This is a genomic window from Thermovibrio sp., from assembly GCA_015488335.1.
Taxonomy (GTDB): Bacteria; Aquificota; Aquificia; order Desulfurobacteriales; family Desulfurobacteriaceae; genus Balnearium.
The window spans coordinates 1-57010 of record WFNZ01000035.1; the positions used below are offsets into that span (position 1 = coordinate 1).

The following is a 57010-nucleotide window of genomic DNA, read 5'->3' on the forward strand; positions in this document are numbered from 1 at the left end:
CGTAATCCTTATCCTCTCCGGGCCTATTGAGGTAGTTATCAACTCTGTTGTAAGAAAGGCTAAAGTACAACCTTGAAGAGAAAACTTTCAGTGGAAAAAGTTGTGCCAGATTAAGTTTTCTGTCAAGTTTTAACGTATAGGAATGGACTTTCTCTTCCGAAACGGCGTGGTAAACTCCGTGCCTCTGGTAGGAGTAAGAGAGTTCTGCATTCCCAAAGTGGAAATCGTGCTCAAGGGAAAACCTGATCTCCTTTGAATCTCCCCCTAAAGCAGAGCCAATAACAAAACCGTGGTAGGTAAATCCAGCAGGGTAGTTGTGGTGTGTATACCAGTAAGCAACTGAGTCAGTTGTTTCAGTATACTGAACGTTGAAATCGGTGTAACCGGTTGTAAGAGAAAGACCGGCAATGTGGCCTGAGGCAAGGGGAAGAGGGAATCCACCGGGACCTCTGGGTTTAACGGCGTCGTCTCCGCCGTAAATAAAGTAAAACTTCCCACCTTTAAAGGGCTGGAACTTATACCTGTTAAGCCAGTTCATATAGTAAACAATTTCGTAGCTCATAAGCTGGTTGTTGTCATACCTTGAACCGGGTTCGTTCTCCTGCTTAGCGGTAAAAACGTTCCAGTAATCGTGGAGAGAGTGGTAGTTAGGCCTACCTGAACCGCCAAACTGGATCGCCCTTGAGGCTGAAAGCTCCAGATTATCAATCCCGAACGGACGCCAGGTAAACCTCATTCCAATTACGTGGGCGTAAGAGCGGGGTCTTTCTTTCTCAAGCTGGGAGACAAAAGTTGAAATTTTCCAGTCACCCAGCGGTTTTAAAAACCAGGGAAACTTTTCAAATCGGGGATTTTCCACTTTGAACATGAGCCACGGTCTGATGTTGTCTGTAAAGAGGAGACCGCCGTTTGGGGGAGCTCCCCAGACAACGCTTGACTTTCCAAAAGAGACTCTAACGTTTTTCTTCTCAAAGAGGAGATAACCTCTATTAAGCCTTACAGTTGTATTTCTAACTTCTGGTTCTAAATAGAAAACAAACCCGTCCCACTTTGCAGATGAAGAAAATCGGAACCTTCCGTTTAATCCTTCATCAATCCTAAACCCTTCGGCATAAGGGAGTTTGTAGTGTTGAGCACCAGATAGACCATAAAACTCAAAGGAAAAGTCATTTAAAGGTTTGATGTAGTTGATATCTTCTGATCGTAAAAGTGAATCAACAACAGGTTTAAACTCCGGATAGAGTTCATCAAATATCCTTTTCGCAAGTGAAGGATCTATTTGCCTGTTATTGTAAATTTCAACAATAGCCCTTGCGAAATCTTCTTCTGTCAAAGGTCTGTAAGTAAGATCCTGCTCCCTTACAAGTCCTACCTCTTTTGCCCTTTCTAAAAGCCTATACTCCCTCTGATAGCGTTCAAGAGGAACATAGGGGGAAGCAGCAAAAGAGGATGTAGTAAAGAGAAAAAAGAGAGCCACAACTTTTTTCATTTATTTTTCCTCTTTACAGTATCTTTCAAGGAGCGAAGGAACGCCTAACTTATGGATAAGGATTGATGAAGGACATATACCGGTAACTGCGTAAAACATCAACATAAAGCCAACAAAAAGGGTGAAGTAGAAGAAGTATTTGTTCCCCGTTATAAGTCCTAAGAGAACGCTTCCAAAGACGAAAAAGCCGGCAAGGAAAGAGGTTATCCTCTCAACGTACCAGCTATCGGTTTTCGCTCTGTAAATCGCCATTTTTCCCCTCCTCTTGAAAGATAATTTTACAGCTATTCGGAACGGAACTGTAAAGTTCCCTTGCTCCGTAAAAACTCCCTCCGAAACAGACTCCAGAGAAATCTCCCGCAAGGTTAAAGACAAAACCGTTGTTGTTACATCCCTTAGCTCTATCAAAAGGCTTTACGTAGAAAGTATTTCCTGCCCAAGTAACAAGAACTCCATACTGACCAATCTCTCCCTTCTCAACCTCTACAGGGAAAACCCCCTTAACACTATAATCTAACAGAAGTAAACTCCCAGGGCACTGGTAGACTTTTTGGGGAGCTCCCAAACTCTCACCAGAGAGTGAAACTTTAACAAAAGGCCACTCCATAGGATAGAAAGTTAACAGGTAAACTTCTAATCCATTCCCTTTGGAAACAATCTTAAAAACAAGTGAAGGATAAACTAAAGGTCCATTTTTCACCTTCACAAAATAAGAGGTCACTACTGAAGAGAGACTCTCTACCTGAGAGAGAACTTCAGTCGGAATTTCTCCCTGTTTTTTCTCTTCAGAGTCTAAATTTGTACTATTTTCAGAACTTTCTTCAGCTACAGTAGTGTTTATTTTCCCCTTAAAAGAAGCCGATGGAACAAAAGTTAACCGGTAATAGATGATATAACCTAAAGAAAAGAGTGCAATCACTAAGAATAGAGCTATAAGAATATCAATTGCTCTCTTCATTTATCTCATCAATCTCCATTCTGGCCTTTGCCGCAAGAGGAGAATTGGGCTTTATTTCTATACACTTTCTTAATAGCTCAACTGCTTTATTTAAATTTCCCTCTTCTCTGTAAATTTTACCAAGTTCACAGTAAGGTTGTTGGAGATCCGGATAGAGCTCTATCAATCTGTAGTAGATTTCTTTTGCTTTTTCCGTATAACCCTCTTTTTTCAAAAGTTTCGCAAGCTCTAAATAAGCAGGAACGTAGTCACTGTTATTTCTTATAGCTAAAATCAGCTCTTTCTTCGCCTTTTCAAGGTTTCCCTGTTTTTCGTCTAAAAGAGCTAATCTGTAATAAGCTGCCTCTGGAGTTAAATAAAGGGGATTTGAAAGGGCTTTATAGTAACACTCTCTTGCTTTCTTTATATTCCCCTTCTCCTCATAGAGTATTCCCATATTAAGCCAGGCTTCTGAAAAATTTGGCTTAAGGGAGAGAGCTCTCCTCAGGTATTTCTCGGCCCTGTTAAGGTCTCCTCTTCTTATAAATGCAAGGCCTATTGCGTTGTATATTTTCGGGTCGTCTGGAGAGAGTTTTTTAGCCTTAAAGAGGTAGTTGAGGGAGAGGGGAATTTCACCAAGCTCAAGGTATGCTATACCTAACTGATAGTAGCCTTCTACCTTCTCCTTCTTACTTACTTTTTGTTTAACGGGAGGTGGAGGAGGTTCAGGTCTCCGACTCTCTCTTTTACCACTTCCCCAAAATGATGCACAGGAAGACAACGAGAGAACTACCAAAGAGATAGAGATATATCTTAAACCTCTCATGACCTTCCTTTTATGAGGAAGAGAGCTTCCATCCTTGTGGGCTCTCTTCTCATTACACCTTTAACAGAACTGGTAACAGTGTAGGAGCCGGGTTTTTTTACTCCTCTCATTATCATACAGAGGTGCTGAGCTTCTATAACAACCATAACACCTTTGGCTCCCAGCTTCTCCATTATGGCATCGGCTATCTGTTCTGTCATCCTCTCCTGAAGTTGAAGCCTTTTAGCGTAGACGTCAACAATACGGGCAAGTTTTGAAAGACCTGTAACTTTATTGTCTCCCGGTATGTAGGCCACATGAGCTTTTCCAAAGAAGGGGAGCATGTGGTGTTCACACATTGAGTAGATAGGGATGTCTTTAACCAGTATCATCTCATCGTATTTCTCTGTAAAGAGAACGAGGTGGTTCTCTGGGGAATCGTTGTATCCCCCTAAAACCTCCTCATACATCTTTGCAATTCTTTTTGGTGTGTCTCTTAATCCTTCTCTGTCTGGGTCTTCTCCGATGGCAATGAGAATTTCTCTAACAGCTTTTTCTATCCTTTCCCTGTCGAATGCCAACTCTTAAGCCTCCAGCTGGGGATTGAATCCAAAACCTTCTACAGAATCGGACTTTTTCTCTTTCTCCTCTTTTTTTGAATTTCCGCCGGTAGTTCCAGAACCTCCTCCCTCCGGCGGCTCTTTAAGGAGCTCCCCGTTTATAGCCTTATCTATCTCCTCTCCCGTAAGTGTCTCCTTCTCAAGTAGAGCCCTTGCGAGATTTTCAAGCTTGTCCATGTTCTCCGAGAGGAGCTCCTTTGTCCTTTTATACGTATCGGTAATTATCCTCTTTACCTCTTTGTCAATCAACTTCCTCATCTCTTCGCTGACAAGTTCTACAGGTTCTCCAAACTGTTCCTTTACCTTAACGGCAATCGGCCCAATCTTTTCGCTCATTCCCCACTCTGCAACCATCTTACGGGCAATCTCTGTTGCCCTCTCTATATCGTTTCCAGCCCCCGTTGAGATAGTTCCAAGGGCAAGCTCTTCGGCAACCCTACCACCAAAGAGAACAGCAAGCCTGTCAAGGAGATACTCTTTCGTGTAAGTGTATCTATCCTCTTCAGGAAGCTGCTGGGTAATTCCCAACGCCCTTCCCCGGGGGATTATTGTAACCTTGTGGACCTTATCGGCATTTGGGAGGAGTTTGGCAACAAGGGCGTGGCCTGCCTCGTGGTATGCAGTTGTGAGCCTCTCCTGTTCAGAGAGGACCATACTCTTCCTCTCAATACCCATCGTTACCTTATCTTTAGCCTCTTCAAAGTCCTCCATCGTTATCTTTCCGTGGTTCTTCCTTGCGGCTATAAGGGCAGCCTCGTTAACGATGTTTGCAAGGTCGGCACCTGAAAATCCGGGGGTTGAGCGGGCTATAACTTCAAGGTCAACGTCTTCAGCCAGCGGCTTGTTCCTCGTGTGGATTTTCAGTATCTCAAGCCTTCCCTTAACGTCTGGAAGGGGAACGTGTATCTGTCTGTCAAACCTTCCAGGCCTTAAGAGGGCAGGGTCTAAGATGTCCGGCCTGTTTGTTGCGGCTATGACGATGATTCCGTCGGAGCTCTCAAAACCGTCCATCTCAACAAGGAGCTGGTTTAGCGTCTGCTCCCTCTCGTCGTGGCCGCCGCTGATTCCCGCTCCTCTTCTCCTTCCAACGGCGTCTATCTCATCTATAAAAACGATACAGGGAGCGTGTTTCTTGGCCTGTTCAAAGAGGTCTCTAACCCTTGAAGCACCAACACCCACAAACATCTCAACAAACTCTGAACCGCTGACAGAGAGGAACGGAACGTTTGCCTCACCTGCTATGGCCTTCGCAAGAAGAGTTTTACCGGTCCCCGGCGGCCCTGCAAGGAGAACGCCTTTAGGAATTCTTCCACCAAGCTGCTGGTATTTCTTTGGGTTTTTCAGAAAGTCAACGATTTCTGAAACTTCCTCCTTAACCTCGTCTATTCCGGCAACGTCTTTAAAAGTCACTTTCGGCTTGTTATCTATGAACACTTTAGCCCTACTCTTTGCAAAGGAAAGGGCTTTGTTGCTTCCAGCACTCATCTGCCTCATCATGCTGAGCCAGAGGAGAATGAGGAAAATCATAGGAAGCCATGAAACAAGGACTGTTATATACCAGGGGCTTCCCTCTTCCGGTTTAACCTGAATCTCAACTCCCTTCTCTGCCATCTTCTTTATGATGTCGTTGTAGCCGGGGGGAAGGTATGTCTCAAACGGAACTCCCTCTTTTGTGATTCCGACAACTTTCTGTCCCTGAATTACAACTTTTTTAACCTCTCCCTTCTCTACCTGCGAAATAAACGTTGAGAAGGGTTCCTGAGAGGACTTAAGCTGGCCGGAGTTAAAGAAGTTAAATGCCAGAATAATCATTAGAGCTATGGCCAGCCAGAGGACAACATTCTTACCAATCTCCTTCATCTTATCCATTCTCTGCTCCTTCAAAATATCCTATAAATGGTAAACCTCTAAATGTCTCATTTAAATCTAAGCCGTATCCAACAACAAAGCAGTTAGGAATTTTAAAGCCGATGAAATCGGGGCGAATCTCTACTCTTTTAGGGACTTCCTTATCTAAGAGGACACAGGTTTTCACCTTTGAAGCTCCCATCTTTAAAACTTCTCTGTATGCAGCCTCCAAACTCTCTCCTGTATCAAAGATATCGTCAACTATGAGGACTTCTCTTCCCGTTAAGTCCACTTCCGGCCGGTAGGTTATCTCAACCTCTCCTTTCTCTTTCCCTCTGTAGCTTTTAAGCCTCATAAAGGCAACTTCCGTTTCAGCCTCCATCTCTCTGATGAGGTCTGCAGTAAAGACAAAGGCCCCTTTAAGAAGGGAGACAACAACTATACTGCCTGAAAAGTGTTTAGGTATCTCCTCTCCAAGCTCCTTAACTCTCTTCCTTATCTCTCTCTCTTCTATCAGGACTTTCAGCTTTTCTTTCAAGCTCAACTCCGACAAAATCTCCATCTGTTCCCGTTCTGCGGGTGTAGAGCTCCGGAATGAAAACGACCTCTCCGTTGAACTCAACAACCGGAATGAGGTCTCTCAGGTGGGCAGGAAACCGCTTCTCTATGAGGAACTTCTTGAGGGGCTTTGAAAAGCCCTTAAACCTGAGCCTGTCTCCCGGCTTCCTGCTCCGAACAATTATACCGGCACTCCGAAACGAAGAGAGGGGAACAACGGGAGTGCCTGAGTTAGCGGAAAATTTAAGGGTATAGAGCGGTGTTTCAACCGTTAAAGGGAGCTCCTTCACCTCGTAGTAAAAACCCCTTTTCTTTTCCTTTCTCTCCGGCTCAATGCAGAGAACTTCCTGAGTTTTATAAACAGCAACTCCCCTGTGGAAGGAGAACCTCTTAAACCCGCTCTTTTTAACGGCCTCCTTCAGTTCCTCAACGCTTCTGTAGGAAAGGTCTTTACCGGAAACCCTTCTGTAAGCCTTCCTCAGAACTTCAGAGAGGAGAAAGGGGTGGAGCTCCCTCAAAACCTCTATAGGAATGCAGAAAGAACCATCTTTAAGATACTCTGAAACAATTGGTTCCACCTGACTTTCCACAAAATCTTCAAGCTCTCTCAAAAGGGCCGTTTCCCTGAGAACTGCCTCCTCTAAAGAAGGGTTTATCCTCTTTAGAACGGGAACAACCTCAAGCCTTATAAGGTTCCTGTCGTAGTCGGTCTTAAGGTTTGAGCTGTCAACAACGAAGGGCAGATTGTTCTCCTCAACGTAGGCCTCAACCTCTTTTCTTGTAACGAGGAAGAGGGGACGGACGAAAACTTCTCTCTTTGGAAGAAATCCCCTCAATCCTTTAATTCCGGAACCTTTTGTAAGGTTTAGAAGAACTGTCTCTGTAAGGTCTGAAGCTGTATGGCCGAGGGCCACAAAGTCTCCATTCCACTCTTTCAGAGCTTCTCTAAAAAGCCTGTATCTCTCCCTTCTTGCAACGGCTTCTACGTTCTTACCTCCTGAAATCTCGGAAATATTAACCCTTTTAACGATGAGTGGAACGTTCCAGTTCCTGCAGAGCTCCCTTACAAAGGCCTCATCTCTATCAGACTCCTCTCCCCGAAGCATATGGTTAACGTGAACGGCCCCAACGGTAAGGTTCATCTCTTTTTTGAGGGAGAGGAGAATGTGAAGAAGGGTAATTGAGTCGGGGCCTCCTGAAAGGGCTACGAGGATTTTAGAGTTTTCGGGAAATAGGGAAAACCTGGCGATTGCCTCCCTGACTTTTAATTGAACGTTCTCCATAGGCCGGGTAAAAAAGAAAATTGGTGGCGACGGGTGGAGTCGAACCACCGACCTGGCGGGTATGAGCCGCCCGCTCTAACCACCTGAGCCACGTCGCCACTTGCAGGAAAGAAATATAGCCCAGCAGGTGTTAAGTGTCAAACCCTCTCTTCGTAGGTTGGTTTCTCTACCTGGTAGAAGATTCCTATGGGTATTCTGGCATCCTCAGTATCTGCCGAGTAATCCCACTCCCTTGCCCTCTCTACGGCGGCGTTAAAGTCTGTCGGATTGTGGCCGGCCTCTTCTAACTTATAGCAGTGTTTCCTGTAGTAGGCAAAGGTGTTGTAGAAGGTTACGCAGGGCTGAAGAACATCTATGAAAGAGAAGCCTTTATGCTTTATTGCCGCCTTTATGAGCTCCTTAAGGTGTGGAATGTCTCCGGCAAAGCCCCTTGCAACAAAGGTTGCCCCGGCAGAGAGCATCAGGAGAACCGGGTTCATAGGGTCTTCCGGCGGCCCCTCAGGAGTTGACTTTCCCTTAAAGTGTGAAGGACTCGTTGGGGTAAACTGGCCGGTTGTTAGGCTGTATGATCGGTTGTCGTGAACAATTGCCGTTAGATTCGCGTTCCTCTTTGCAGCAAAGATGAGGTGTGAAATACCCTCTGCATAGATGTCTCCGTCTCCAACAAAACCGACGCAGACCAGTTTATCGTTTATGAGCCTCATACCTTCTAAGTTGTTTAAAGCCCTCCCGTGGATGGAGTAGAAGCTGTTGAGGTTGATGTAGTCAACGATTTTCCCGTGGCAACCGATTCCAGAGGCTATAACGAAGTTCTCAATTGGAATTTCAGAGGAAAGCTCCTCAACGGCCATCTCAAAAGCCCTGAGTATTCCAAAGTTTCCACACCCGGGGCACCAGGTGTTCTCTGCGTAGGTTTTAAGGTTTACTCCGCTCATCTCTCCCTCCCTGAAAGGAACTCTAAAAGGTCTTCCTTAAAGATTGGACGGGTGTCATACTTCCTGAACCTACCTGTAGGCTTTATCCCGTAAAGGTTTAAGAGCTTTTCAAACTGCCCGGCGGGGGAGAGCTCCACAACAATAACCTCTTCTGCCCCCTCAATTTCTTTCTTTAACCTGTTTGCGGGGAAAGGTTCCATGTAGTTGGGCTTAACAGCCTTGTAGCCGAGCTCCTCTCCAATTTCACAGCAGACTCCCCAGTTCTCTCCCCAGGTGAGGAGAATCCGCTTAGAGTTTGTATCCCCTCCAACAGAAACCGTATCTTCCCTCTCCTCAAAGAACTTCCTTATGGTCTCCCTCTTCCTCTCTCTCTTGTTCTTCATTGCAACTATCTGCTCTGGCTCCTCTGTTGTTATTCCCATCTCGTCGTGCTCGTAGCTTGTGGCTTTAACAACTGCCCCTTTAGTTCCCGGAAAGGCTAAAGGAGAAATGCCGTCTTCAGTTATCCGGTATCTCTTATACTCACCGTTTCCGTCCCAGAGTTTGGGCTCCTCAACAACTCGCTCCCTCTCTAAGGGCTGTGTAAAGAAGCTCTCTGCAACGTTCTTGCTTGAAAGGACTATTACGGGAACCTGGAACTTCCAGGCAAGGTTCAAGGCCTCGCGGGTTAAGAGGTAACATTCCAGAGCGTTTGACGGGGCAACAACGATTCTGGGAAAGTCTCCGTGGCCGGCAAAGAGTGAAAAGAGCAGGTCTGCCTGCTCTGTGTAGGTGGGAACGCCTGTTGAGGGAGCTCCCCTCTGAGCAAGGTAGATAACGGACGGTGTCTCGCTCATTCCTGCAAGGCTAAGGGTCTCCGTCATAAGGGCAAATCCTCCGCCGGAAGTCCCGGTCATGGCTCTGCCTCCGGCGTATGCCGCTCCAAGAACCATGTTTATAACGCCAATTTCGTTCTCAGGCTGAACGACCTTTATCCCGAACTCCTCTTTGTGGGCCGCCAAATAGTGGAGAACCGGAGACGCAGGGGTCATGGGGTAAGCAATGTAGATATCCAAACCGCCGTCAACTGCCCCAAGGGCTACACCTTCACTGCCTGAAAAGTACTCTCCCTTAATTCCCTCAACCTCAACAATTTCTTCTACTTCCTGTGAAACATCGTAAAAGAACTCAAAAATCTCTCTGTTCTCCTCAAAGTTCTTAAGGTTCTGAAGAACAGACAGACCCTCCTCTTTTGGAATTCTGAATGCCTTTAAGAGGGCACCTAAAACAGCGGAGCTCCTCATAACCCCCTTAGCCCTCTCTCTGAAGGGAAGTCTGATTACTGTTCCCTCCACCTCCTCCTTAACCTTTTCATCTAAGAACCAGACTGTTCCTTCCTTTGCATCTTTTCTGTGGCGCCTAACGCTCCTGTCGTCTAAAGCAACAATGTAGTCAGCCTTCCTGACGGGAGCGTAAACTTCCTCGTTTGAGAATCTGACAGACGAAAAGTTGTGGCCTCCCCTTATCAGCGACGGATAGTCGTGATAAGTAAAGACCGAGTAGCCGATGCTGACGAGAACACGGGAGAGAAGGTTTCCCGCCTCCTTTACTCCCTCTCCCGCTTCTCCTCCGACGATGACTGAACGCTCCATACTCCCCTCCTTATTGAGTTAACTGCCCTGTAAGGGTCTGGATAGACAGGAATTTTCTCTCTTTTCAGAATCTCAACTCCCTTTGAAACTGAGTGTCCTCCCATAAAGCAGCCAACAACCGCCCTTCTGCTCCTCTCGGCAAGCTTCACAACCTCGTGGGCAATTTCGGGAACGTCCGTCATAGACTGTGGAGTAACGATTACGAGGCAGACGTCCCAGTTCAGTTTCTCAAGTATCTCAAAGGCTGCCCTGTAGCGGTCCGAAGTGGCATCCCCTATCAGGTCAACGGGGTTTATCCTACTCCAGTTTGGCGGAAGGACTCTTGAGAGCTCCTCAAGAACAGGCTTAACGGAAACAAGCTCAAGTCCGAAGGTGGTTCCGTAGTCTGCAGCCAGAGTCCCCGGCCCTCCGGCGTTTGTAACTATCAAAAGCTTATTTCCCCCAAGTCTTCCGTAAGCAGTTAGGAACTGGCAGGCGTCAAAGGCCTCCTCTAAGGAATCAACGACGATTCCCCCTCTACACTCAACGGCATCCTTAAAGACCTTATAGTTCCCGGCAAGTGAGCCTGTGTGGGATGCTGCAGCCCTCTTTCCACCCTCAGACCTTCCGGCCTTTATAAAAACGGCAGGTTTTTCGCCCACAAAATCAAGGAGCTCCCACCCGAGCTCCAACCCCTCAACATAGGAAAGGATAACTTTTGTATCAGAACTCCTAACGGCAAGTTCAAAACACTCAGTTAGCTCAATGTCTGACTGGTTCCCAAGGCTTATAACTTCAGAAAATCCGATACTCTCTTTAGATGCTGCGTCAACAACGGCTGTTATGAGAGCTCCGCTCTGTGAGAGGAAAGAGATTTCACCTTCCGGCGGAAGGGTTGTTGAAAAAGAGGCGTTCAAACCTAACGGCGGAACCATAAAGCCTAAAGTGTTGGGGCCCAAAACCCTGATTCCAAACTCCTTTGCAACTTCAACGACCTCCCTCTCAAGCTCCTCCCTTCCGGCCTCTCTAAAACCTGCAGAGATAACAACGGCAAGCTTTACTCCCTTCTCTCCGCACTCCTTCAAAACAGCGGGAACAACTTCTGCCGGAACGGCTATAAGGGCGCAGTCAACAGGTTCTGGAATCTCTTTAACAGAAGGGTAGCACTTAAAACCCAAAACTCTCTCATACTTCGGGTTAACGGGGAAGACCTTCCCTTTAAACCTCTCAAGGTTCCTGACAAGGGCGTAGCCAACCTTTTTCGGGTTTGTTGAAGCACCGATAACGGCAACGCTTTCAGGCCTGAACAGGTTATCTGGAAGAGGTTTAAAATTTCTTCTTCTTTCAGGTTCCTTAAGGAGAGCTCTCCCGTCTGCCGGAATGACGTACTCTTCTGTAATGAAGGTTGGGTTCAGATCAAGCTCGTAAATTTCAGGGTGTTCAGAAAGAAGCTTTTTAAGTTTTTCAATAAAATCAAGGAAGAGTTCAGTATTCCCTTTGAAGTTTCTAAACCCTTCAATCAGTTTATAGAGCTCTGTCTTTTTAATCTGCTCCAGAGTCTCTTCTCTATTGGCCTTTAGCGGAATAAAAACAACGTCTTTAAAGAGCTCCACGAAAATTCCGCCGGTTCCGGCTCCAACAACGTGAAGGAAAGACGGGTCTCTCTTTACACCTACAAAGGCCTCTATGCCGGAGAGCTTCTCTTCAACGATGAACTCTTCTACCTCTGGGAACTTCCGTTCCAGCTCAGAGACTGCCCTTTTTAGTTCTTCCCGGCTGCTTACAAACAGAACACCACCTGCACTGCTTTTGTGAATCACTTTTCCTGAAACCACTTTAACGACGGCGGGAAAGGTGTTCCAGGAAGGGAGCTCCCCTCTTTTAAAGAGAGAGTAATCAGGAACAGATATACCGTAAGAGACGAGGAGCCTATAAACGTCAGGTTCTGTCAGGAACAAAGTCTCTCCAAATATTCCGTTCTATTTATATTATATCTCCTATTGGGAAAATCTATCAGCAAAATCTAGGAGTCTTTAAAATCCCAGTAAGTGGTAAAATAATAATGAATAGGTATTCATTATTCAGTTAAGGAGAAAAAGTGAAGAGGAGAGACTTCGTAAAGTTAGTTTTCGGGGCTCTATCACCCTTCGTAGTTCAGTTGAAGCCAAAAGAAGCATACAGTAGGTTTAGTCAACCGTTTATCTCTCTATGTAACCTTGCAATATCCCACGAATACGGAGCCATCGTTCAGTATATAAACCACAGTGGACTTATCCCAGATAGCAACATAAAAAGCATATTAGAGAGAAACATGCAGGATGAGATAGTCCATGCAAGAAAGTTAACAGAGATACTTGTAAAGGAAGGGGCTTCTCCCACTGTGTCTATCTGGCCACCCCAAACAGGAAAGGGTTTGAAAAAACTTATAGAAGAAGATATTGAAGGAGAAAATGCGGCAATAAAGCTTTACTCACAGATACTTGACCTTCCAGAGTCTAAGAAGTACAGAGATGTTATCTACTCTTTTATGAAGAGAGAAGAGGTCCACCGTTCAAGACTTGTGGAGATAATGAGTGCTGTTAGAAAGAGTAAAACCTAAAACTATATTTGGAAAGCTGTTTCTCTATACTATAGCTATCTTTCTATTTTCTTTTTTTCTCACATACTATGGAACTTCTTACCTGTTAAAAGATAGCCTTGAAGACAACTTTAGAAAAAAAGCAGAAGCAGAGACAGAACTACTAACCTCTTACATTCAGTCTTTGATAAAAAACTATAACTATACGGAAATCTATTCACTGGTAAATCAAACTATAAATAGGGATCCAGATGTAGTCGGAGTAGAGGTAAAAGAGCTTTCAAGCGACCTTATAAGTATAAAACTAATAGGAAACTTGAAACAGTGTAGAGATAATTTTTTAGAACCGTGTTACTATACTGTAGAGAAAAACATCAAAACAAGTATCCCTATAAAAGTTATAGTATTTTTCTCAACGGAGAATCTGGTTGATTTGGTCCAATCTGTAAGAAAAACTCTAATTTCCCTTTTAGTATTCCTATTCCTTTTCTCAGAACTTGCAATATTTATCGTAATGAGAGACGCGGAAAACACGGTTTCTAAAGTGGTTGAAGCCATAGACAGGTGGAGAGAAGGTGGAATAGAGAAACTGAAAAATGAAAACTGGAGTTTTGAAATTAAGAAGATAGTATCAGAAGTAGTTGAAATGTACACAGAACTCCAGAGAGAAAGGGAAATAGACTATAAACTCCTTCTATTTACCGGAGAAATTCTTAATATGATTCCCCTCATTAATGACGAAGAAGAATTTCTCAAGAAGACTACCTTACTAATCAAAACAGTTTTTAAGCTAAAAGAGGTAAAACTATGTAAAGAGAAACAGGATTGTAAAGGAGAACGCATATTAACTACCTCTAACTTTAGTATCGTAATCCCAGGAAAAAGTATCCCCGACACAGTCTTAAAAACTCTGGGAAACATCATATTGGGAGCTCTAAAAGTTTTACAGGAGAAAAGAGAGAGGGAGGAACTTCTCTTTGGAACCGTTAAAGCCATAGCAAATGCAATTGACGCAACATCTCCATGGACAAAAGACCACAGCGAAAAAGTGGCAGAGATATCTGTAGAAATTGCAAGAGCTCTGAATTTAGACGAAGAGACTGTTGAGAAGATAAGGTTAGGAGCTCTCCTCCACGACATAGGAAAGTTAGGAATTCCACCTGACATACTCAACAAACCGGAAAGGTTAACCCCGGAAGAGTACGAAATCGTAAAGGAACATCCGGTATGGGGATACAGAATACTGAAACCTATTAAAGCCTTTTCTGAGATTATTCCTATTGTTCTGTACCATCACGAAAGGTGCAACGGCAGTGGTTATCCTTACGGGCTTAAGTGCAACCAGATTCCACTTCCTGCAAAGATAGTGGCCGTAGCAGACGTTATAGAGGCCATGACTGCGAAAAGACCCTACAAAAAACCGTACCCATTAAAAGAGGTTTTTGAGTATCTGAAGAGTGAGGCTGGAAGACTATTCTCTCCTGAAGTTGTTGAGGCTGCACTGAAAAAAGCTGAGGAGATAGAGGAAATTATTAGTGGTCGGGGCGGGGGGATTTGAACCCCCGACCTCTTGGTCCCGAACCAAGCGCGCTGACCAGGCTGCGCCACGCCCCGATTCTGCAGGGTTTAATATAGAACAAAAATTAACCATCAGGAAGTTTTAGGTTTGATTCAAAGCCAAGGTCTTTTATCATCTGGTAGTCGTCTCTCAGGCTTCTGCCCTTTGTCGTAAGGTAGTTCCCAACCATTAGGGCGTTTGCAGGAAAGAGGGAAAGGGGCTGGAGCTCCCTCAAGTTCCTCTCCCTTCCACCACAGACCCTTATTTCAGCTTCGGGAATTGAAAGCCTTATGGCAGTTAATATTCTCAGGCATTTTAAAGGAGTAAGGTAGTCTGCCCCCTCCAAAGGTGTTCCCTTAATGGGATGGAGGAAATTGACGGGAATTGAGTCTACAGAGAGCTCCCTCAAACTCTCTATAAAAGAGACAACATCTTCTTCAGACTCTCCAAGGCCAAAAATTCCACCGCAGCATGTTGATAGGCCTACCTCTTTTGCAGTAAGAACCGTTCTGTAGCGGTCTTCCCAACTCTGAACGGTAGAAATTTTCGGGTAGAACTCTCGGGATGTCTCAAGGTTGTGGTGGTACCTGTCAAGGCCGCAGGACTTTAAAAAGGAGAGTTCCTCCTTTCCCATCTGCCCTAAAGAGGCGCAGACTTTACAGTCCGGCTTTTCAGCTTTCAACTTTTCAATCACTTTTCCTATAACCTTTAAATCCTCCCTAGTAGGTGAAACTCCGCTTGTTACAAAGCTGAAACGGTCTATTCCAAGGTCAAAGGCAGAGAGAGCTCTCTCAAGGAGCTCCTTTTCAGGAAAGAGAGGGTAAACCCTAATCCTCAAGTTAAAGTGTGAAGACTGGGCACAGAATTTACAGTCTGACGGACAGCTGCCGCTTTTAGCGTTTAAAATGGCACAGGTCTCTATGAAATTACCGAAATGACGGAACTTCAACCTGTTGGCTTCAGAAAGGAATTCGTAGAATTTCTCAACTGGGGAGTTCAGAACTTCTAAGATTTGCTCTTTCACTTCTTCAGCTTCTTCAGAACCTGGCGGGTTATCTCTTTAAAGGTTTCAAGGACTCCTATACCTTTTGTGGCAACCGCTTCAAAGTCTGGTCTGTTCCATCTGTTCAGGTCTTTCCTCAAAACCTCAACAGGAAGGATGTTGGGAAGGTCTCTCTTGTTGTACTGGAAGACTAAGGGGAGCTCCTCCATGTTTATATCGTATTCTTTCAAGTTTTCAAGCATATCGTCCAAAGTATCAAGGTTCGCGTCGTGCCTCTCCTCTTGAGAGTCGGCAACGAAAACAACTCCATCAACGCCCTTTAAAATCAGCTTACGGCTTGCCTGGTAGATTATTTGACCGGGAGTTGTGTAAAGGTGGAAGCGGACCTTAAAGCCTTTAACGTTTGAAACCTCAATGGGAACGAAGTCAAAGAAGAGAGTTCTCTCTGTTTCTGTAGCAAGTGTAATCATTTCACCCTTGTTTTCAGGCTTTATATGGTCGTAAATCCATTTAATGTTAGTGGTCTTCCCGGAAAGTCCGGGGCCGTAGTACACTATTTTGCAGTTTATCTCTTTAGTAGCAAAGTTGATAAATGGCATTCAATCCCCTACTCAAAAAGGGTATCAAGGTCTATATCTTCAACGTCTATATGCTCTGCAACAGAAGATTCCCTCTTTATTCTGTCTTCTATCTGGCTTAAAAGCTCAACCAATTTTTTATAGTACTTCTTAATCTTAACTCTAACGATACCTAAGTTTGATAAATTTTTATCAAAGATAGAAACTAAGATGTACTTTCCATCAATCAGAATCATATAAATACCTTCTTCTTCCGTTTCAGTAAACATATGATTTAAAGTTTTATCTCCCAAAAGTTTTGAGAGAGCCTCAGAAGCAGCTACATTTCCAGCTGTAAGGGAAGCAAAGGTTATGTCATCAGAAGAGAAAGCCGGAGACTCGCTCCGGCTGATTAGCTGACCAGCTTTGTCTATCAAGAGAACAATTTTTGACTTGCTTTCTCTGTTGAGCTCTGTGAGGAGCTCCCTTAACTTTCTATCCTCTTCTGGCCTTAAACTAAGCATCACTCTTCCCTGTTAGAGATTTCCTCCATCTTGTTGAGCCACTCCCAGCGCCTGTTAACCTCTTCCTGCAGCTCCTTGATTTTATCCTCATTTCCTGGCTTAAACAAGTGTTTAAACCTTCCCTGAAGTTTAAGGTATTCCTCAATGGGTTTAGGATTCTTAGGCCTGTGAGTTATTCTCCACTTCCCGTTTTCAACTTCAAAGAGGGGCCAGTAGTTGGTTTCCACAGCCATTTTAGTGACCAAAATACCCTCTTCCTCTTTTGATCTCCAGCCCCTCGGGCAAACTGCAAAGGCATTTATGTAGGAAGGCCCTTCCGTTAAAAGGGCTTTCTTGAACTTCTCCATAAAGTCCTTCCAGTGGGAAGGTGCAACCTGAGCAACATAAGGGATGCCGTGGGCTGCAGCAACTTCTGGCATCCACTTCTTGTGCTGTGGCTTACCCAAGCTCTCAGAACCTACCGGCTGGGTAGTTGTGTTGGCGTATTTTGGAGTTGCAGAGGAACGCTGAATACCTGTGTTCATGTAGGCTTCGTTGTCGTAGCAGACGTAGATGAAGTCGTGTCCCCTCTCAAGGGCTCCGGAAAGAGACTGGAAACCGATGTCGTAGGTTCCACCGTCTCCACCAAAGGCTACAAACTTAACTTTCTTATCTGTTGGAAGTTTACCCTTCCTTTTTAAGGCTTTGTATGCCGCCTCAACGCCGGAAATTGTGGCAGCAGCGTTTTCAAAGGCGTTGTGAATCCACGGAGAGCGCCAAGAGGTGTAGGGGTAGATAGACGTGCAGACCTCAACGCAACCGGTTGCGTTGGCAATTATGAGCTCGTAGCCAAGGGCGTTTGCAACCATGAACATCTGCCTGATGATGATTGAAGCTCCACAGCCTGCACAGAGCCTGTGGCCAGGAGCTAACTTCTCAGGGTAGTTCGTGAGCTTCTTAAGAGGCGGAACTTTTATCTCAGCCGTCTTTATCTCAGCCATTACTTCCTCCATTACTCTTTAAGGTTAAGGTAGTTGATGAATGGAACCTCTTTCCCTGCAGCAGCCTGCATTACCTTGTCTATGGCCTCCTCAATGTGGTGGACGTTTGTATCCCTTCCACCTAAACCGTAGATGAAGCTGACAATGGGGTAGTGTTTGTTCCTCAAGTACATTGCAGTGGCAACGTCGCTGTAGAGGGGTCCTCCAACTGCTCCAAAGGTTTCAGCTCTGTCAAATACACCAACGGCCTTGCAGTTTGAGGCCTCTATTGCGTCCATAACGTCGTAGTACGGGAAAGGCCTGTAAGTTCTAATTTTGATGAGACCTACTTTAATGCCTTTCTCATCCCTCAGTTTATCTATTACGTACTTGGCAGTTCCGGCAGTTGAGCCGATAACTATGAGGATGTAGTCGGCATCTTCGGTTTTGTAGGTCTCTATGTGTTCGTACTTTTTGCCGAAGGCTTCTTCAAAGGCCTCACCTACCTCTCTTATTACCTTGTAGGCGTTCATCATGGCCTCCCTCTGCTGCCTCTTAAACTCCATGTAGGAGTCTGTCATGGCAACGGGGCCGTGGGTTACGGGGTTGTCAACGTCTAAGAGGGGGTACATAACCTTTGTCTCCCCAACAAACTCCTCAACGGCTTTGTCTGGAAGGAGCCTGACTCTCTCAATTGAGTGGGAGATTACAAAGCCGTCCATTCCAACCATTACGGGAAGCCTTGTTCTCTCATCTTCAGCTATCTTTATAGCCTGAATCAGGTTGTCGTACTGCTCCTCAGCGTTCTCAGAGAAGATCTGAATCCAGCCCTGGTCTCTGGCTCCCATCATGTCAGACTGGTCGCCGTGGATGTTGATGGGGGCTGAAAGTGCCCTGTTTACAACCGTCATAACGATCGGAAGCCTCATTCCGGAAGCGATGCCGAGGACTTCCCACATGTAGGCAAGACCGGGACCTGCCGTTGCTGTCATTGCCCTGCTCCCGGCAGCTGCGGCACCAACGCAGGCAGACATTGCGGAGTGCTCACTCTCAACGGGAATGTACTCTGTATCAACCAAACCGTTGGCGACGAAGTCTGCAAAGAACTGCATAAGCTCCGTTTGGGGAGTGATCGGGTATGCCGCAACAACGTCTGGGTTTATCTGTCTCATGGCCTCGGCGGCTGCCATGTTTCCCGAGTAGGGAACGTACTTAACCTCTTTTATGAGCTCAGGCCTCATTTCAGTCCTCCTCCCGGAACAGGTATTCGGGTTTCATCTCAAGGGCGTTGGTTGGACACTCGTGGGCACAGATTCCGCAGCCTTTACAGTGGTCGTAATCAACGCCAACCATCTTCTCTTCCTTAACTAAAATGCAGGAGTCTGGGCAGAAGACCCAGCAGAGCATACAGTTGACGCACTTGTCAGACTCAAATACAGGTCTCCAGGCCCTCCACTCTCCGGTGTGGTACTTCTCACTTGAACCGGGTTCAGGTATAACTGCTCCTATGGGTAACTCTCTCCAGCTCTTCATTCTGACCTTACCTCCTTATAAGCTCTGTGTAGTGCCCTTATGTTTGCGTTGAGGGCGTTCTCTGAGATCTTCTTGCCGAAGGCTCTTTTGATGTCTTCTTCAACGGTTTTGATGTCTACAAGGCCGTTCAGGACTTTTACGAGAGCTCCAAGCATCGGAACGTTCATGAGGGGTCTTTTCAGCTCCTCCATTGCAATCTTCGTTGCATCTACGGTGTAGATTTTTCTCCCCTTGATGCCGTATTTCTCTCTTATTTCCTGAGGAGATTTGTCTGTGTTGATGATGAGGATTGCGTTTTCGTCTGTTCCCTCTAAGAAGGGAACGGTTTTAAGGAGCGTCGGGTCAACAACTATAACGATGTCGGGGTTTATGACCATACAGTGGAGAGTGATGGGTTTTTCGGAAACCCTGTTGTAGGCCCTTAGGGGAGCTCCCGACCTCTCAGCTCCGTAGTCGGGGTTGCTCTGAGCGTACTTACCCTCCTCAATAACGGCAGAGGCCAGAATCTTTGATGCCGTAACGGCACCCTGACCACCCCGGGCGTGCCACCTAATCTCAATCATTTCTTCCTCCAGCTATGAGTTTCTTATCTTCAAAGGCTTTCCTGAGAGTTAGCTCGTCTGATGCATCAATCGTTCCACCGTAGGGGATTCCGTAGCTTATCCTGTAAACCTTAACTCCTAAATTCTCAAGCCTGTCTATCAGGAATTTGGCCGTTGCCTCACCTTCCACTGTTGGGTTGAGGGCGATTATTACTTCTTTAACACCGCCTCTCTTTATCCTTTTAAAAAGGTCCTCAATGTTGAGGTCTTCAGGTGAAATATCCTCTAACGGTGAAATAACTCCTCCTAAAACGTGGTAGAGCCCTTTATACTCGCCTAACTTCTCTATTGAAACGGCGTCTCTGGGCTGTTCAACAACGCAGATGGTAGTTCTGTCCCTCTCCTCGTCTGAACAGATGGCACAGAGCTCCCCCGTTGCAGGAAGACCACACTCTTTGCAGGGGTGAACGGCCTCAAGCTCCCTTAAGGCATTGGAAATTATCTGTTTCCTGTCTTCAGGAAGCCTTGAAAGGGCAAGGACAGCCCTCTCTGCAGCCCTCTCGCTTATGCCGGGAACTTCTGAGAGGAACTCAATGAGGAGCTCCAAGTTCTCAGGATATATCAAAACAGACCTCCAAGGTCTATTCCAAGCCCCCCTGTAATCTTCTCCATCTCCTTAGCTATTGTATCCCTCGCCTCCTTAAGGGCGGCGTTGGCGGCAGTGAGAACTAAGTCCTCTATCATCTCCTTATCACCAGACTCTATAAGCTCCTGTGATATCTCAACGGAGACGAGCTCTCCGGAGCCTTTCGCGACAACCTTTACAGCTCCACCGCCGGCTGTTCCTGTAAACTCCTTCTCCTCAAGCTCTTCCTTCATCTTCGCAGCCTGCTGTTGAAGCTGCTTTGCCATACGCATCAGCTGGTTTATATTTCCGCCTCTGAACATAGAACCTCCACAGTTTAAAGTGTGTTTTAATTGTAAACAAACTGTAAAAAGTTCACAACTGAAAGAAGGGGTGAGATGGAGCTTGACAAGGAGAGGGTAGCCGTAATTGCCGTTAAGAGGCCAAAAGAGGAGATTGACCTTGAGGAGCTCCGTGGACTAATAGAAGCCTTAGGTGGTGAGGTTATTCAGGAAATTGTCCAGAAGAGGAAGAACTTTTCACCATCTACGTACATCGGAAAGGGAAAGCTCTCAGAGATTGATACGGAAAATGCAACGCTGATAGTTGCCTACCACCCCCTCACCTACTCACAGAAGAGGAACATTGAGGAGATTACAGGACTTCCCGTTATAGATAGGACAGAAGTAATCCTTGAGATATTTGCAAGGAGGGCAAGGACTAAGGAGGCGAAACTTCAGGTTGAGCTTGCAAAGGCCTACTACCAGCTCTCCCACACAAGGGGAATGGGTAAGGAGCTCTCAAGGTTAGGTGGTGGAGTTGGAACGAGGGGACCCGGTGAAACAAAGACCGAAGTTGAAGCAAGGGCAATACGGAGGAAGATTCACAAGCTAAAGAGGGAGCTCCAGGAAGTTCTGAAGAGGCAGGAGCTCGTTAGAGAAGGTAGGAAGAAGAAGGGGTTTAAGACTGTTGCCGTTGTTGGGTACACAAACGTTGGAAAGTCAACTCTCGTTAAAGCCCTCACTAAGAAAGACGTTTTTGTAAAGGACATGCCCTTTGCAACATTAGACGTTAAAACGGGAGCTCTCTACCTGAGCGGCGAGAAGGTTCTCATCTCAGACACGGTAGGTTTCATAAGGAACCTTCCCCACGAGCTTGTAGCCTCCTTCAGGGCAACTCTCAGCGAGGTTAAGGAAGCAGACCTCTTATTGATTGTCTTTGACGTTTCATCTAAAAAGCTTGAGGAGGAGCTCCACTCTGTAAAGTCCGTTCTCAAAAGGCTTAAAAGCTGGGAAAAGCCCAAAATTTTTGTTGCCAACAAGGTTGATAGGGTGGTAAAGAGCCAGGAAGGGATGGAGGAACTCCACCACCTGATTGCAGGGAAGATCCCTGAAGAGAACCCGGAAGTTGTTTTCGTCTCAGCAAAGAAAGGGTGGGGACTTGATGAGCTAAAGGAAAAGATTGAAGAGAAGCTAAAGTCTGTCAGCTCCTCTTAATCATATCCTCCAAAGAGTCAACCTCTTCAGCCTCTTTGAGCTTTGAGTAGGCTCTCTTAATCATCTTCTCGTCGTCTGCCGTTTCAACTATTTTCTGATAGAACTCCTTTGCTTCACTGAACTTTCCAGACTCAAAGAGGGCATCTCCTACAACCTCTGCAACCTCGCAGAACTCCTCTTCAGAGAGCTCCGGATTCTGAAGGACGAACTTCCCCACCTCAACGATATCTGAGAGCCTCTCCTGTTCCAACAGAATTATGGAGAGCTCTGAGAAGACGTCTAAAAGAACCCAGACGTTGTCTGTCGTGTAGAGTATCTCCCTCAAAATCTCCTCAGCCTGGTCGTATCTTCCCTTTTCTGCAAGGAACTCTGCAAGCATTTTAAGGGCGTCGTCCCTTATGAACCCCTCAGAGACGGAGACGGCCTTTCTGTAGTAGTGCTCGGCAATCTCCTCTTTTCCTAAGAGGTCGTAGAGAGCTCCCGCACTCTGGAGAAGGTAAACGGCGTCGGGGTAGAGCTCTAAAGTGTTGTGGACAACCTCAAGGGCTCCCCTGTAGTCCTCATCGTTTACAAGAACCTCTATGAGCTTCTGCCTGTAGTCGGCGTTTCTATAGTCTAAACGGCAGGCCTCACGGAGCTCCTCTTTGGCCTCCTCTAACTTCCCCCAATCGGCGTAGACTTTTCCAAGCTCGTAGTGGAGCTCCGCAGAATCCATAAGCTCCAATCCCCTCTTTAAAACGGCCTCTGCTTTTCTAAAGTTCCGCCTTAAAGCGTAGTAGCGGGAGAGCTCCACGTAAGGGAACTTGGAGTAGGGGTCTAAAGTCATCAGGTTTTCTAAAGTCTTAACCATCTTCTTGTGGGCGCTGGTCTCCCTGTAGAGGCGGTAGAGTTCTAAGTAGGCCTCTTTTTCAAAGGGGTTGAGCTTTATTGACTCAAGGAGTTCCCTTTCGGCGGCCTTAAAGTTCCTCATAGAGGCAAGGGTGATTCCACGCTGGAGGAGCTCCCTTGAGCGGAGTTCAGTATCCAAAAACCTTGCCTCTTCAAGGTAGACCTCGGCCTTTTCGCTGTTTCCAAGCCCCTCGTAGGCCTCGGCCAGAAGGAGGTAGTAGTCAACGTCTCTAACCTTGTTCTTCTCAAGCTCCTCAACGGCTTTCCTGAAGTTTTTTGACTTTATGAGGTTCTGGGCTCTCTCAAGGATGGATTTAAGGTTGGGCTTCTTCTCCTCGTAACTGTTCCTCACTAAAGGTCTCCTGAAATCACAGTTGAGATAGGTTCTGATTTTAAGTATAAATCTGGTCAACCGATTTTCAACCGGAGGGAAAATGCTCTCTAAAATAAGGAACAATCTAAGGGCCTTCAGTCTTCCCTTATGGATAGTTGCAGCTTCCTTTGTTGGAACGATTTTCCTTGTGTGGGGAAAAGGCTCCGTTTCAGGACCATCTGGAAACGAGATTGCAACAGTTAACGGCGAAGGGATAAAGCTTCCGGAGTTCAGCAGGGAGTACTCAACCGTTGTAAACCAGCTGAAGGCACAGTTTGGTGAGAACTACAGGAAGATAGTAAGCGATGAGGACATTAAAAGGCTTGCACTCCAGAGGCTAATAACCAGAAAGCTCCTACTTCAGGAGGCAAAAGAGGAAGGTTTAAAGGTCAGCGACTGGGCTGTTGCAAAGGCGATTGAGGAAATTCCTGCCTTTCAGAAGAACGGAAAATTCTCTGTGGAACTATACAAGGAGTTCTTAAGAGCAAGGCGCTTAACTCCATCGGCCTTTGAGAAGACGGTAAGGGAAGATTTACTGATCCAAAAGCTCCTCTCTGTTGTTAACAACGCCCCATCTTTAACAAAACCTGAAATAGACATCTTCTACAGGAAGTTCTTTGGAAGCAGGAAGTTCAGCTACAGGCTCTTTCCGTTCAGCCAGTTTAAACCTGAAGTTTCTGAAAAGGAGGCAAGGGAATACTACGAAAAGCACAGAGAGGAGTTTGCTGAAAAGGGAGAGACGGGAGAGTTCCTCCTGAAGTTCCCAAAAACGGCCGAAGGTGAGAAGGAAGCCCAGAAGGCCTTTAAACTCGCAAAGGATGGAAGGTTAGAGGAGCTCCTCAAGATGAACCCGGCTAAACTGAAGGACAAGGAGCTCCAGAAGGAGCTTGAGAAGAAGAACTTTGTCTTCAGAAGTCAGGGAAATCAGCTTCTTCTCGCCTTTAAGGTTCAGACAAAGAGGTATAAGCCCTTTGAAGAGGTGAAGGAGCAGATAGTTAAAACGATTTCTCTTCAGAAGGCGGTTAAAGAGGCAGAAAAGGCAGCTGAAGGGTATAAAGGGGAGCTCCCCAACCAGACAGAACCACTTGACAGAGCCCAGTTCACAGAGAAGTTCAGGCCTGTTGAGAGCCCCGAGAAGCTATTTACCGCAAAGGTTGGAGAGAGAGTTGTTCTAAGGCTTTCAAACGGCTACGGCGTTTTCTCCCCTCAAACAGACCTTACCGTAGAAAAGGTTGACCCCAAAAAGGTTGAAAAGCTGAAACAGTTTCTCTTAGCCCAGAAACAGCAGAGCGACTACACAGACTTTATAAACCTTTTAAGGCAGAAGGCAGATATAAAGGTAAATATGGAACTTTTCAGGAGTCTGAAGTGAAAAGTATGACGGGATACGGAAAAGGAATAACAGCCAACGAACTTGTGGAGATAACGGCAGAAGTCAGGAGTCTAAACAGCAAAGCCCTAAAGGTCAGGTTCTCCATTCCAAGGCTCTTCAACCCCCTCATAAACCAGCTCAACAGCCTTATCTCTACCTACGTTAAGAGGGGAGACTTGGAGCTCCACGTTAAGTATAGAACCTCTCCAGACTTTCAGGTTCCTGTAAGCGTAAACTACTCAGAGGGCCTGGCATACATAAGGGCAGCTGAGAGATTGGGAGCTCTCTCCGGGAAAGAAATAACAGTTTCACTGAAAGATCTCCTATCAATTCCAGAGGTTTTTCAGAAAGAGGAGATTGACGTTGAACCCTTTAAAGAACCGCTCCTTGAGGCTGTAGAAAAGGCACTATTAGAGCTTGACAGTGCAAGGAAATCTGAGGGAGAGAAGCTGAAAGCCTTTTTTGAAGAGCACCTCTCTGTAATAGAAGAAACAGTTGGAGAGCTTGAGAAATCGGTTTCTGAGATTGAGAGAAAACTCTTTGAGAAGCTGAAGGAGAAGGTGAAAAAGCTCCTTGAAGGAGAGGAGATTCCTGAGGAGTTTGAGAAGAGGGTAGAGCTTGAGGTGGCACTCCTTGCCGAAAAGCAGGACGTTTCAGAGGAGATCTCCCGCCTCAAAGCCCACGTAAAGCGGTTCAGAGAGATAATGGAAATTGAAAACGAACCCATAGGAAAAACCTTAGACTTCCTGTGTCAGGAGATGCACAGAGAGATAAACACCCTAGGGAACAAGGTAAAGGAGATAGACATCACAGAGCCGGTTCTAAGGGTAAAGACCGAAATCGCAAGGATTAAGGAGCAGGTTCAAAATGTTGAGTAATAAGCTGAAGGGTCTTTTAATCGTCATCTCCGCCCCGTCTGGAACGGGAAAGACAACGCTGACCCACATGCTCCTTAAAGAGTTTCCAGATATGGAGTTCTCGGTCTCATACACAACCAGAAAGCCAAGGCCTGGAGAGGTTAACGGAAAAGACTACTTCTTCGTTGACAAGGAAACCTTTGAGAGGATGATTGAAGAGGGGGATTTTTTAGAGTGGGCAGAGGTCTACGGGAACCTCTACGGAACCTCTAAAAGCCAGGTTCTTAAAGCCCTTAACGAAGGAAAGGACATTCTACTTGACATAGACACCCAGGGAGCTCTCCAGGTAAAGAAGAACTTTCCCGAGGCCGTCCTCATATTCATTCTCCCTCCGTCGTTTAAAGAGCTTGAGAGGAGGCTCAGAAGCAGAGGAACCGACGACGAGGAGACAATAGAGAAAAGGCTGAAGATAGCAAGGGTAGAGGTAGAGAGAGCTCCCCTCTACGATTACATAGTTGTAAACGATGTTTTGGAGAAGGCCTACGAAAAGCTCAGGTCAATTGTGATAGCAGAAAAGTGCAGAACCGAAAGGCTTAAAGGCCAGTTTGAGAAGATAGTGAAAGATCCGGAGATGGTGGAGCTCCTTGAAAAGGGAGCAGAACTAAATTGAGAATCAGAACCCCATAAGAGGAAGAGATGGCAACGGCTCAAAAAGAGAAGAAAGAGGTCAAGACGGCAAAGAAGAGGAAGCGGATACCGAAAGAGCTCATCTACGAGATGCGCCACGGAAGCCCCATCTACTACAGGGACTACGACCTTGTCCTTTCCGGTGAGAGGAGTCTGGAGGAGGTAATGGGAAGCAGCGGATTACAGTCTTATTTAGTTACTCTGTTACTCTCAATACTTTACCCAAAACTCAAAAAACTGGGCTACACAGTTTTGGGAAATGAAGTGGGATACAAGTTCGCCCCAAAGAGCTGGTATAACCTTGACATAGCAGTCTGGGAAAAGGAGAAGGCTAAGCCCTACCTGAAAAAGGACACCTACGTTGAAGTTCCGCCGAAGGTTGTCATAGAGGTTGACACAAAGGCAGATCTGAGGAAGTTCACAACCCCCATGGACTACTTCCACAGGAAGACAAAAGACCTGTTAGAGGCCGGAACAGAGAGGGTTATCTGGATATTTACGAAAGAGAAAAAGGTCTGGGTTGCAGAGAAGGGAAAGCCGTGGCTCATAGTTGACTGGGACTACAAAATACCTATCCTTGAAGGCATCACAATTACACTAAAAGACCTTGTAGAGGAGGAAGAGAATGGCTAAGAGGATACCCTTAGAGCCTGTAGTTGAGAAAGTTGGGAACTTCTACGAAACAGTCCACGTTGCAGCCAAAAGGGCAAGGCACCTCTACACAGTAGACCCCTACACTTTTGGAAAGGACGAGAAAGGAGAGGAACATAAAAAGACCGTAATCGCACTCTTTGAAATCCTTGAAGGAAAGGTCTACCCCAAGAGAGAGGAGTAATGGGGTTTAAGGTAGTTGAGAACTACAGAGTCTGCGGAAGAGACTACCTCTTAACTGTTGAGGCAGACAGAGAAACTGTTGAAAAGATAAGGGCAGGCCAGTTTGGAATGGTTCAGGTGCGGAGCTCCATCCAGTTTGACCCGCTACTCCGCCGCCCTTTAGGAATTTTCAACGTTGAGGGAAATCGGGTCTCTTTCCTCTACAGGGTTTACGGAAGGGGAACGGAGCTCCTCACAAAAACAGAAGCCGGAGAAGAGGTTGAAGTCCTAATGCCCCTTGGGAACTCAATACCCGAAGACAGAGAGAAATACCTCTTCATTGCCGGAGGGATAGGAATAGGAGGCCTTTTCCTGGCTGCAAGGTGGTTTGAAGAGGCTGGAAAAGATGTTGTTGTCCTTTACGGAGAGCGGAGCTCCGAGAACCTCTCAGGGCTTCCCTTTTTAGAAAAGTATGGAATAGAAACTGTTGTCTACACGGAAGACGGCTCTTACGGGAAAAGAGGGCTTGTAACGAAGGAGCTCCCAGAATTCAAAGACTACACCTGGGTGGCCTGCGGGCCAACGCCGATGCTTAAAGCTGTTAAGGAGATTGCAGAAGAGGAAAAGGCAGAGTGCTTCCTCTCTTTAGACAGGAGAATGGCCTGCGGTGTAGGTGCCTGTCTGGGGTGCACGGTTAAGACGACAGAAGGCTACAAACGGTGCTGCGTTGAAGGGCCAATCTTCAGAGCTGACGAGGTTATCTTCTAAAGGAAACCTCTTTTCAAATGAGAATCATTCCCATTTAGGAATCACAGGACTAAATTAAGGAGAAACTTTCCTGTTTGGTGGTTTAAATGGCAGAGGAGAAAAAGATACTTGGAATAACTGACGAGCTCGTAGAGAAGTGCGTTCGGTGCGGCTCCTGCCGGCAGGTCTGCCCCGTCTTTAACGTAACACATGAGGAGCCTTCCGTTGCAAGGGGAAAGATTTTCTTAGCAGACCTAATTAACAAAGGAAAAGCTGAGCTTGACAGGGAAGCTGCCCACTTTTTCAACCTCTGCACAACATGTTTAAGGTGTGCCGAAATATGCCCGGTAATGGTTGACTATGAGAAGATAATCATCTCTGCCAGGACCAAAGCCGTTGAGAAGTTTGGACTTCCGCCGGAAAAAGCAGCAGCCGTTAAGCTCTTCTCAAACAGGAATCTCCTTGAAACTGTTGGGAAACTCACATCTCCTCTAACAAAGCTCTTTACGAAAAAGTCAAACAGCCCCCAGAACAGGCTATTGCCGATAAAGGTTCCTAAACTTGGAAAAGTCCTACTTCCTCAGCCAAGCTCAAAACCTTTCAACGACAGGGATAAAGTTTTCCCGGCAAATGGGAAGGAAAAGGGCAAAGTGATTTTCTTTACAGGGTGTATGTTCAACAACTTCTACACAGAAACGGCAGAGAACGTCGTTAAGGTTTTAAACGCCCTCGGCTATACAGTCTTTGTTCCGAGGGAGCAGTTCTGCTGCGGAGCTCCCACCTTCTTCTCTGGCGACCTCAAATCCTTTGAGAAAATGAAAAAGAAGAACCTGAAAGGCTGGGGAGGTGAAAAGGCAGACTTCGTAGTCTCCGCCTGTGCAACCTGCGGCCACGTTTTAAAGGGAGAGTATAAAGAGCTGAGAGTCCCTGTGAAAGAACTCATTGAAGTCCTCTACGAGAACATTGAGGAGATTGGAAAGTGGAAACTTCCCAAGAAGGTAAAGGTTACCTGGCACCACCCCTGCCACATAGTAAGAGGCCAAAAGATCCCCCGCCACTACCCGTTGGACGTTCTAAAGGTTCTTCAGAACGTAGAGTTTGTTGACATGCCCGAGTCCGACAACTGCTGCGGAATGGGGGGATCCTTTAAACTCTCTCACCCCGAAATCTCTAAAGAAATTCAGCTCAAAAAGGCAAGGAATGCCGAATCAACCGGAGCAGACGCCGTTCTAACAGAGTGCCCCGGCTGTGTCATGAACATTGCTGAAGGTCTTGAGAGAATAGACTCCGAAAAGCAATCTCTCCATATTGCAGACCTGCTTGCCGAATGCTTAGAATAGATTTAAAGATTGATATAATCGTGAATTATGAAACAGCTTACCTGGCTAATTTTTATTCTTTACCTTTTCATAACTGGATGCAGTACTGAAAGACCTATCTACGTTATTTCTTCATCCCCTCACCTACAGTTACCATTCAAAGCGAGTAAATTTTTTGGATTTTTTGATAAAAACGGAATAAACCTCCAGCTAGACTCGGTTGAGAACAGTGACTCACTCTTAAGATTTCTTAACTTTAGTAAATATTCTGTCGTTTTAACAGATTTAAAAACAGCTCGGAAATTGGAAAAACTATCGTCAAAATGGCAGCAAATCTGCACTATAGCCCTCAAAAGAAACAAAGAAAAACCGATAATCGGGGAAAAGGAGAAATTTGTTCTTCTAATGAGAGATTCTTTACTAAAGAGACATAAAGATGCAGTAAAACTTGTAGAGGGGTGGAACTACGGAGTAGACCTCCTTAAAGATCCGGCCGTCGTAAAGCTACTTTCGGCAAAAGAAGTTCCATACAGGTTTTTCCACTGCGGAAAGTGAGGAAGGGGTGAGAATTGACAAGTACTGGCTCCTATCGGCAATAACACTTGTGGTATCCGTTCTTATAGGAGTAGGAACATACCTTATCAGCTACCAGTTTTTCAAAGACGAACTTTTAAGAAACAGTGTAAAAAATGCAGAAAACTACATTGAAGTAACAGCTGTTTCCGTAGGATCAAAGAAGAAGTCCCGACAATTGATTGAAATATTAGAGAGAGCTCCTTACATAGAAAAGGTTTACATGACCGCCCCTAAAGAGAGATCAAAATTTCTCATAGAGAAGGAACTACTCTTCCCCGACGGAAAGGAGAAAGTTTTCGTCCTTCTTAACAAGAACCTGATAGTAGAAAGGTCAAGCGAATCCGCCCAGAAAGTTTCACTTATCATATTTGTAGTCACATTAATTCTAACAGGATTTATCTTAATAGCCGTAAGAAATTTCTACCTGAAACCTCTCTGGAAGATAAGGAGAGAGATCGGGAAAATTTCAAAAGGGGAGCTCTCCAAACTACCAGAAGGCAGAACTGACGATGAGTTCAACAGAATAAGATCAAGTATTAATCAAATGATTGATACTATAAGAAGGAAAACAGAGAGAGAAGATGTAATTTCTCAGTTTATCTACTTATTAACTATTGGAAAGGGCTTCAATGGAGAATTTGTAAGCCTTATGAGGAAAGTTTTAAACATTACAGACTGTGATGGTGTAATAATTGGCGTAAAAGAACCAAAAAGTAAAAACATTCAAATCAGATTAATACCAAAAAACGAGAACGAAGAGCCACTTATTTTAAATAAAGCTATAGAAAAACTCCAGGGAATAGAGCCATACCTTTTAGAACTACAGAGAGAAGTAGAAACAACAAAAGTTTCTATACTCTCAACCTTAGAAAAGAATTTAGGTATTAAATATATTTTCGGAATTCCTTTAACTGTGATGTCAGAAACTGTAGGTTTCATAATCTTTTTCAAAAAAGAAACAGAACCTGTAAAGGAAGAGGTTAAACACTTTATAAGGAACATAGCCAGGTCAATAGCAATTTCCGTAGAAATTAAAAACCTTATAAACAGCCTTGAAGAAAAACTTAAGAGGGAAAAAGAACTTACAGAGAAAATCGTAAAAAGTTTAGTAAGGGGTATAGAGATAAGGGACTCTTACACGAAAGGCCATTCTGAAAGGGTGGCATTCTTCTCAAAGAGAATTGCAGAAGCAATGGGACTGAAAGAGAACGAGGTTAAAGCAATATACATAGCTGGACTGCTTCACGACATAGGAAAGATAGGCATCCCCGACAGTATTCTCCTAAAACCGGGAAAACTATCTGACGATGAATACGAGATAATAAAATTCCATCCCTTACTCAGCTATGAACTTCTTAAACACATAGATATTCTAAAAGACTCTCTACCCGGAATAAAGTATCACCACGAAAGGTGGGATGGAAGCGGCTATCCTGAAGGACTTAAAGGGCAGGAAATCCCCCTTCAGGCAAGGATACTTGCAGTAGCAGACTCTTTTGACGCTATGACGAGCGATAGGATATACAGAGCAGGTATACCTAAAACCCAGGCAATTGCGGAGCTCCGCAAACTGGCCGGAAAGCACTACGACCCTGAAGTTGTAGAAAACGCTCTTTACATTCTCCTCAACGAAGAACCTCCACCACCTGAAGACTTTATCTCATCGGAGTTTCTTAACGTTGTAGAAGAAAGAAGACTTGACTACTACCTGAGAGACTCTTTAACAGGTGTATTCAACAGAAACGCCTTAGAACTGGCTTACAAGATAGCAAGAGAACGCTTTAAAGAACCAATGGCCTTTACGGTAGATATAAAGGAGCTCCGCAACATAAACGTTAAAGAGGGATGGGAAAAGGGTGACCAGATACTGAAGAAGATGGTGGAGCTCCTTCAGACAAAACTGAAAGACGCCATCATCGTAAGGTACTCTGGAGACAACTTCCTGATATTCTTCCCTCAAAGAGAGGCTGTAGAAACAGCAGTAAGAGAGATAGAAAAGGAACTCGGAATAAAACTCACCTTCCACCAAATAGAGAACTTCAAAGACATAGAAGCTCTCAAAGTAGAACTTACCACCCTTGAGTTTGAGTCGTAGCTTCTTCCTTGTAAAAGTTCTGTAAAAATTTTGTTAAAATGATTACCAATTTCAGTGGCGGGAGGAAAGAATGAAAATCCACGAGTATCAGGCTAAAGAGATATTTAAGAAGTACGGCCTGCCCGTTCCGAGGGGAATAGTTGCCCACGACGCCAAAGAGGCAGAGTGCGCAGCAAAAGAGCTTGGAACACCAGTAGTTGTAGTTAAGGCCCAAGTTCACGCCGGTGGAAGGGGTAAGGCAGGTGGAGTCAAGCTTGCAAAGTCCCCGGAAGAGGCCGGCAAAATAGCTGCCGAAATGATAGGCAGCAGGCTCAAAACCTATCAGAACCCTGAAGGCCTGCCCATAAACTGCGTCCTCATTGAAGAAGGGGTAAACATAGATAAGGAGTTCTACGTAGGCCTCACTTTGGACAGGGAAGTTTCAAGGCCTGTATTTATGGTCTCTGCAGCAGGCGGAATGGAGATTGAGGAAATTGCAAAGACAAACCCCGAGCTGATAATAAAGGAGCACGTTGACCCTGCAATCGGTCTTTTACCTTACCAGGCAAGGAAGATAGCCTACAAGATAGGACTTACAGATAGAAAACTGGTCAGCCAGTTTGTGAAAATCCTTATGACCCTATCAAAGATGTACTTTGACCTTGACGCTTCACTCATTGAGATAAACCCGCTGGTCAAAACGAAAGAGGACAACTTCATCTGCTTAGACGCAAAGATTGACTTTGACGACAACGCCCTCTACAGACACCCAGACATTCAGGAGCTTGAAGACACAACTCAGATTGACCCGTTAGAGCTTGAGGCCAAGAAGTGGGACCTCAACTACGTGAGGCTTGATGGAAACATCGGCTGTATGGTTAACGGTGCCGGCCTTGCAATGGCAACTATGGACACGATCAAGTTCTACGGCGGAGAGCCTGCAAACTTCTTAGACGTTGGTGGAACAGCTACTGTTGAGAGGGTAGCTGCAGCGTTCAGGCTTCTCCTCTCAGACCCTAAAGTGAAGGCAATCTTTGTAAACATTTTCGGCGGAATCGTAAGGTGCGACAGGATTGCCGGAGGAATTATAGAGGCCGCAAAACAGGTTGATCTTGACAGGCCTCTAATCGTTCGCCTTGAGGGAACGAACGTTGAGCTTGGAAGGAAGATGCTTGAGGAGAGTGGCCTCAACATAATCCCTGCCAAAGACATGGCAGACGGTGCACAGAAGGCTGTAAAAGCAGCAAAAGGTGAACTATAAGGAGGGGAAAATGAGCGTTTTAGTAAATAAAAACACGAAAGTAGTTGTTCAGGGGCTTACAGGTAAGGAGGGCTCTTTCCACGCGAAGCAGTGTTTAGACTACGGGACTCAGATAGTTGCAGGTGTAACTCCCGGTAAGGGTGGGCTCATCTGGAAGGACGATGAAGGAAAGTATGAGGTTCCCGTTTTCAATACGGTTGAGGAAGCTGTAAAGGAAACAGGAGCAGACGCCTCCCTCATCTTCGTTCCACCTGCCTTTGCGGCAGACGCAATAATGGAGGCAGCAGACGCAGGAATTAAGCTGATCGTCTGCATCACAGAGGGAATTCCCGTTAATGACATGGTTAAGGTTAAGAGAGCTCTGGAAGGAACTGGCGTTCGTTACATCGGTCCCAACTGCCCAGGGATCATCACTCCAGAAGAGTGTAAGATGGGAATTATGCCCGGCCACATCTTCAAGAAGGGAAGGGTTGGAATCGTATCCCGTTCAGGGACCCTTACTTACGAAGCTGCCTACCAGCTGACAACGAGGGGAATCGGCCAGTCAACTGTTATTGGAATCGGTGGAGACCCTGTTCCAGGAACAACCCACAGGGAAGCCGTTGAGATGTTCAACAACGACCCCGATACAGATGCAATTGTCCTCATAGGGGAGATTGGCGGAACTATGGAAGAGGAAGCCGCAGAATACATTAAGGAGAACGTTGAGAAGCCTGTTGTTGCATACATAGCCGGAGTTACAGCTCCTCCGGGAAGGAGGATGGGACACGCTGGAGCAATTATCTCTGGCGGTAAGGGAGACGCTAAGAGCAAGATGGAAGCATTAAGAGCCGCCGGAGCTTACGTCTGCAACACTCCCGCCGAAATTGGCGAGATGATGGAAAAAGCCTTAAAGGAAAGAGGACTTCTCTAAAGGAGGAAAGTATGGCTGTAAAGGGAATTGTTGAAGTTAGAGAGGACTGGTGCAAGGGGTGCAACATCTGCGCATCAGTCTGCCCCACAAAGGTTCTTGAGCTTGACAAAGTTAGGGCAGTCATGACCGTTGCACATCCTGAGAAGTGTATTGGATGTAAGCAGTGTGAAATGATATGCCCCGACTTCTGCATCTACGTTTTCACTCCAGAGGAGTACAAAGAAATAGCAAGCGCTTAAGGGAGGAAAGTATGGCAAAGCTTGAGATTAAGTATGGAAACCACGCCTGTGCAGAGGCTGCAATCCTTGCAGGCTGCAGGTTTTATGCAGGTTACCCGATTACACCATCTTCTGAGATCGCTGAGAGGATGGCGGAGCTCCTACCCCGCCACGGAGGAGCGTTCATCCAGATGGAGGACGAGATAGCCTCTATGGCTGCAGTTGTTGGAGCTTCTTTTGCCGGCGCAAAGGCTATGACAGCAACCTCTGGCCCCGGTTTCTCACTGAAACAGGAAAACCTCGGCTATGCGTTTATGGTTGAAGCTCCCTGTGTTGTAGTAAACGTTCAGAGGGGCGGCCCGTCAACAGGTCTTCCAACCCAGATCGGCCAGCAGGAGATTATGCAGTCCCTCTGGGGAACCCACGGAGACAAGCTTATTCCCGTCTTCTACCCGGGAAACGTTCAGGAGATAATGGAAGAGACGATTAGGGCGTTCAACTGGGCAGAGAGACTGAGAACTCCCGTTGTTCTCCTCTTAGACGAAGTCCTCGGCCACATGAGGGAAACCGTTGACATGGAGCAGTTCACACCTGATAAGGTTGAGATCTGGAACAGGAAGATGCCCGACGTTCCACCTGAAGAGTATCTTCCATACAAGCCCGGAGAGGACGACGTCCCTGCAATAGCTCCCTACGGGACACCGGGATACAGGGGACACGCAACAGGTCTTCACCACGACTACACAGGCTTCCCAACAACAAACCCTGAGATGTGCGAAGAGCTGATTGAGAGGCTCATCAGGAAGGTTAAGAGAAATCAGCCTGAGATGGAGAAGAACGAGGAGTATAAGTTAGACGATGCCGAAGTGGCAATTGTGGCCTTTGGAACAACTGCAAGGGCTGCAAAGACTGCCGTTGACATGGCAAGGGAGAAGGGAATCAAGGCAGGCCTTTTAAGGGTTGTAACCATCTGGCCATCTCCGGAAGAGACACTCAACAAGCTGGCAAAACACGTTAACGCAATCTTAGTTCCAGAGCTCAACATGGGTCAGTACGTCCTTGAGGTTGAGAGGTGCGCCAGGGGAGAAGCTCCCGTTTACAGGCTCAACAGGGCAAACGGTAAGGTTATCTACCCGTCTGAGATCCTCTCAAAACTTGAGGAGATTGCAAAAGCAAGAGTTTAAGGAGGTAAGTAATGAACGTTCCCTTTGAGAAAGTTCTTGAGAAAAAGGAGTCTTACTTTAAATACTTAAGGCTTGACAAGCTCCCAACCATCTGGTGCCCTGGGTGTGGAATCGGTCAGGCACTTAAGGCAACCTGCATGGCCCTCTACGACCTTGGAATTGATAATGACCAGGTTGCAATGGTTTCAGGTATCGGATGTTCTTCAAGGACTCCCGGTTACTTTGACGGATTTACTCTACACACAACCCACGGAAGGGCTTTAGCCTTTGCAACAGGCCTGAAACTATTTAAGCCTGAGCTCACAACGATTGTCTTCACAGGAGACGGAGACTGCTTTGCAATCGGCGGAAACCACTTCATCCACGCAGCCCGCAGGAACATTGACGTAACAGTTGTTATGATCAATAACTGGATATACGGAATGACCCACGGACAGGTTTCGCCGACAACTCCCCTTGGCTCACAGACAACAACAACTCCTGGCGGAAACTACGAGCCCAACTTTGACGTTGCAGAGCTTGCAAAGGCCGCTGGAGCAACCTACGTTGCAAGGGGAACCGCCTACCACGTTACAGAGCTCAAGAAACTAATTCAAGACGGTATAAAGCACAAAGGGTTTTCATTCATTGAAGTTCTCTCTCCATGTACAATCATCTACGGAAGGAAGAACAGGATGACCTTTGAAGAGATGTACATGTGGCTCAAGGAGAACACGATTCCCGTTAAAGCGTGGGAGAAACTTCCAGAGGAGAAAAGGGCTGGAAAGCTCCCAAGGGGTGTTCTCTACCACGACGACTCAAGGCCTGAGTATACAGAGGTTTACTGGAACAGGGTTAAGCAGCTTTCCGGAGGTGAAAAATGAGGTATGAGGTTAGGGTTATAGGTTCGGCCGGCCAGGGTTCAATTCTGGCCGCTGTTGTTCTTGCTACTGCTGCCGCCGAGGAAGGACTCTGGGCTACCCAGACGGCAACTTACGGCGCTGCAATGAGGAGCGGAACATCACTTGGAGATGTAGTAATCTCTGATCAGCAGATAGACTTCCCTCAGGTAACTGAGCTTGACGCAGTAATCATCCAGTCTCAGGAAGCTTACGATGAGATGGTTAAGGGTAAGCCTGTAAGGTTAGACCCTGAGTGTGGAGAGAACACGGCAGACGTTCTTGTTAACGTTAAGCCGGGAGCTCTCGTAATAGTTGACGAAGACCTCGTTCAGTGCGACCTTGACTGCAACATGTACAGAGTTGTCTCCGCTCCCATTGCAAGAACTGCAGCTGAAGGCCTTGGAAGAAGGCAGGTTATGAACATAGTTGCCCTTGGAGTCTTCCAGGTTGCAACATCACTCCAGTTTGACGGAAAGCCCCTCATTTCTGAGGAGTCTTTCCTGAAGGCTATTGAGAAGAGCGTTCCAAAGCGCTTCATTGACCTCAACAAAACAGCTTTCCAGGAAGGCGTAAAGATAGGAAAGGCTGCCCTCCAGAAGGCTTAAGTTCTTAAAGGGGGAGCTCCCTCCCCCTTTTCAATTTCCCCTCTATCAAAATCAGAACTTTCCAACAACCATTCTATAATTCTTTAAAACCCAACAGGAGAAAAAGCCTTGAAACCGGAAGATATTGCAAGGTTTATGGAGGAAAACGACCGAGTTGCAAAAACTTTCGGAATGAAAGTTAAAGAGGTAAGAGAAGGGTATGCTCTTGTGGAGCTCTCCGTAAACGACTCAATGCTCAACGCAGCTGGAGTGTGCCAGGGTGGAGTAATTTTTTCACTCGCCGATTTTGCCTTTGCAGTTGCCTCTAACAGCTACGGAAACGTAGCCCTTGCAACATCAGCAAACATCAACTTCACAAAACCAGCTCTAAAAGGGGAAAAGCTCACAGCAGAAGCAAGAGAGGTTAACAGAAGCAGGAGGATCGGCGTTTACGAGGTTCAAGTAAAGAAAGGGGATGGAACAACAGTAGCCCTCTTTGTTGGCCAGGCTTACTTCACAGATAAGCCCATTTGTAATTCCTAAGAAGAACCAATAAGCTAAAAATTGAACCGCATGGAGGGGGAAACTGTGTTTTCAAAACTTTTAATCCCGATTATAGCCGTTTTAGTTCCCTGTTCTGCTTTCAGCTTCAGTATTGGAGACTTTGGAGAGGCAGTAAAACAGATCAAAAAGGTTCAGGAGCAGGCAAAAGAGATTGAGAGGGCTGTAAAGGAGAGGCCAATCTCTGGTGAAATTGTTATTGATGATGTTTCAAAGCCGTGGTTTTTCAAGATGGAGTGGTTTGACGCTGCGGCCTGCTCAAGGATCTACTACCAGGTAAACGGTGGAAAACCGATATTCTTAGTTGAGTTTGTAGGGCCAAGGCCGCCTGTGGGAGCTCCCATTCCCATTGAAGGATTAAAGAAGGGAGACAGAGTTCGGTTCCTCGTCAAAACCCACTGGGACGGCAGATGGATGGGACCGGTTTCTTCTCAGGATCCCCGCTTCTTCAAAGCTTTTAAAAAAGGAAAACATCTCTACTACTTCCAGTTTGAGGACGCAGCAGCAGCCGACAGGGCCTACAACGACGGAGCCTTTACTTTCTACCAGGAAGGAGAAGGCCCAACTCCTAACAAAAACTTAAGAATTCTGAGCTACGAGGCTTTCAGACAGGGTAGCGGGTTTCTCCTTACCGGAAAGGTGAAGGTAAATACTCCCGGATACGTTAAATCGGAGATAGAGATAAGGGACAACCACTGGAATGTTGAAAGGTTAATAGAGAACGGCTTTAAGGCCGAAAAACCAGGAACATATGCATTTAAAAGACTCGTTCAGCTCTCACCCGCTCCTTTCCATACCTCTTTCTGGAGAGTCTCTCTGAACGGAGAGGCAGACTCAAGGATTAGAGGACTGGGAGACTGCACTCCCCTTGCCAGAGAAGGAGAAATCCCTCAGGCTGAAAGGAAGCTCCTCATCTACTACCCCTTTGACGACTGCACGGCTAAAGACGCCTCCGGAAACGGATACGACGGAACGGTTGTGGGAGCTCCCCCCTGCGTAGGCGGAGTCAAGGGAAAAGCCCTCTACTTTAACGCTTCTGACAGAGACAACGGCTGCGGTAAGGCAGGTGGAGACTACATAGCAGTTCCCAAAATCGGAAGGGTCTGGAGCAGAGGAATTACAATCTGTAGCTGGGTAAAGTTTGAAGACAACCGCTGGTATGAAAAGATAGTAGACCTTGGAAAAACAATTGGAGAAAAAGGCGGATACAACATTGTTTTCGGGCGGCTGGAAAACTCAAACAGAATAGACCTTGAAAGCTGGGTAAACAGCAACGGGGAACATAACAGAACTGCCGGAAGGCTCACATACCCCGGAATCGTCAACGGAAAGTGGCAGTTTTACTGTGCAACTATAGACAACCGAACAGGGAAGATGAGAATCTACATAAACGGCCAGCTTAAAGCAGAAAAGATCGGCAATTCTGTAGCAAATGTAGAAAGGGAAAGCAACTTTATAGGTCACTCCAACTGGTGTTTCAACGACCCCGACTTTAAGGGAGCCATTGATGAACTGAGGATCTACAACTACTCCTTACCGCCTGAAAAGATAAAAGAGATTTACAGGAAAGAGGCTCCAGGGAATACTCCTGAAGGGAGCTCCTTTGGCTCGGCGAAGGAAAACCCGTTTGTATTTGAGGGAACCATATACGCCATACCGCCGGGAACAGATAGGCTTCCAAACTTCTCAAAACTTAAGCCCATAGGAAGGATATACTCAGCCGTTCTGAACATCACTCCGAGAGACTTCAGCACCGGGTTCCCCGGGGTTTCAAACCGGTTTGAGTGGTTCGCAATAGACTACAGGGGCAAAATCTTTATCCCCGAAACCAGAACCTACACGTTCTCTCTCCTCAGCGACGACGGGGCAAAGCTGATAATTGACGGGAAAACTGTTATAGACAACGACGGAATCCACCCGCCAACAAAGAAAACCGGAAGCGTAAAGCTTACAAAAGGCTTTCATACAGTTGAAGTTCAATACTTCCAGGGGCCAAGGTATCAGGTAGCTCTGGTTCTCTCACTTGTAAAGAACGGAAGGGAAGTTCCCTTTGACATAAGGGAGTTTGCCCCTGCAAAGATAGAAGAATCTCAGTATGAAACGAAGATAACGATGGGCTCAGGAATTCTCTTTGACTTCAACAGCTACCAGCTGAAGCCTGAGGCTATGAAGCTCCTTGACACTGTATATGGCTTGCTGTCTGGTATGGAATACAGGAAAGTGGTTGTAGAAGGACACACAGACAACGTGGGTTCTGAAAAGTACAACCTGAAGCTCTCTAAAGAGAGGGCACAGTCTGTTGCAAACTACCTGATAGCCAAAGGGATACCGAAGGAAAAGATAACGGTCATCGGATACGGTGAGACGAAACCCCTCTACCCTAACGACACGCCGGAACACAGGGCTAAAAACAGGCGGGTTGAGATTAAGGTTTTGAAGAAGTGCGATAGGGAAAAGTAGTGGAGCTCCGGGGCGTAGTTGAGATTACCCCCGGAGCCGTTTACTTGGTTATTAACCCGGAGTGCAAGTGCCGAAGGAGCTACAGGGTTTTTCCTGAAAGCGTCGCCAGAGAACTTCTGAAGGAGGCAGGCAGGAGGAGGGGAGCTCTCCTCAAAATCAAAGTTCTGGGCTGGCTCAAGAGAACTTCCCCCTGGAGCGGTTATATTTACGTTAAACAGTGGCAGGAGGAAAAGTGATGGTCAGCCCAAAGCAGCTGAAAGAGTGGGACAAAGAGTTTGTCTGGCACCCCTTTACCCAGATGGCCGAGTACGTAAAGCACGAGCCTATTGTTATTGAAAGGGGTGAGGGGTGCTGGCTTATTGATACAGAAGGGAGAAGGTACTTAGACGCCGTCGGCTCAATCTGGTGCAACGTCCACGGCCACAACGTTAAGGAGCTTAACGAGGCACTCTGTGAGCAGGCGGGAAAGATTGCCCACTCAACACTCTTAGGCCTTGCAAACGTTCCGTCAATTCTCCTTGCAAAGAAGTTAGTTGAGACAACCCCCGAAGGTCTAAACCACGTCTTCTACTCAGACGACGGCTCAACGGCAATGGAAGTTGCCCTGAAGATGGCCTACCAGTATTGGCAGCTAAAGGGAGAGAAGAAGAGGACGAAGTTTATAAAGCTTGAGGAGGCCTACCACGGAGACACGATAGGTTCTGTAAGCATCGGCGGAATAGACCTCTTCCACTCAATGTTCAGGGAGCTCATGTTCCAGACCTACAAAATCCCTGCTCCACACCCCTACAGGTTCCCCGGAACCCCTGAGGAATGCAAAAACTACTCATTAAAAAAATTAGAAGAAGTTTTAAGAGAGCACGGGGACGAGATTGCAGCAGTTGTTATGGAGCCACTGGTTCAGGCTGCCGCAGGAATTATCGTCCACCCTGAAGGTTTTTTGAAGGGAGTGAGGGAGCTCTGCGACAGGTATGGCGTTCTCCTCATCTTAGACGAGGTTGCAACAGGATTTGGAAAAACCGGAAAGATGTTCGCCTGTGAGTGGGAAGGTGTTGTCCCAGATATTATGGCAATCTCCAAGGGGTTAACCGCAGGCTACATGCCCTTAGCAGTTACAATGGCAACAGATGAGGTTTACAGAGCTTTCTGGGGAGGAGACTACGGAAGCGGAAAGACCTTCTTCCACGGCCACACGTTTACAGGAAATCAGCTTGGCTGTGCAGTAGCCCTCAGGAACATTGAGCTCTTTGAGAAAAAGGGGTGGCCTGAAGGACTAAAGGAGAAGATTGACTATCTCCACAGGAAGTTAAAGGAGGAACTCTCCCCCCTCAAACACGTTGGAGATATAAGAGGAAAAGGATTTATGGTTGGAGTTGAGCTGGTTAAAGATAAAGAGACGAAAGAGGGGTTCAGCTGGAAGGACGACGTTGGTAGGAGGGTTTCAAGGAGAATAATTGAGAAGGGGGTCTTCACAAGGCCTTTAGGACCGGTTCTTGTCATAATGCCGCCCCTTGCGATAAGCGAAGAGGAGATTGACTTTATGGTTGAAACTTACAGAGATGCTATAGTTGAGGTTTTAGGAAATTGAGCCCCGACATCTTCCTGTCGAAGCTCTGGGGGTGGCTCCTTACACTTGTCTGTGGAGCTTACATTTTAAGGCCATCAATCTGCAAGAAGGTTCTTAAAATGATGGAGGATGAGAAGTTTGTCATAGTAACGGCCTGGTTCTCTCTGATTTTAGGGGTTGGAACGGCGGTGGGGAGCTCCACCGCCCCACTTAAAGCTTTAGGCATTACTTTTACGCTGAACGGCCTTTTAAGGCTCTCTTTCCCCGATAAACTGGCTCCTGTAAGTCAACTCTTTAGGGAGAAAACGTTTATTCCACTGGGAATATCACTGTTAGGATTTATCACGGGGATTTACTTCATTCTAAACCCTTAGCCCCATCTTCTTCAGGAGACTTAACTATCAGTATTGGAGAGTTAACGGCTTTAATTATGTCAAGAACCTTCCCAACCCGGAAAAAGGAGAGGGATTCCTCAGTTATACCAAGGGCAACAAGCTTAATTCCATACTCTTTAGCGTAGTAGGATATGGTCTCATCAAGCTCTCCAGGAATGAGAACAACACGGGTCTTAATTCCATTCTCTTCAAACTCCTCTGCAATTTTCTTCATCTTCCTAAATATCCTTATAAGGCCATCAACGTAGCCGTCGTCAATTGCCCCCCTTAAAGCCTCTATCTTGTCCTCCGAGTCGTACTCCTCTTTTGCAACAAACCCCCACTCAGAGGGAAGAAGAACGTAGAGCATGTGAACTTCTTTGCACTCCGCCTCTTTTAGCTTCAGTATATAAGGCTTAACTCCAAGACTCGCCTTTCTCATATCAAAGGGGTAGAGAACTTTCTCAAAGAGCATCACTCCTCCTCCCTTTTCTTAACTATTAGAACAGGACACTCTGCATTCCTTATCACATCCGTTGAAACGCTACCCAAAAGAATTTCTGTTAACAGACCTTTTCCATGAGCTCCCATAACGATAAGTTTTACCTTCTCCTGCTTTGCTACTTCAACGATCTGTTTGGGAATATTCCCGTATTTTAGGTAGAGTTTTACGCTTAATCCCCCGCCTTCAAGTATTTTCTTGACAGCCTCAAGCCTCTCAATCAGCGAAGTTACATACTCCTGGTCTACTTCTGGAAGTATTTTGTAGAGCTCCTTTTCGTTTAAAAGGTCTGCTCCCTCGGGGAGCTCTATTGAGAGGTCATCAACAACGTGAACTACAACAACCTCCTTCTCTCCCGCTTCCTTCAGTTTCTTTACGTAGTCTAAAGCAACCTCTGCAAGGGGTGAGAAATCTGTTGAGTAAAGGGTCTTCTCAAAAAGGGGCATCTCTCCCTCCTTATCCCGTTATAGAAAACTCCTTTAAGTCAAATATCGGCTGAACTGTAAGTTCTGTTAATAGTTTACCACCTCTGAAAACGGCAACTTTCACTTCCTTTTCGTTCTTAGCGTCTGAATAGCGGGCAACTATTCCCCCTGTTTTTCTCAAAACACCCTCTGATGGTTCCTCTTTACACCTCAAAAGGGCCGTTGGAGAAGGAATCCCTGGAACTGTTATCAGGTAGTCGTTTTCTTTTGCAACTTCTCTGATTCTTCTATTCTCTTCCCTATTCCTTCCAACTATCAGCTTGCAGCCGTTAACCCTGAAGTGGCGGCCGATTTTGAGGAGTTTTACGTTCTCCCAGCTGAGCTCGTCATACTCCATCAAATCTTTAACCTTTCTGGCAAATGAAGGCTCTGTTAAAAGGCACCCACCGGCAGGGGTGGGGAGCTCCCCCTCATTAAATTCCAGCTCCTTTAAGATTTCAGGGTACCTCTTCCTTGAGCGCCCTTTAAGGTCTAAGAGTTTTTCCCTATCTACAATTCCCCTCTCCTCGTAAACCGTTGGGGGGAGAAGTTTTCCAGAAAGGGGCCTCAAAACCTGCCTCTTTAAACCAGCAAGCTTCTCTATTGCGTTAAAGGCGTCCTTCCTCTGAGACATAGGCCTCTGACCTAATACCTCACCGGTTGCAATGAGAGCTCCCTTCTCTGCCACCTCCTTTAGTTTTTTCAGCATATAGGCCTTACAGTCTATACAGGGGTTTAAATTCTTCCCGTAGCCGTAAACGGGGTTTTTCAGCATCTCTAAGTAGTCCTCTCCAGCTTCAACAACTTTTAGCTTAATTCCTACCCTATCTGCAAGTTCTTTTACCTTTTCAACGTCTTTTTCAAAGAGTGGAGAAGTGATGTGAACTCCAACAACATCAAAACCTAAACGTTTCAGGAGCTCTGCAGCTATAAGGCTGTCAAGCCCTCCAGAAAAGAGAAGGTAAGCTCTCTTCCTCTCCATAGACACTCTCCGCTGTTGGCTTTAATTTAAAGTTAAGAGATAAAAGAAAAGGAGGAAGGGATGGCACAGCTAAAGCTCAACCTCATCGGCCACGGCATTGACCTCACAGGGGCAATTAAAAACACCCTTGAGGAGAAGTTTAAGAGGCTTGAGAAGTACCTGGGGGATGACGACAGAAGGGAGGTGTTTGCAGACGTAATTGTCAACAAGGAAAAGTACAGGTCATCTGTAGAAATCATCATCTACAACGTCTTTGACCACACTTTAAGGATCAAGAAGGAGACTAACGACCTTTACACTGCCGTTGACTACGTTGTTGACGCTGCAGAGAAACAGCTGAGGAGATTGAAGGATAAGGTAAAAACGGCAGGAAAGAAGGAAGCTCAGAAGTCTAAGAGGATGATGACCGTTGTTGAGGAAGAAGTAGTTGAGAAGCCAATAGAGATTATTGAAGTTGAGCCGGAGCTCTACAAACCCATCTCTGTTGAGGACGCAGTTGTTAAGCTCCTTGGTTCAAACAGGGAGTTTGTCGTGTTCTGCAACGTTGAAACAGGAAACGCTGCAGTTGTTTACAAGAGGAAGGACGGAAACGTTGGCCTGATAGAGATGCCGGCCTGCAAGTGAACCTAAAGGAGAAGAATAATGAGCCTGGCAGAGAAATACTTACCAAATTACACTGTTGAAGATTACCTGCAGTGGGAAGGAGATTGGGAGTTGATAGAGGGAGTTCCATACGCAATGGCTCCCTCTCCTGTCTGGAAACACCAAAGGATTGTAAGTCTTCTGGTAAGAACAATTGACGAACAGCTTGAGAACTGCTCTGCAGACTGCCAGGTTTCTCAGGAAGTTGACTGGATAGTTAACGAAAATACTGTTGTAAGGCCAGACGTTGTAGTAGTCTGCGGAAAAGTTGAAGACTTCATTAAAACCACTCCAGAAGTTATCTTTGAAGTTGTTTCAAAGTCCACCGCAATAAGAGACGAGCAGCTGAAGTTTGAGCTCTACGAGAGGGAGAAGGTCAAATACTACGCTCTGGTCTACCCAAACTTAAAGAAGATGAGGGTGTTCAAGCTCACCAATAACAGGTATGAGAAGATCTTTGACTCAGACAGAGGTAGCTTCAGATTTGATTTGGAATGTCCATTTACCGTTAACCTTGAGCAACTGTGGAGAAGAATTTAAAGGGAGGAAGTTTCCCTCCTCGTTTAATCAACCTTTAGAACCGCTAAAAACGCCTCCTGTGGAACCTCCACTTTCCCCAGCATCTTCATTCTCTTCTTACCCTCTTTCTGCTTCTCAAGGAGTTTCTTCTTTCTCGTAACGTCTCCGCCGTAGCACTTTGCAAGAACGTCTTTCCTGAAAGCCTTAACGTTTGAACGGGCAATAATCTTGTTCCCTATTGCAGCCTGAATTGCAACCTCAAAGAGCTGCCTTGGGATTATCTCCTTCAGCTTGTCAACAAGCTGCCTTCCCCTTTGGTAGGCCTTATCCCTGTGAACAATTACAGAGAGGGCATCTACAGGCTTCCCGTTTATCAGTATGTCAAGTTTCACAAGGTCTGAAGGTTTGTAGCCTGCAAACTCGTAGTCAAAGGAGGCATAGCCCCGGGAGACGGACTTGAGCTTGTCAAAGAAGTCAAAGAGAATCTCAGAGAGGGGCATGTCGTAGCGGAGCTCCACCCTCTGCTGGTCTAAGTAGGTAAACCCGGTCTGTATTCCCCTCCTATCCTGACAGAGCTGCATTATGGGGCCAACGTAGTCTGCCGGAGTGATGATTGAAGCTGAGATGTAAGGCTCTTCAATTCTCTCAATCTTCTCAGGAGGTGGCATCTCAGCAGGGTTCTGAACCTCCTTAACTGAACCGTCTTTCATGTAAACTTTATAGACAACGCTTGGAGCCGTAGCTATAAGGTTTAGCCCAAACTCCCTCTCAAGCCTCTCCTTTATAACTTCCATATGGAGAAGCCCTAAAAATCCGCACCTGAAACCAAACCCTAAAGCTGCAGAGGTTTCAGGCTCAAAGAAGAGGGCTGCGTCGTTGAGCTTCAACTTTTCCAGTGCCTCTTTCAGGTTCTCATAGTCATCTGAGTCAACGGGGTATAAACCCGCAAATACCATAGGCTTGGCAGGTCTGAATCCGGGGCAGGGCTCATCTGTCGGGTTCTCTGCATCGGTTATCGTATCTCCAACCTGAGTATCCTCAATGTTCTTAATGTTCGCAGCTATCCAGCCAACCTCTCCTGCAGAGAGCTCTCCAGTCTTAACTATGTTTGGAGACTGTGTTCCAACTTCAACAACTTCAAACTCCTTGTCGTTTGACATAAGCTTTATTCTCATTCCGGGCTTTATCTTCCCATCAAAAACCCTGATAAAAGGAATAACTCCCTTGTAGTTGTCGTAGAAAGAGTCAAAGATGAGGGCTTTTAGCGGTTTGTTTGGGTCTCCTGAAGGTGGAGGAACTCTTTTAACTATCGCTTCTAAAATCTCCTTTATTCCAATTCCCTCTTTTGCAGAGGATAAAATGGCCTCGTCTGGGTCTAAGCCTAAAACGTCTGCAATCTGCTCCTTAACCCACTCCGGGTTTGCACTGGGAAGGTCTATCTTGTTTATAACAGGAATAATCTCAAGGCCGGCGTCTAAGGCTAAGAAGAAGTTGGCAATCGTCTGTGCCTCTATTCCCTGGGTTGCGTCAATAACAAGGAGAGCTCCCTCACAGGCAGACAGACTCCTTGAAACCTCGTATGTAAAGTCAACGTGGCCGGGAGTGTCAATAAGGTGCATCGTGTAGGTTTTACCGTCGTCTGCCCTATACTTCATCCGGACGGCGTTGAGCTTGATTGTGATACCTCTTTCTCTTTCAAGCTCTAAAGTGTCAAGCATTTGCTCTTTTAACTCTCTCTTAGAAACGGTTCCCGTATACTCCAACAACCTATCTGCAAGTGTGGATTTTCCGTGGTCTATGTGGGCAATTATGCAGAAGTTCCTTATAAGCTCCTGGTTCATCTAACCTCTCCAGAAGGTTTTTAAGAAATATAGGCCTAAAGTGAAGGGTAGAGCTGGGGAGCTCCCCCTATCTCAAAAGCACTTCTCCTGTATTCTGTTATAAAATCAACGGTTTCTCTGAATGCTTCTTTCAAATTTAAACCTTTGGCAAGTAAAGCCGTAAGAGCAGAAGAGAAGGCACACCCCGTTCCCCTTACAACTCTACCGTCCCTCTCATGGCAAACTCTGTCAACTTTACTGCCGTCAACAAAGAGAACATCGCAGACCTTATCTCTGTAAGGCCACCCTTTAACAATAAACGTTTTTCCCTGAAGGAACTCCCTTAGCTTCAGAAATTCAGAGTAGTTGGGAGTTAGAACCGTTGAAACTTCAATCAACGGACTGAGAACTTCCAAATTTTCAACAAATCCCCTTCCAAAAGTTGGAGAAAGAACGGGATCAAAGACAACAGGAACAGAGAGGGAATAGAGAATTTCTGAAACCTTCCTGTTTACCTCTTTCTCCCTGTGAGGTATTCCAACCTTCACCCCTTCCGGTGAAATTTCCTCAAGAAGAGTCTTCAACTGAGAAATCAGAAAAGAACCATCAACAAAGCGAAGCTTCTTTACTCCCTTAGCGTTCTGAACTGTATTAACAGTAATAACTGCCCCACCTAAAAAACCAAAATAGCCAAAAGTCTTAACATCCCGCAGAACTCCAGCTCCTCCGGTAGGATCAAACCCGGCAACACTCAGAAGAAACCTCATATCTCTCCCTACAGGTCAACTTATTGTAAGATACGATTAACAGATAAACGGAGCAGGGATGAAGGAAAAAAATATTCCTCTGGTAGCTTTTCTTGAAGTAGATGGAAAGAGATTTCCCGTTAAAAGCTGGTCGGAAAACGGCTGTACTTTAAAAGTGGCTTCAGAAGAACTGAAAGAAAAACCATGGAACATAGGAAACCTAATAGTTCCCTTTGAAGGGTTTGACTTAGTAATTAAGGATATACGTCTTGAAATTGAAGAGGATTCAGAGTTAAAGTGCCACTTTAGACACCTACCTGTAGAACAGGAAAATGCCCTTAAATCCATAATAAACCTGTATCGTTTAGGTGAAATTTTCTCAATAGAAAACCTATTCAACGCATTGAGAAGTGAAAGAGTAAAGGCTAAAAAAGGAGAGGATAAAAGGGGAAGTTTTTTTCTTCCCCTTATTGTGGGCATTATGTTAGGAATCCTAACCACATACTTTATTCTTAAAGTTTTGTAATTGTGTAAATCGTTACTGCACCCTGATAGATAATTTGCATAACATCTTTAATTAAAGGTCTCCACATTACAGGAACGTGAACCTTTGTAGGAACGATTACAGAATCTCCAGGTTCTAGCCTGTAATTCATAATGTCGTTCTTACCCAGAACAATACGGTTCGTTTCACTGTTCCAGTCAAACCGTTTTTTTCCTACGTTCTCTGAGCTTATAACGGAACCGTTAGCCTTTATAACAAAGATGTTTTCTTTATCTGCATCCTTTGTCAGCCCGCCGGCCTCGTCTATGTAATCCTTGACAGTCATGCCATTCACATAAACAAGGGCAGACGGATTGTAAACCTCTCCGAAAACTAAGACACTACCGGGCACTTTCGGAACGAATATCTGATCTCCATCTTCAAGAACGATGTTGTAGGGAGAATTTTTGAGCTTCTCAAGGTCTTTAGGAACGCTGATACCGGAAATTCGCCCAGTTACCTGAGACTTCTGGAGCTCCTCTAAAAGTCTCCTTTTGGCCTCAAAGGCAGCCTGACGGGCGCGGAGCTCCTCAGCGGTAAGGTCAGACTGCATTACTCCAGCTTCTTCCTTCTCAAGCTGCTGCCTCATAAGAGCTATAGCTTTCTGAAGGCGCTGCTTCTGAAGTTCTGCAACCGACTTCCTCAGAATAATAATTCCTTTTGGATATGCGTTGGGCAAAAATCCACCGGCCTCTTTAAGAATATCGTAGAGAGTTGTCCTCTCTCCTATGCTGTAAACTCCCGGATGTTTCACATAACCACTAACCCTAACTTTTTCAACAGCCTCCTCAGGTTTAACTCTTACAATTACCAGCTTATCTCCAGGTAAAAGTTCAAACTCTGACTCTTTTTGTTTAACTAACACATCATAAAGGAAAAATGAAGCAACATTTACATATTTCTCTCTTTTAAAAAGAGAGACATTACCATTGTCATTACCTTCATATTCATTATTACTTCCACTTGAATCATTATTAACAAAACCAGGATAAGTAGATTCAATTAATTCTCCTTTATTATAAAGAGTAAAACTATTTTTACTCTCAACATTATTGGGATAGTTAGAGTTGGAGTTATTAAAGATTCCTCCTTGATTTTTCTCCTCTTGATACAAACCAATACCTGCATTTTCTTTTGTCCTTTGTCTAAAGGAATAATTCTCTGTAAACTTCCTAAAAACCAGAACCTTCAATTTTCTTATATCTGTTTTAAATTTAGCATAAGATAAAGCTTCTGAAAGTTTTATCCCTGGATGATAAGGCACCTTATACGGAATCTCTATATCTCCCGAAACTCTGATAGGTTTATAAGCATACCTCGGGAAGAAGCGAATCGTGTCAAGCCTATGGATTTCTAAATCGGTCTTGTGTTTCAAAACAGCTTCCGGGCTGAACTGAAGAATCTTTACAATCTCCAGAGTATCCGGATCCCTTCGGTCTATTTCAGCATACTCAAGGTTGGTATTCTCTGTTATTAAATCTGGAGTAAGAATGTCAGATAACTTCATTCCCTTTTTGTATGCATAAACCCCTGGGTATTTAATCTTACCCTCAACTATGAAAGCATCTTTAACTTTGTTAAAATCAACTCCTTCAACGGTTCCGAACCTATAAAGAACTATCCTATCCTGAGGTTTCAGCTCCAGGTCTTCCTCTCCAGAAAGGACTGCTTCAGGTGAGAATGTGATGTATTTAGGGAGAGCTCCCGGCGGGTAGTGTCTCTCTATAAGGCCAAACTTCATGTTTGAGTCGGAGAAGAAGAAATCGGGAGCTAAGAGCTGAGAAAGTTTCATTCCCGGCTTATACTCGTAAAGACCGGGATAAGGAGTGTAACCTTCAACGGCAACGGCGTTTTGAGGTATGGAAATTACCTGCTTGATAACGAGTATATCTCCATCGTGAACTTTCTGAGACATAAACTTTTTATCGTCTAAAGAACCCTGCTTAACTTCCAAAAGCTGGTTGTTAACGTAACGCTGAAGTATGACTTTATACTTATAGCTTGAGGGCAAAAGGCCACCGGCCATTTTAATCAGGTCTTTTAACGTTTCTTTACCGGTAATTTCATAAATGGCCGGCCTCTTTACCATTCCCCCTACACCTGCAACCTTTCCGATAGGCTTAACAAAGATAACGTCTCCGTCTTTTAAGCGCATATCAACAGGTTTTCCGTCTAAAAGGAGCTTGTAGAAGTCTATGTGAATCTGTTTTATACCTTTCGGGGTTTTCCTTGTTACAATAACATCTCTTAAAGTTCCCGATTTTTTAATTCCACCTGCCAACATAATGGCATCAATTACCGTATTGACACCGGTAACCACAACCGCTCCAGGTCTTCTAACCTCTCCTGAAACGTAAACGGGAAAAGTTCTCAGTCTTCCAACAGTAAGCTTTATATTAGCCCCAAGAGCCTGCGATATCATTCGCTCAGCTTCTCCAAGGGTCATACCCCAAACGTAGAAAACTCCAAGCCCCGGTACGTAAATTTTTCCCTGCCTGTCAACAACTAAACGGGTAACTTTTGTAAGGTCAATACCGGGAGGGGCTCCTATAACGTAGAGAAACAGTTCATCTCCCGGCCCAAGAACGTAAGAACTATCAACAGGTATGGAGAGAGAAAGTTTCGGCCTACCAACAAAAAAGTTGTATCCGAACTGTTTAAGCTTAATGTTCAAAAACTTAGTCCTTGCATAGAAACCACTCTCTATAGAGGAAAATTCAGCCGTTGTAGACATAAGCTGAGAAATCTTCCCCTCTTCCCTGTTAACTTTCTGAGACTTAGATAAACTCTCTTCCAGTTCCTGAACTGACTTACCGTTAAGCTCCTGTTGAGCACCTATCCCCTGCCCATTTTGAATGCCAGCTCCAGAATTAGTTGTTGAACCTGAGGAACCTGCTCCTGTTCCGGGAGCTCCCGTTAAACCCGACGCTCCTGATCCGGTTCCTGAACCGACACTACCACCAACAGCTGTTCCCTGGAGACCGGAAAGCCCGGTAGAATTAGAAATTCCCCCCATCCCTCCAGCAGCTCCGCTTTGAGCAAACTGCTCCAGCTGTGAAATTCCGGTAGCCAAAGCTGTATTAAAAACAGTTCCTGTCAGAAACAGAGTTACAGTTAAAATAGCTCTACGCATTATCCATTTCCCCCTTGTGGCGCTTTCTTACGTTGTCAAGCCACTCCTTAAAGAAAGCAGCAAAAATGCCTAAAAAGAGACCCGAAACGAACCCAACAGCAATAATTAGAGCTTTCTTCGGTTTGTAGGGCTTATCTCTATCTGGAACATAGGGTGGATCTATTACCTGAAACGATATCTGCTCCTTCATCTCCTGGGCCTTTGCCATCTCATACTCTTTAACGAGAGTCTCAAACAAGGCCTCAGCTATATCCATCTGGGCCTGAATTTTCTGAAGGTTGAGCTGGTAATCGGGAAGGGACACATAGGTGGGTTTTGAATCCCTCAACCTGTTTAAACGTTCTTTTATCTTCTCAACTTCACTTTCCAGCTTTGCCACTTCCTCAGGGTTAATTTTTGACTCTTTGAGGAGCTCCAATCTCTTTTTCTTAACCATCAACTCCCCGTAGAGCTTACCGTAATCCTTACTATCCGTTCCAAAAACTAAAGGAACTTCTCTTATCTTTCCACTAACAAAATCCCTGTATATCCTCTCAACCTGCTTGAGTTTCTCCTCAGCGATTTTAAGCTGTTTTCCAACGTATATCCTATATCTTTTAGCAAGAGAAAAGGATTTTTCGTTCAGGATTTTCCTCGCTTCTACCAGGGCAGTTTGGGCTATCTTATAGGCCATCTCCGGATCGTTTTTAAAATCTACTGTTAAAGTCAGAATACCTGTCTTCTTATCTGTTGAAACAGACATCAATTTATCAAGCTCTTTAACTCCATCAAGCATTGTAGGTTCTTTATCCTTCTCTACTTTCCATCTATGGTTAATGCTATCCCATTTGTCTGGAAAGAGTTTGGGAAGAAGGTTCAAATCCTTTATCACTCTTTCTTTTAAAGTTCTACTCTCTAAAACAGCCTCAACAGTAAGGCCGGTTTTCCCTCCAATCGGTAGAGATATGGGAAGTGAAGAGAGTAGAGAGGAGAGACCGCCAGTTTTGTTCTCCCCCAAGGGGTAAATAGAGGTTTTTGTCCTGTAAACAGGAGAAGCCAAAAAGCAGTAAAGAACGGCAAAAAAAGTTAGAATGAAAGTTATAGATAGAACGACCTTTTTTCTCCTCTTCAGAACAAGCCAGAGTTCATAGAGATCTATCTCGTCATTATCGTAATAAGGAGACTGGTTAAAATTCCTCTCTTCCAAACTTCCTCCGGTGTTATTCTTATTAACCGTTAGCAAAACATAGGTGAATTTTAACAGCAGAAACCTCTGAGTGCAACTTTAGATTAGTCTTTCCAGAAGGCAGGAAGAAGAACCGTCAGTATCGGGAAAACTTCCAGTCTACCGAGAAGCATCTCTACCGACAGAAGGAATTTATCAAAACTGGAAAAGAAGGCAAAGTTGCCGGCCGGACCGACCTTACCAAGTCCGGGGCCTAAACTGGTTATACAGGCTATAGATGCTGAAAACGAAGTGATTAAATCGTATCCAGAAATGGACAATATAAAGCCGAAAAGAAATGTTAAAGAAAAGTAAACAGAAATAAAAGCCCATATAGCATTTAACGTATCTACCTCAAGAACCTTTCCACTTAAATCTATTCTGTAAACAAGCCTTGGGTGGGCAGTTTTTTTCACCTCTCTTGCCATAGTCTTCAACATAACTAAAAACCTAAACTGCTTTATTCCACCGCCAGTTGAACCGGAAGTAGCTCCAATAAGGGAGAGTATCATTAGAAGCGCGAGAATAGCTGGAGGCCAGTTAGAGTAGTCAGTTGAAGCAAATCCTGTAGTAGAAGCTGCTGTAGATACCTGAAAAAAGGCATAGCGGAAGGCTTGAAGTAGCGAACTATAAACACCATTGTTGTAGAGAAGTAGAGTAGCAAAGAGGGTAGAAAGCACAACAATAACCAAAAGAGATTTAACTTCATAGTAGGAAAAGAAGAGTTTGATGCTCTTCTTTTTGAAAGCTCTATAGTAAAGTGAAAGGTTGGTGGCTCCTAAGAGCATAAAAACGGCAATAACCATCTCTGCAGCCGGGGAGTTAAACGCTGCAACACCATCGTTTTTATCTGAAAATCCACCTGTAGCTATTGTTCCAAAGGTATGAATAACCGAATCATAGAGGCTCATTCCACAGAGCTTTAGCAAAACTATTTGCAAAACTGTTAAAGCAAGGTAAACGTAGAGGATAGCCTTTGCTATCTCTTTAACTTTAGGAAGAACCCTCTCTTCAACTGCCTTAGACGACTCAAATCTTATGAGTTGTGCACCGCCGGCTCCAAGGGCAGGAAGGATTGAAAGAGAAAAGACAACAAAACCTATTCCACCTATCCAATGGGTAGTTGAACGCCAGAGGAGAACACTCTTTGGAAGGGCCTCTATATTGGTAAGGATTGAAGCACCAGTTGTTGTAAAGCCGGAAACAGACTCAAAATAAGCATCGGCAAAATGGGGAATGGAATCTGTTTCCATATAGACAAGGGCAGAGAGGGCAGGGAAGAGAAACCAAACCAGAACAACAACTAATATGGCCTCTTTTACCGTTATGTCAGATACGTTTTCCTTTATCTGAAGGGCTATTAGGAAGAGAGCTCCCATCAGTATAGGAGGAAACAGGAAATCTTCGGTTAAACTGTCGTGAACAAGGTAAGAGTAACCTGCTGGTATCAGAAAAGAGAGGGATAGGAAGAAAAGAAGTATTACAACGTACTTAAATATGAGCTGATACCTCAACTCTCCCTCTTCTTAATACAGATAAGTTTGTCTCCTTTCTCAAGGAACGTGTTACCCCTTGCAAGCTCAACTTCTCCGTTCTTCCTTACCGCAACAATTAACCCACAAAAGCCCGAATCTTTTACCTTTTTATTAGTGCTCTTTTCAGGAACTTCCATCTCAACAATCTCAAGGTCTTCAGAGAGTTCAAAAATATCAATAAATTTTTTCCTACTGAGCTGACGGTAAACCTTTGAGGCCAGGAGTTTCCGCGGAATCAGTGGAACGTCTATTCCTATAGACGTAACTATTCCTTCGTACTCTGGATGCATAATAAGTGCAAGGGTTCTCTTTGCTCCCAACTTCTTGCAGAGAACGGCAGAGAGTATATTCTGCTCCTCATCTTCTGTTACTGATACAGTAAGATCTGCCTTCTCAATACCTTCTTCCTTTAGAAACTCTATATCGGAAAACTCTCCGTGGAAAACGTCTACCTTCGGGAACTTTCCAGAAATCTCCTCACACTTTTCCATATTAGAACAGACAAATTTCACCTTAACGGGAAGGTTTGAAAGCTGAGTAAGGAGCTCCTCCGTAAACCGTGAATAGCCAAAGACAAAGATGAGCTTTACAGGGGAATACTCTATACCCAAAACTTCAGCCAGTCGTTCGGCGTCTTCCTCTCTTACGGCAATGTAGAGTATATCGTTAGGGTACATAAAGTTTGTTCCAGATGGAATTATCGTTTTCCCTTCCCTCTCTATCGCAACAATGGTGAAGGGGAGCTTTTCTCTAACTTCTGAGAGCTCCATAATCTGCTTACCTGCCAGGGGATTCTCTGTAGTAAGTTTAAGTTTAAGAATTACAATCCCTTCACCCTCAAGCCTCACAACATCTAAGGCAAAAGGATATTTAACTTGGTTGAGAACCGCCTGAACGGTCTCTGAAAGGATATTCACAACGTCAACCCCAAGGAACTCTTTAACAGGAGGGGAAGAAAACGCCTTATTACTAACTCTTATAATTACTTTCTCTTTGTTGAGGAGAGACCTTAAAAGAATGGCTACAGATAGGTTTTTTTCATCACTCTCTGTGACAACAACAAACAGATCAAATTCTTGAACGTTTTTCAAACAATTGACATCAAGAGCGTTGCAGTTAACCGTCATAACATCGTAACTGTAGGAGAGGTTTTCAAGCTTTGAAGAATCCACATCTATTACAGCAACTTCAAATCCCTCTCTGCTAAGTCTCTTTGCGAGGTAACTCCCAACTACTCCGGCACCAACTATACAGACTTTCAACTATAATTCCCCCGCTATGAAAAGTTCACTGCTAAAATCGGTAGGTATTGTATCACTGTCAATTTTCGGAAGCAGAGTTTTGGGACTTTTAAGAGATATTGTTATTGCCTCAACGTTCGGAGCAGGAGCTCTCACAGACGTCTTCTTCGTTGCATTCAGAATTCCAAACCTGCTGAGGAGGATTTTCGCAGAAGGTTCTTTTAACGCAGCTTTCGTTCCTGCGTTTACAAAAAAGCTAAAAGAATCAAAAGGGAAAGCGGAAGTTTTAGCAGGTCAGGTTTTCGGAGCTCTCTTAGTTCTTTTAACGCTAACCGTTGTTTTGGGGGAAATTCTTGCTCCTCTTATCGTAAAGGTTGTGGCTCCCGGGTTCAGCGGTGAGAAGTTCGCCTACGGAGTGAAGCTCCTGAGGGAGATGTTTCCATACATAATGCTCGTGAGTTTGACAGCCTTTCTCGGGGGAATCCTTAACAGCTTCAACCGTTTCTTCGCTCCGGCTTTCTCAACAGCCCTCTTCAACCTCTCTCTCATCTTTTCGGCACTTTTTCTCTCCGGGGAGCTCTCTGTAGAGTCCCTCTCAATCGGCGTTCTAATCGGTGGAGTCCTTCAGGTTCTTCTTCAGGTTCCGTTTTTAAAGAGCATCAGCTTTAACCTCAGGCCAATCTTCAGGCTATCTGAGGAGGCAAAAAAGGTTCTAATAAACACCGTTCCGGGAATTTTCGGGTTTGCCGTCCGCCAGCTCTCTATGTTGCTCGATACGGTAATAGCCTCTTTCCTCTCCTCAGGAGCAATCTCTTACCTCTACTACGCCAACAGGTTCGTTCAGCTTCCCTTAGGTATGTTTGCAATAGGCCTCTCTCAGGTTCTACTCCCGAGGCTCTCAAGGAAATTAGGAGAGAAGGACTACCACAGCGAGCTTGAGGCTGGAATTCTCCTCTGCTCTGCAGTCGTTATCCCGTCGGCAGTCGGCCTTATCCTTTTTGGAAAACCCATAGTTGACCTTGTTTTTAACCACGGAGCCTTTACGGAAAGGGACTTAATAGGAACTTACTCAGTCCTTGTCTGCTACTCTTTAGGGCTCTTCTTCTTCTCTATGGAGAAAATAGTCTCTAACGTTTACTACTCTTTAGAGGAGTTTAAGATACCGGTAAAGGTTGCAGCCTACACGCTGGTTTTTAACCTTATCGTCAACCTTATCCTCTGTTTTGGATTGGGAATGGGAGCTCCCGGCTTAGCCCTCGGAACCAGCTTAACCTCTCTCCTTAACCTTTTCGTCCTGCTGGCAATTTTAAGGAGGAAATTTGAAATTGACGTTGTCAGAATGGTTCTGGAGAAGGGAATCAGATACTCCTTCCTTTCCATTCCCGTGGGAGCTCTCTCTTTTCTTGGAAGTTCAGTTTACTCAGAAAACTGGAACATTTTAGAGAAAACTTTTGCTGTTTCATTGATAATTGGGGGAGCGGTTGTTGTTTACGGAGCTCTCCTCTTCTTTATAAAAGACCCAGTTATCCAGAAGCTCAAGGAGGTTTAAATGCACCCGATACTCTTTAAAATCGGCCCCATTACCATCTACACTTACGGAGTGATGGTTGCTTTAGGGATTTTCTTCGGCTCCCTCGTCTTAGTTAAGCTCTCAGAGAGGGAGGGAATCAGGAGGGAAGACGTTGTTGACATAGCATTCTGGAGCATCGTTGCAGGCTTCATTGGTGCAAGGCTCTTCTTTTTCCTCTACAACCCAGAGTATCTAAAACCCTGGTATAGAATCTTCTTCGTCTGGGAAGGGGGACTTGTCTGGTACGGTGGGGTGGTATTTGGAGCTCTCACCGCCATCTACTTCATCGTAAAGAGGAAAATCCCCGTCTGGAGGTTTGCAGACGCAATAGCAATTGCCCTCTCAGTTGGCCTCGGTTTTGGAAGGATAGGCTGCACCATGGCCGGATGCTGCTACGGAAAGGTGTGCCACGCCCCCTTTGCCATCGTCTTCACAAATCCCCACTCTGCAGCCCCTTTAAACGTTCCCCTCTGGCCAACAGAACCAATTTCCTCAGCCGCCAACTTCCTCATAGCATTTATCCTCTATCTCCTTTATAAAAGGAGAAAAACTCCGGGGGAAATTTTCGGTTTCTATTTGATTTTCTACGGAATTTTCCGGTTCTTGATAGAGTTTGTGAGGGCAACCCCAAAAGAGATACTTGGAACCTTCAGCAACAACCAGGTAATAAGTATTATAATGGTCGCCGCAGGAATAGTTATCGTTATCTACAGGAGAAAAAGAACGGAGGAAGTATAAATGGGAAGGTTTGCCTACTTTGAGGGAAGGTTTGTCCCCATTGAAGAGGCCAACATAAACATACAGACAAACTCTTTCCACTACGGAACGGCAGTTTTTGAGGGGATAAGGGCCTACTGGAACGAGGAGAAGAAACAGCTCTTCGGCCTCTTCGTTAAGGAGCACTACGAAAGGATGCTTGCAAACTGCAAAATCCTGAAC

General features: G+C 45.4%; 59 protein-coding genes and 2 tRNA genes (1 of these 61 cut by a window edge). 29 read left to right on the forward strand and 32 right to left on the reverse strand.

Annotated features, from left to right (window positions below):
* The 12 genes from F8H35_RS04100 to F8H35_RS04155 form a co-directional block, all read right to left on the reverse strand.
* On the reverse strand, positions 1–1489 hold a 1489-nt coding region (locus F8H35_RS04100; RefSeq protein ID WP_472572280.1), incomplete at its 3' end, for a capsule assembly Wzi family protein.
* The gene (locus F8H35_RS04105) at positions 1490–1741 is read right to left on the reverse strand and encodes a YgaP family membrane protein (RefSeq protein WP_472572281.1); all 252 of its coding nucleotides are present in this window, start codon (positions 1739–1741) and stop codon (positions 1490–1492) included.
* Positions 1713–2447, reverse strand: coding sequence for a hypothetical protein (locus F8H35_RS04110; protein ID WP_472572282.1), 735 nt, complete (start codon positions 2445–2447; stop codon positions 1713–1715). The genes F8H35_RS04105 and F8H35_RS04110 overlap by 29 nt, the downstream gene beginning before the upstream one ends.
* Positions 2431–3222 carry a tetratricopeptide repeat protein gene (locus F8H35_RS04115; RefSeq protein ID WP_472572283.1) on the reverse strand — a complete coding sequence of 264 codons (792 nt, stop codon included), beginning with the start codon at positions 3220–3222 and terminating at the stop codon, positions 2431–2433. Before F8H35_RS04115 ends, F8H35_RS04110 begins: the two co-directional genes overlap by 17 nt.
* A gap of 26 nt (positions 3223–3248) precedes the next feature.
* On the reverse strand, positions 3249–3812 hold the full coding sequence (gene folE, locus F8H35_RS04120) for a GTP cyclohydrolase I FolE (RefSeq protein ID WP_472572284.1): 564 nt from the start codon (positions 3810–3812) through the stop codon (positions 3249–3251).
* 3 nt (positions 3813–3815) lie between these two features.
* Positions 3816–5711, reverse strand: coding sequence for an ATP-dependent zinc metalloprotease FtsH (gene ftsH / locus F8H35_RS04125; protein WP_472572345.1), 1896 nt, complete (start codon positions 5709–5711; stop codon positions 3816–3818).
* Between the two features lies 1 nt (position 5712).
* A complete protein-coding gene (gene hpt / locus F8H35_RS04130; RefSeq protein WP_472572285.1) occupies positions 5713–6237 on the reverse strand; it encodes a hypoxanthine phosphoribosyltransferase in 525 nt (174 codons plus the stop codon).
* A complete protein-coding gene (gene tilS, locus F8H35_RS04135) occupies positions 6182–7540 on the reverse strand; it encodes a tRNA lysidine(34) synthetase TilS (RefSeq protein ID WP_472572286.1) in 1359 nt (452 codons plus the stop codon). The genes hpt and tilS overlap by 56 nt, the downstream gene beginning before the upstream one ends.
* A 21-nt stretch (positions 7541–7561) precedes the next feature.
* Positions 7562–7638, reverse strand: a tRNA-Met gene (locus tag F8H35_RS04140).
* A 39-nt stretch (positions 7639–7677) separates the two neighbouring features.
* A complete protein-coding gene (locus F8H35_RS04145; protein ID WP_472572287.1) occupies positions 7678–8475 on the reverse strand; it encodes a thiamine pyrophosphate-dependent enzyme in 798 nt (265 codons plus the stop codon).
* Positions 8472–10106, reverse strand: coding sequence for a 2-oxoacid:acceptor oxidoreductase subunit alpha (locus tag F8H35_RS04150; protein WP_472572288.1), 1635 nt, complete (start codon positions 10104–10106; stop codon positions 8472–8474). Before F8H35_RS04150 ends, F8H35_RS04145 begins: the two co-directional genes overlap by 4 nt.
* On the reverse strand, positions 10061–12043 hold the full coding sequence (locus tag F8H35_RS04155; protein WP_472572289.1) for an acetate--CoA ligase family protein: 1983 nt from the start codon (positions 12041–12043) through the stop codon (positions 10061–10063). Before F8H35_RS04155 ends, F8H35_RS04150 begins: the two co-directional genes overlap by 46 nt.
* A gap of 140 nt (positions 12044–12183) precedes the next feature.
* Between F8H35_RS04155 and F8H35_RS04160 the strand changes: the two genes are divergently transcribed.
* Positions 12184–12684: a ferritin-like domain-containing protein gene (locus F8H35_RS04160; RefSeq protein ID WP_472572290.1), complete on the forward strand. Its 501-nt coding sequence runs from the start codon at positions 12184–12186 to the stop codon at positions 12682–12684.
* Positions 12659–14221 carry an HD-GYP domain-containing protein gene (locus F8H35_RS04165; protein ID WP_472572291.1) on the forward strand — a complete coding sequence of 521 codons (1563 nt, stop codon included), beginning with the start codon at positions 12659–12661 and terminating at the stop codon, positions 14219–14221. The genes F8H35_RS04160 and F8H35_RS04165 overlap by 26 nt, the downstream gene beginning before the upstream one ends.
* Here the strand turns inward: F8H35_RS04165 and F8H35_RS04170 are convergent.
* The 10 genes from F8H35_RS04170 to F8H35_RS04215 form a co-directional block, all read right to left on the reverse strand.
* A tRNA-Pro gene (locus tag F8H35_RS04170) sits at positions 14200–14277 on the reverse strand. The genes F8H35_RS04165 and F8H35_RS04170 overlap by 22 nt on opposite strands.
* Positions 14278–14306: 29 nt before the next feature.
* A complete protein-coding gene (gene bioB / locus F8H35_RS04175) occupies positions 14307–15245 on the reverse strand; it encodes a biotin synthase BioB (protein WP_472572292.1) in 939 nt (312 codons plus the stop codon).
* Entirely contained in the window at positions 15242–15823 is a 582-nt protein-coding gene (locus F8H35_RS04180) for a GTP-binding protein (RefSeq protein WP_472572293.1), read from the reverse strand. The genes bioB and F8H35_RS04180 overlap by 4 nt, the downstream gene beginning before the upstream one ends.
* Before the next feature lie 8 nt (positions 15824–15831).
* Positions 15832–16305 (reverse strand): roadblock/LC7 domain-containing protein, encoded by a 474-nt coding sequence (locus tag F8H35_RS04185; protein ID WP_472572294.1) that lies wholly within the window; start codon positions 16303–16305, stop codon positions 15832–15834.
* Positions 16305–17285 carry a thiamine pyrophosphate-dependent enzyme gene (locus F8H35_RS04190; RefSeq protein ID WP_472572295.1) on the reverse strand — a complete coding sequence of 327 codons (981 nt, stop codon included), beginning with the start codon at positions 17283–17285 and terminating at the stop codon, positions 16305–16307. Before F8H35_RS04190 ends, F8H35_RS04185 begins: the two co-directional genes overlap by 1 nt.
* A gap of 11 nt (positions 17286–17296) precedes the next feature.
* On the reverse strand, positions 17297–18505 hold the full coding sequence (gene porA, locus F8H35_RS04195) for a pyruvate ferredoxin oxidoreductase (protein ID WP_472572296.1): 1209 nt from the start codon (positions 18503–18505) through the stop codon (positions 17297–17299).
* 1 nt (position 18506) lies between these two features.
* Positions 18507–18797, reverse strand: a complete 291-nt coding sequence (gene porD, locus F8H35_RS04200) for a pyruvate synthase subunit PorD (protein ID WP_472572297.1) — start codon at positions 18795–18797, stop codon at positions 18507–18509.
* Positions 18794–19360: a 2-oxoacid:acceptor oxidoreductase family protein gene (locus F8H35_RS04205; protein WP_472572298.1), complete on the reverse strand. Its 567-nt coding sequence runs from the start codon at positions 19358–19360 to the stop codon at positions 18794–18796. Before F8H35_RS04205 ends, porD begins: the two co-directional genes overlap by 4 nt.
* Positions 19353–19964, reverse strand: a complete 612-nt coding sequence (recR, locus tag F8H35_RS04210; protein WP_472572299.1) for a recombination mediator RecR — start codon at positions 19962–19964, stop codon at positions 19353–19355. The genes F8H35_RS04205 and recR overlap by 8 nt, the downstream gene beginning before the upstream one ends.
* Positions 19961–20287, reverse strand: coding sequence for a YbaB/EbfC family nucleoid-associated protein (locus F8H35_RS04215; protein ID WP_472572300.1), 327 nt, complete (start codon positions 20285–20287; stop codon positions 19961–19963). The genes recR and F8H35_RS04215 overlap by 4 nt, the downstream gene beginning before the upstream one ends.
* Before the next feature lie 75 nt (positions 20288–20362).
* On the opposite strand from F8H35_RS04215, the gene hflX reads away from it, so the two are divergent.
* Entirely contained in the window at positions 20363–21460 is a 1098-nt protein-coding gene (hflX, locus tag F8H35_RS04220; RefSeq protein ID WP_472572301.1) for a GTPase HflX, read from the forward strand.
* Here the strand turns inward: hflX and F8H35_RS04225 are convergent.
* On the reverse strand, positions 21447–22700 hold the full coding sequence (locus tag F8H35_RS04225) for a tetratricopeptide repeat protein (RefSeq protein ID WP_472572302.1): 1254 nt from the start codon (positions 22698–22700) through the stop codon (positions 21447–21449). The two genes, hflX and F8H35_RS04225, sit on opposite strands and share 14 nt — an antisense overlap.
* Positions 22701–22782: 82 nt before the next feature.
* On the opposite strand from F8H35_RS04225, the gene F8H35_RS04230 reads away from it, so the two are divergent.
* The 20 genes from F8H35_RS04230 (at position 22783) to F8H35_RS04325 (ending at position 41169) form a co-directional block, all read left to right on the forward strand.
* Complete coding sequence (locus F8H35_RS04230) at positions 22783–24093, forward strand: peptidylprolyl isomerase (RefSeq protein WP_472572303.1); 1311 nt, start codon at positions 22783–22785, stop codon at positions 24091–24093.
* Between the two features lie 5 nt (positions 24094–24098).
* Positions 24099–24971 carry a YicC/YloC family endoribonuclease gene (locus F8H35_RS04235; RefSeq protein WP_472572346.1) on the forward strand — a complete coding sequence of 291 codons (873 nt, stop codon included), beginning with the start codon at positions 24099–24101 and terminating at the stop codon, positions 24969–24971.
* Positions 24961–25620, forward strand: a complete 660-nt coding sequence (gene gmk, locus F8H35_RS04240) for a guanylate kinase (protein ID WP_472572304.1) — start codon at positions 24961–24963, stop codon at positions 25618–25620. The genes F8H35_RS04235 and gmk overlap by 11 nt, the downstream gene beginning before the upstream one ends.
* Before the next feature lie 26 nt (positions 25621–25646).
* Positions 25647–26270, forward strand: a complete 624-nt coding sequence (locus tag F8H35_RS04245; protein ID WP_472572305.1) for a Uma2 family endonuclease — start codon at positions 25647–25649, stop codon at positions 26268–26270.
* Positions 26263–26472 (forward strand): DNA-directed RNA polymerase subunit omega, encoded by a 210-nt coding sequence (rpoZ, locus tag F8H35_RS04250; protein WP_472572306.1) that lies wholly within the window; start codon positions 26263–26265, stop codon positions 26470–26472. Before F8H35_RS04245 ends, rpoZ begins: the two co-directional genes overlap by 8 nt.
* Positions 26472–27218: an iron-sulfur cluster-binding protein gene (locus F8H35_RS04255; protein ID WP_472572307.1), complete on the forward strand. Its 747-nt coding sequence runs from the start codon at positions 26472–26474 to the stop codon at positions 27216–27218. The genes rpoZ and F8H35_RS04255 overlap by 1 nt, the downstream gene beginning before the upstream one ends.
* An 86-nt stretch (positions 27219–27304) precedes the next feature.
* Positions 27305–28537: a (Fe-S)-binding protein gene (locus F8H35_RS04260; RefSeq protein ID WP_472572308.1), complete on the forward strand. Its 1233-nt coding sequence runs from the start codon at positions 27305–27307 to the stop codon at positions 28535–28537.
* A gap of 282 nt (positions 28538–28819) precedes the next feature.
* Positions 28820–29071 (forward strand): hypothetical protein, encoded by a 252-nt coding sequence (locus F8H35_RS04265; protein ID WP_472572309.1) that lies wholly within the window; start codon positions 28820–28822, stop codon positions 29069–29071.
* Between the two features lie 7 nt (positions 29072–29078).
* Positions 29079–31187, forward strand: a complete 2109-nt coding sequence (locus F8H35_RS04270; protein ID WP_472572310.1) for an HD domain-containing phosphohydrolase — start codon at positions 29079–29081, stop codon at positions 31185–31187.
* Between the two features lie 70 nt (positions 31188–31257).
* The gene (gene sucC, locus F8H35_RS04275) at positions 31258–32427 is read left to right on the forward strand and encodes an ADP-forming succinate--CoA ligase subunit beta (RefSeq protein ID WP_472572311.1); all 1170 of its coding nucleotides are present in this window, start codon (positions 31258–31260) and stop codon (positions 32425–32427) included.
* Positions 32428–32437: 10 nt separating this feature from the next.
* The gene (sucD, locus tag F8H35_RS04280) at positions 32438–33340 is read left to right on the forward strand and encodes a succinate--CoA ligase subunit alpha (protein ID WP_472572312.1); all 903 of its coding nucleotides are present in this window, start codon (positions 32438–32440) and stop codon (positions 33338–33340) included.
* Between the two features lie 11 nt (positions 33341–33351).
* A complete protein-coding gene (locus tag F8H35_RS04285; protein WP_472572313.1) occupies positions 33352–33579 on the forward strand; it encodes a 4Fe-4S binding protein in 228 nt (75 codons plus the stop codon).
* Between the two features lie 11 nt (positions 33580–33590).
* Positions 33591–34742 carry a 2-oxoacid:acceptor oxidoreductase subunit alpha gene (locus F8H35_RS04290; RefSeq protein WP_472572314.1) on the forward strand — a complete coding sequence of 384 codons (1152 nt, stop codon included), beginning with the start codon at positions 33591–33593 and terminating at the stop codon, positions 34740–34742.
* An 11-nt stretch (positions 34743–34753) separates the two neighbouring features.
* A complete protein-coding gene (locus F8H35_RS04295) occupies positions 34754–35605 on the forward strand; it encodes a 2-oxoacid:ferredoxin oxidoreductase subunit beta (protein WP_472569092.1) in 852 nt (283 codons plus the stop codon).
* Positions 35602–36228 carry a 2-oxoacid:acceptor oxidoreductase family protein gene (locus F8H35_RS04300; protein WP_472572315.1) on the forward strand — a complete coding sequence of 209 codons (627 nt, stop codon included), beginning with the start codon at positions 35602–35604 and terminating at the stop codon, positions 36226–36228. The genes F8H35_RS04295 and F8H35_RS04300 overlap by 4 nt, the downstream gene beginning before the upstream one ends.
* Positions 36229–36336: 108 nt before the next feature.
* Positions 36337–36750 (forward strand): hydroxyphenylacetyl-CoA thioesterase PaaI, encoded by a 414-nt coding sequence (gene paaI / locus F8H35_RS04305; protein ID WP_472572316.1) that lies wholly within the window; start codon positions 36337–36339, stop codon positions 36748–36750.
* A 45-nt stretch (positions 36751–36795) separates the two neighbouring features.
* Positions 36796–39228, forward strand: coding sequence for an OmpA family protein (locus F8H35_RS04310; protein WP_472572317.1), 2433 nt, complete (start codon positions 36796–36798; stop codon positions 39226–39228).
* On the forward strand, positions 39228–39464 hold the full coding sequence (locus tag F8H35_RS04315) for a hypothetical protein (protein WP_472572318.1): 237 nt from the start codon (positions 39228–39230) through the stop codon (positions 39462–39464). The genes F8H35_RS04310 and F8H35_RS04315 overlap by 1 nt, the downstream gene beginning before the upstream one ends.
* A complete protein-coding gene (gene bioA / locus F8H35_RS04320; RefSeq protein WP_472572319.1) occupies positions 39464–40816 on the forward strand; it encodes an adenosylmethionine--8-amino-7-oxononanoate transaminase in 1353 nt (450 codons plus the stop codon). The genes F8H35_RS04315 and bioA overlap by 1 nt, the downstream gene beginning before the upstream one ends.
* Positions 40813–41169, forward strand: a complete 357-nt coding sequence (locus F8H35_RS04325; RefSeq protein ID WP_472572320.1) for a hypothetical protein — start codon at positions 40813–40815, stop codon at positions 41167–41169. The genes bioA and F8H35_RS04325 overlap by 4 nt, the downstream gene beginning before the upstream one ends.
* Here the strand turns inward: F8H35_RS04325 and F8H35_RS04330 are convergent.
* The 3 genes from F8H35_RS04330 to F8H35_RS04340 are packed head-to-tail and all read right to left on the reverse strand — an operon-like array spanning position 41153 to position 43117.
* Complete coding sequence (locus F8H35_RS04330) at positions 41153–41644, reverse strand: universal stress protein (protein WP_472572321.1); 492 nt, start codon at positions 41642–41644, stop codon at positions 41153–41155. The two genes, F8H35_RS04325 and F8H35_RS04330, sit on opposite strands and share 17 nt — an antisense overlap.
* Positions 41644–42117, reverse strand: coding sequence for a universal stress protein (locus F8H35_RS04335; RefSeq protein ID WP_472572322.1), 474 nt, complete (start codon positions 42115–42117; stop codon positions 41644–41646). Before F8H35_RS04335 ends, F8H35_RS04330 begins: the two co-directional genes overlap by 1 nt.
* 10 nt (positions 42118–42127) lie before the next feature.
* Positions 42128–43117: a DUF814 domain-containing protein gene (locus F8H35_RS04340; protein WP_472572323.1), complete on the reverse strand. Its 990-nt coding sequence runs from the start codon at positions 43115–43117 to the stop codon at positions 42128–42130.
* 60 nt (positions 43118–43177) lie between these two features.
* Between F8H35_RS04340 and hpf the strand changes: the two genes are divergently transcribed.
* Complete coding sequence (gene hpf, locus F8H35_RS04345; protein WP_472572324.1) at positions 43178–43741, forward strand: ribosome hibernation-promoting factor, HPF/YfiA family; 564 nt, start codon at positions 43178–43180, stop codon at positions 43739–43741.
* An 18-nt stretch (positions 43742–43759) separates the two neighbouring features.
* Positions 43760–44299 carry a Uma2 family endonuclease gene (locus tag F8H35_RS04350; protein ID WP_472572325.1) on the forward strand — a complete coding sequence of 180 codons (540 nt, stop codon included), beginning with the start codon at positions 43760–43762 and terminating at the stop codon, positions 44297–44299.
* A gap of 23 nt (positions 44300–44322) precedes the next feature.
* On the opposite strand, the gene lepA is transcribed toward F8H35_RS04350, so the two are convergent.
* Together lepA and thiD are read right to left on the reverse strand one after the other, a co-directional pair.
* Positions 44323–46119 (reverse strand): translation elongation factor 4, encoded by a 1797-nt coding sequence (gene lepA, locus F8H35_RS04355; RefSeq protein WP_472572326.1) that lies wholly within the window; start codon positions 46117–46119, stop codon positions 44323–44325.
* A gap of 35 nt (positions 46120–46154) precedes the next feature.
* A complete protein-coding gene (gene thiD / locus F8H35_RS04360; RefSeq protein ID WP_472572327.1) occupies positions 46155–46865 on the reverse strand; it encodes a bifunctional hydroxymethylpyrimidine kinase/phosphomethylpyrimidine kinase in 711 nt (236 codons plus the stop codon).
* A 58-nt stretch (positions 46866–46923) separates the two neighbouring features.
* On the opposite strand from thiD, the gene F8H35_RS04365 reads away from it, so the two are divergent.
* Complete coding sequence (locus F8H35_RS04365) at positions 46924–47370, forward strand: hypothetical protein (protein WP_472572328.1); 447 nt, start codon at positions 46924–46926, stop codon at positions 47368–47370.
* Here the strand turns inward: F8H35_RS04365 and F8H35_RS04370 are convergent.
* The 4 genes from F8H35_RS04370 to trkA all read right to left on the reverse strand — a co-directional run bounded on the left by F8H35_RS04370 (position 47357) and on the right by trkA (position 54522).
* Positions 47357–50521: an SLBB domain-containing protein gene (locus F8H35_RS04370; protein ID WP_472572329.1), complete on the reverse strand. Its 3165-nt coding sequence runs from the start codon at positions 50519–50521 to the stop codon at positions 47357–47359. The two genes, F8H35_RS04365 and F8H35_RS04370, sit on opposite strands and share 14 nt — an antisense overlap.
* Entirely contained in the window at positions 50514–51707 is a 1194-nt protein-coding gene (locus F8H35_RS04375; protein ID WP_472572330.1) for a GumC family protein, read from the reverse strand. The genes F8H35_RS04370 and F8H35_RS04375 overlap by 8 nt, the downstream gene beginning before the upstream one ends.
* An 83-nt stretch (positions 51708–51790) precedes the next feature.
* The gene (locus F8H35_RS04380) at positions 51791–53239 is read right to left on the reverse strand and encodes a TrkH family potassium uptake protein (protein ID WP_472572331.1); all 1449 of its coding nucleotides are present in this window, start codon (positions 53237–53239) and stop codon (positions 51791–51793) included.
* Complete coding sequence (trkA, locus tag F8H35_RS04385; RefSeq protein WP_472572332.1) at positions 53236–54522, reverse strand: Trk system potassium transporter TrkA; 1287 nt, start codon at positions 54520–54522, stop codon at positions 53236–53238. Before trkA ends, F8H35_RS04380 begins: the two co-directional genes overlap by 4 nt.
* A gap of 16 nt (positions 54523–54538) precedes the next feature.
* On the opposite strand from trkA, the gene murJ reads away from it, so the two are divergent.
* The 3 genes in view from murJ to F8H35_RS04400 are tightly spaced (each overlapping or abutting the next) and all read left to right on the forward strand, a layout consistent with a single transcriptional unit that may run on beyond the window.
* The gene (murJ, locus tag F8H35_RS04390) at positions 54539–56050 is read left to right on the forward strand and encodes a murein biosynthesis integral membrane protein MurJ (protein WP_472572333.1); all 1512 of its coding nucleotides are present in this window, start codon (positions 54539–54541) and stop codon (positions 56048–56050) included.
* On the forward strand, positions 56051–56809 hold the full coding sequence (gene lgt / locus F8H35_RS04395; protein WP_472572334.1) for a prolipoprotein diacylglyceryl transferase: 759 nt from the start codon (positions 56051–56053) through the stop codon (positions 56807–56809).
* Positions 56810–57010, forward strand: the 5' portion of a protein-coding gene (locus tag F8H35_RS04400; RefSeq protein WP_472572335.1) for a branched-chain amino acid transaminase. 714 nt of this gene lie beyond the right edge of the window; the window shows 201 of its 915 coding nt (coding positions 1–201); the start codon lies at positions 56810–56812; the stop codon falls past the right edge of the window.

Bases quoted from the DNA above. Each gene is read 5' to 3' on its own strand.
- F8H35_RS04105 (WP_472572281.1), bottom strand. From the start codon at position 1,741: ATGGCGATTTACAGAGCGAAAACCGATAGCTGGTACGTTGAGAGGATA.
- lepA (WP_472572326.1), bottom strand. From the start codon at position 46,119: ATGAACCAGGAGCTTATAAGGAACTTCTGCATAATTGCCCACATAGAC.
- F8H35_RS04370 (WP_472572329.1), bottom strand. From the start codon at position 50,521: ATGCGTAGAGCTATTTTAACTGTAACTCTGTTTCTGACAGGAACTGTT.
- F8H35_RS04185 (WP_472572294.1), bottom strand. From the start codon at position 16,305: ATGCTTAGTTTAAGGCCAGAAGAGGATAGAAAGTTAAGGGAGCTCCTC.
- F8H35_RS04260 (WP_472572308.1), top strand. From the start codon at position 27,305: ATGGCAGAGGAGAAAAAGATACTTGGAATAACTGACGAGCTCGTAGAG.
- F8H35_RS04340 (WP_472572323.1), bottom strand. From the start codon at position 43,117: ATGGAGAGGAAGAGAGCTTACCTTCTCTTTTCTGGAGGGCTTGACAGC.
- thiD (WP_472572327.1), bottom strand. From the start codon at position 46,865: ATGAGGTTTCTTCTGAGTGTTGCCGGGTTTGATCCTACCGGAGGAGCT.
- porD (WP_472572297.1), bottom strand. From the start codon at position 18,797: ATGAAGAGCTGGAGAGAGTTACCCATAGGAGCAGTTATACCTGAACCC.
- F8H35_RS04215 (WP_472572300.1), bottom strand. From the start codon at position 20,287: ATGTTCAGAGGCGGAAATATAAACCAGCTGATGCGTATGGCAAAGCAG.
- F8H35_RS04205 (WP_472572298.1), bottom strand. From the start codon at position 19,360: ATGATTGAGATTAGGTGGCACGCCCGGGGTGGTCAGGGTGCCGTTACG.
- murJ (WP_472572333.1), top strand. From the start codon at position 54,539: ATGAAAAGTTCACTGCTAAAATCGGTAGGTATTGTATCACTGTCAATT.
- porA (WP_472572296.1), bottom strand. From the start codon at position 18,505: ATGAGGCCTGAGCTCATAAAAGAGGTTAAGTACGTTCCCTACTCGGGA.
- sucC (WP_472572311.1), top strand. From the start codon at position 31,258: ATGAAAATCCACGAGTATCAGGCTAAAGAGATATTTAAGAAGTACGGC.
- F8H35_RS04255 (WP_472572307.1), top strand. From the start codon at position 26,472: ATGGGGTTTAAGGTAGTTGAGAACTACAGAGTCTGCGGAAGAGACTAC.
- F8H35_RS04230 (WP_472572303.1), top strand. From the start codon at position 22,783: ATGCTCTCTAAAATAAGGAACAATCTAAGGGCCTTCAGTCTTCCCTTA.
- sucD (WP_472572312.1), top strand. From the start codon at position 32,438: ATGAGCGTTTTAGTAAATAAAAACACGAAAGTAGTTGTTCAGGGGCTT.
- hpf (WP_472572324.1), top strand. From the start codon at position 43,178: ATGGCACAGCTAAAGCTCAACCTCATCGGCCACGGCATTGACCTCACA.
- F8H35_RS04365 (WP_472572328.1), top strand. From the start codon at position 46,924: ATGAAGGAAAAAAATATTCCTCTGGTAGCTTTTCTTGAAGTAGATGGA.
- F8H35_RS04350 (WP_472572325.1), top strand. From the start codon at position 43,760: ATGAGCCTGGCAGAGAAATACTTACCAAATTACACTGTTGAAGATTAC.
- F8H35_RS04110 (WP_472572282.1), bottom strand. From the start codon at position 2,447: ATGAAGAGAGCAATTGATATTCTTATAGCTCTATTCTTAGTGATTGCA.
- F8H35_RS04300 (WP_472572315.1), top strand. From the start codon at position 35,602: ATGAGGTATGAGGTTAGGGTTATAGGTTCGGCCGGCCAGGGTTCAATT.
- bioA (WP_472572319.1), top strand. From the start codon at position 39,464: ATGGTCAGCCCAAAGCAGCTGAAAGAGTGGGACAAAGAGTTTGTCTGG.
- F8H35_RS04145 (WP_472572287.1), bottom strand. From the start codon at position 8,475: ATGAGCGGAGTAAACCTTAAAACCTACGCAGAGAACACCTGGTGCCCC.
- lgt (WP_472572334.1), top strand. From the start codon at position 56,051: ATGCACCCGATACTCTTTAAAATCGGCCCCATTACCATCTACACTTAC.
- F8H35_RS04180 (WP_472572293.1), bottom strand. From the start codon at position 15,823: ATGCCATTTATCAACTTTGCTACTAAAGAGATAAACTGCAAAATAGTG.
- F8H35_RS04295 (WP_472569092.1), top strand. From the start codon at position 34,754: ATGAACGTTCCCTTTGAGAAAGTTCTTGAGAAAAAGGAGTCTTACTTT.
- ftsH (WP_472572345.1), bottom strand. From the start codon at position 5,711: ATGAAGGAGATTGGTAAGAATGTTGTCCTCTGGCTGGCCATAGCTCTA.
- F8H35_RS04235 (WP_472572346.1), top strand. From the start codon at position 24,099: ATGACGGGATACGGAAAAGGAATAACAGCCAACGAACTTGTGGAGATA.
- gmk (WP_472572304.1), top strand. From the start codon at position 24,961: ATGTTGAGTAATAAGCTGAAGGGTCTTTTAATCGTCATCTCCGCCCCG.
- tilS (WP_472572286.1), bottom strand. From the start codon at position 7,540: ATGGAGAACGTTCAATTAAAAGTCAGGGAGGCAATCGCCAGGTTTTCC.
- F8H35_RS04335 (WP_472572322.1), bottom strand. From the start codon at position 42,117: ATGCCCCTTTTTGAGAAGACCCTTTACTCAACAGATTTCTCACCCCTT.
- hflX (WP_472572301.1), top strand. From the start codon at position 20,363: ATGGAGCTTGACAAGGAGAGGGTAGCCGTAATTGCCGTTAAGAGGCCA.
- rpoZ (WP_472572306.1), top strand. From the start codon at position 26,263: ATGGCTAAGAGGATACCCTTAGAGCCTGTAGTTGAGAAAGTTGGGAAC.
- F8H35_RS04285 (WP_472572313.1), top strand. From the start codon at position 33,352: ATGGCTGTAAAGGGAATTGTTGAAGTTAGAGAGGACTGGTGCAAGGGG.
- F8H35_RS04245 (WP_472572305.1), top strand. From the start codon at position 25,647: ATGGCAACGGCTCAAAAAGAGAAGAAAGAGGTCAAGACGGCAAAGAAG.
- F8H35_RS04290 (WP_472572314.1), top strand. From the start codon at position 33,591: ATGGCAAAGCTTGAGATTAAGTATGGAAACCACGCCTGTGCAGAGGCT.
- F8H35_RS04150 (WP_472572288.1), bottom strand. From the start codon at position 10,106: ATGGAGCGTTCAGTCATCGTCGGAGGAGAAGCGGGAGAGGGAGTAAAG.
- F8H35_RS04190 (WP_472572295.1), bottom strand. From the start codon at position 17,285: ATGGCTGAGATAAAGACGGCTGAGATAAAAGTTCCGCCTCTTAAGAAG.
- F8H35_RS04330 (WP_472572321.1), bottom strand. From the start codon at position 41,644: ATGCTCTTTGAGAAAGTTCTCTACCCCTTTGATATGAGAAAGGCGAGT.